Origin of the sequence: Lactiplantibacillus brownii, from assembly GCF_031085375.1 — a bacterium.
GTDB lineage: Bacteria > Bacillota > Bacilli > Lactobacillales > Lactobacillaceae > Lactiplantibacillus > Lactiplantibacillus brownii.
Window position 1 is genome coordinate 1,614,803 of the sequence record NZ_JAVCWF010000001.1, and the last position, 57,671, is coordinate 1,672,473.

The window sequence follows — 57,671 nt, forward strand, 5'->3', positions numbered from 1 at the left end:
GACCTTTTCATAGGCGGTAATAATTTTAGCAACAACTGGGTTCCGCACGACGTCATCCGCCGTAAACTTGACGAAAGCAATGTTGCTGACCCCTGTCAAAATCCGTTCAGCTTGAATCAAGCCACTGGTCGTATTTCGTGGTAAATCAATCTGTGAAATATCCCCATTGACGATCATCTTAGAACCGAAACCTAGACGTGTCAGAAACATCTTCATTTGGGCATTCGTCGTATTCTGGGCTTCGTCCAAAATAACGAACGCACGATCCAATGTCCGACCCCGCATATAGGCCAACGGCGCAATTTCAATGACGCCACGATCCATCAATCGCTGCGTATGTTCAGCACCGTAGATTTCGTAAAGGGCATCATAGATTGGCCGCAAATAAGGATCAACTTTTTCTTTTAGATCACCAGGTAAGAAGCCTAAGCTTTCGCCAGCTTCAACTGCCGGCCGTGTCAAAATGATCTTCTCAACATCGCCACGCTTCAATGCAGCGACTGCCATGACGACCGCCAGATAGGTTTTCCCAGTCCCGGCTGGTCCAATACCAAAAGTAATATCACTTTTCGCAACCGCTTGGACATACTGGCGTTGACCAAAGTTTTTGACACGTACCGGTCGTCCCCGATTATCCTTGATCAGTGTTTCGGCATATAGGTCCTTAAAATAATCTAGGGTGCCACGATTAACCATTTTAATCGCACTGATCACGTCTGGTGCACCAATCTGAATACCCTGCTTAATTAAACTCGTTAAATTTTCTAAAACAGCATAAGTTTTATGAACAGTTTCTTCATCATCGCCACTAATCGTCATTTGGTCACCAAAAACATGGAGATTGACGTGTAAGCCATCTTCTATCATGGTCAAATGTTGATCTTCTGGTCCGAGTAGCGCCACTGATTGGCCAGGGTCAGCAATGAGAAACTTTTGTTCATATTTTGAGTTTTCGGTCAAAAACATGGACTCCTTTATAGACAGATTTAATGACCATGTTCTGCCATGGTCGTTGCTAAAATCTCGTTTAGCACTCGAAATTTTAGCGTGCTTTTGTTAACTAATCATAGCATAAAACCCTGGACCCTACCAGCATCGCCCTTCCACTGCTAACAAGACTTGACGACACTAAAAAAGCCAAGGAATTTCTTCCTTGACTTAACCGTTAATTCAATAATGATTTAACTGTTTGGTTGATAAGTTTACCGTCTGCTTGGCCTTTCAGCTTTGGCATGACTGCACCCATCACTTTACCAAAATCGCCCTTGCCGGTAGCACCGACTTGTTTAATCGTGGCCGCAACGATTTGTTTGACTTCATCGTCAGACAACTGCTTTGGCATGTACTTTTCAACAATGACAATTTCAGCTTGGACGCCGTCAACTAAATCTTGACGACCAGCCTTTTCGAATTCACTTAATGATTCGCGCCGTTGCTTCAGTTCGCGTGAAATAACACTCACTTCTTCATCGGCAGTTAAATCATGGCCAGCATTAATCTTTTCATTCATTAATGCTGACTTAAGCATCCGCAAAACACTGAGGCTTTGCTTATCGCGCGCTTTCATTGCAGCTTTAAGATCACCATTGAGCGTTTCTGTTAAACTCATTGGGTACCCTCCTCAATTTCAAGTGCTAGTATCGAAATACTAATTACTTGAAACGACGACGGTTCTTACGCTTCCGCGCTGCTTCAGATTTTAACTTCTTCTTCACACTTGGTTTTTCGTAAAATTCCCGTTTGCGGTATTCTTGTAAAGTACCACTTTTTGAAACGGTACGTTTAAAGCGACGAAGAGCATCATCAAGAGATTCGTTTTTACGAACGACTGTTTTTGCCATAATAAATTCCCTCCCTCCGAGCTTAAAAAGTAACCGTCAAATTATGTAACCTTACATAATACAACTGTTCTAGTAAATTATACATAAATCGTAAAACCCCGTCAATAAAAGTTTTAGGAATAATAAAAATAATCTGCAAACAAACGATTATTCCGGGCAGTAAATCGTTTTCATAACCCTATGCCTATGCTACACTAGAGACATTATTAAGAATGAAACGAGGTTTTAACCATGCCCAAAATTAAGATCTTTATTTTATCAGATTCCGTCGGTGAAACGGCTCATTCAGTCGCTCAAGCCGCTGCGGCTCAATTTTCTAATTTTGAAATCATCTACCAACGTTTTCCATTCGTCCGGACTGAATCACTATTAAACACCGTTTTAGCTCAAGCCGAAAAAGAACAAGCGGCAGTTTTCCACACTTTTGTAGATCGCAAGTTAAGTCAAATGGTGAACCAATTCTGTAAGGCGCACAATTTACCTTACTATGACGTCATGACACCGGCTTTGGACACTTTCTCAGGCATCACACACGCGCAACCATCGAATCATCCTGGGACGGTGCATGCGCTTAATAATAACTATTTTGACCGGATTAACGCCATCGAATTTGCTGTGACCTATGATGATGGTAAAAATCCCTCTGGCTTCTTAGAAGCTGACGTCGTCTTACTTGGCGTTTCACGGACCTCTAAAACACCATTGTCATTATACTTAGCTAACCGCAATTTGAAAGTTGCAAACTTACCATTGGTACCCAAAGCACAAATTCCAGATGAGATTTGGCAAGTTGATCCTAAAAAGATCTTTGGCCTAACTAATGATCCTGAAAAGCTCAATGATATTCGGCGGCAACGGATGGTCCAATATGGGCTCAATCCTGACACCATGTATTCCAACACCGACAAAATCAAGGAAGAGCTCGCTTCGGCGGACAAGATCTTCAAGAAAATTGGTTGCTTAGTGATCAATGTTGCTAACAAGTCCATTGAAGAGACCGCCACTCTAATCACCGAAAGTTTAGGCTACAACGAAGCTAACCATTAAAATTAAGTTGATTTCATCGCGCCTGATCGCCACCTAGTAGACACTAAGTGGTCATCAGGCGTTTTAGTTTGGGCTTAAACTTGGCTTATAAGTCCACGCCACCATCAACATGCAATACTTGGCCGGTCACAAAGTCATTCTGCATCAAATAGACGTAGGCCGCCGCGACTTCAGCCTTGGTGCCGACTCGTTTTAAGGGCACCCCTTGGGCAAAAACTGCCGCTTGTTTTTGGACTTGCTCAGGTGTCAGTTGCCGCCAAAGTCCAGTTGGTGTCCAAGTCGGGGCGACCGCGTTGACGCGAAAATCTGGGGCCATCTCAACCGCCAAGCCAGCAACCAAGGTATTGATCGCTTGATTGCCGATAATGGCTCCGGAAGCGTCATATGGATGCCCGCCTGATCCCGAGGTTAAGATTAATGATCCTTGTGGTCGGAGCTTCTTGGCAGCGAGCTGTGACAATTGTAAATTTGCAAAGAATTTGGCCTCAATCGCTTGGCGAATGGCTGCGACAGAATTATCAAGGAAGCCTCCGCCCATCGCGCCACCAAGAAATGACAAAATATGGTCAAAGGGCGCTTGTTGGTCAAAAAAGGCTGCTAATGTCGACCTATTTTGGGCATCCAACGCCGTTCCGCAAACGCGGTGATCACTAGTTTGTAACGCTTGAACGGCTTGATCAACGTGTGCTTGTGAGTGACCAATAATCTGCACCGTAGCTCCCGCTGCCAAAGCCTGCTGGGCAACCGAAAAGCCAAACCCAGATGTCCCACCAACAATTAAAAGTTGCTTTTGCGCTAAATTCATCGTAAAACCTCCAAAATTTTTAAACAAAAAAGACGATCAGCTTCACTTTGATCGTCTTTAATTCTGATTTAAACTTGTGCTTCAATATCAGCAATTAAATTAGGATTGAACTTGCCAGCCTTCAACATCGCAATCTCATATTTATACGGCGCAACTTGGTGCTTCTTATCTGGGCCAACATACGGCGTTTCGAGGATCTTACTGATATTGGGCAGTTGTGGGTGATGTGCAACTTGGTTCAGGGCGTCAAAACCAATCGTTCCCATCCCAATATTAGTATGGCGATCCTTATGAGCGCCTTGTGGATTCTTAGAATCATTTAGATGAATGACCTGTAATCGATCCAACCCAATGACATGATCGAACTCATTTAACACCCCGTCAAAGTCATCCTTAATGTTATAACCAGCATCGCTAGTGTGACAAGTGTCAAAAGTGACCGATAATTTTTCATTATAGGTGACACCATCGATCATTTTCGCAAGTTCTTCGAAAGTCCGGCCGACTTCAGTCCCTTTGCCAGCCATAGTTTCTAAAGCAATCTGAATCGTCTGTTCCGGTCGAATCACCGCATTTAAGCCCTTCACAATCTGGGCAATTGCCGCCTCTGCCCCGGCACCAACATGCGCGCCTGGATGTAAGGTCAGTTGGGTTGCGCCGACCGCTTCTGCACGTTTGATCTCCTGAGCTAAAAACTCCGTGGCAAAATCAAAGTACCCCGGCTTCTTGGTATTACCAAGATTCACAATGTATGGCGCATGCACCACAATTTGTTGCAGATCATTGGCGGCCATGACCGCTTGACCGGCGGGAATATTCATCTCGTCAATCGGTTTGCGGCGCGTATTTTGCGGAGCGCCGGTATAGATCATAAACGTATTAGCCCCATAATTGAGGGCTTCGTTAGCAGCTCCCAATAACATATCTGGTGCTTTCATCGACACATGTGATCCTAGTCTGAGCATAGTTTGCCTCCATTTTTTCGTTAAAAAATTCCTTTTTCACTGGTGGGTTACCGCGACTGCGGGTAAAAATAAGCCAACGTGCGCTTGGTCGCCTGACCATCATTTTGAGTATTCCATAGCTGATTAAAGCTAGTCAATTGATTGGCCTTAGCTGGCGTTGCTAATTCTTGATTAAGTTCCGCCGTCGTGGTCACGAACGGTCCCGGCGCCCATTGCTTAAAATCAGCCTGCAACCCGACCGCGCGACGATAGCTTGCCCAATCAAAGGTAAACAAGATGATTTTTTGGCAATTTGGCAATAAAGCATAGTCAAAAATAACCGATGAATAGTCACTGATCAAAGTCGTGGTCACCGTCAGTAGTTCATCCGTACTAAACTCCGGTACTAACGTGATCAGATTGGGATAACGTTGATAAAGCTGTTGGGCTTGCGCCGCCAGATGCGGATGTAATTTGATCACTAAGACCTGAGTCGCCTTTAACTTTAACGTGGCAAAATCTGCTGGTAAGTCAAAAGTCACCCCAGCGCGATAGGTGGGCGCATACAACACGACCTCACGATCTCGTAAGGCCGGATGTTGCTGAAAAATAGCCTGCCGCGTCGCCGACACCCAAGCCGACTGACAGTATCGATCGGAACGTGGATAGCCCAAAACACGCATCCGTTGCTGGGGAACGTGATAGTTAGCCGCAAAGACCTGGCCCATTTTGGTCGAACCCACTACATAGTCGGTAATTTGATCATAAACAGCCTGAAAACGTTTTTGATCCGCTGGCGACCGCTTCAAAGTTGCCGGGTCGTGCCAACCAAAGGCCTTGACTGCCCCACTGGCATGCCATAATTGAATGATGCGTTGGCCCTGACGACGTTTTAGTCCTGCCGTAAAAGCATAGTAATTGTCACAATAAATATCTGCCGCGCACGTTAGGACCGGCACTCCGGTCATCGCAAAGCGAATCGAATCATGAAATGGCCGAATCGTGATGTCCGCTGGTAATAGTTGTGCCGCACCACTTTGCGCGCTAGACAAATAATAAACGACTAACCGGTCGCCCACTGTTTGATGCAATTGTTCAATAAAATCCAAGTTATCCGCAAAACTCATTAAATAAATAATCGTGTCCGTCTGTCGAAACTGTGCGAACCATGAAATGAGTTTAACAAGCCACAAATAAACGGTCTTTTTCACGCCAGCCACCCTTTCAATTCCGAAATATAACTAGTGCATTATAGCATATTCCACCACTTCAGCGGGATCATGGTCGTGGGATTTAAACTTATTTTAGGCCCTAACCGATTTAATCGTGACCGCAAAAAAAGCCTGGAAAATATTCCAGACTGATTTTGCTCAGGGCTCCGGCTCATAAAAGTGCCCTAAAATTTTCACGGTATCAGAGATGCTGACAAAAGCATGCGGATCCGATTCCGACATTGCAGCCGTTAATTCCGACATTTCGTAACGGGTAATGACCGTAAACAGAATCGTTTTATCATCATGTTTGTAGGCCCCTTCTGCATTATGCACGATCGTGACCCCACGCCGAATCCGATTCTGAACACTGTCGATCACCGTTTTCGGCCGACTGGTAATGATCATGACCTGCATCTTTTGTTGCCGCGTATAAGTCATATCAATCACTCGACCATTGACCAATAACCCTAATGCAGAGTAAAACGCATAAGGCCAACCATACACAAAACCCGCCGCAATGACAATAATTGAATTAAAGGCCATATTGATCGTCCCGATACTCCGGCCAGTTTTACGCCGCAAGACGATCCCAATAATATCCAGCCCACCAGTCGAGATCCCATTTTTCAAGGCCGTCCCCGTCCCGAAACCATTGACTGCGCCACCAAATATCGCGCAAATGATCGGATCGTGGGTCAACCCTTCCGGTGCGACCACTTTGATCATAATACTAGATAAAGTGACGGCTAAAAAAGTAAACACGGTAAAACGGTGCCCAATTGAACGCCAAGCAATCACGAACATGGGTACATTAAGTAAGAATAGCAATAACGCCGTCGAAAATTGAACAGGCAAAAACTTACCCATTAAACTATTAATTAATTGCGCGAGCCCCGTAATCCCAGAAGAATAAATGTGGCCGGGGGTCCAGAAAAAGTTCATGGCGACGGAAACTAAAATCGCATAGATAAACGCCGTTGACGCCTTCGTCACATCGCGGTGACGCCGAGTCAACTGCTGAAAATCGGTCATTTTTTTGCGCTCCTTTATATGATGTCTCCGTTATTCTAACATGCCTAAACTGCGGTAAACAGCCCTTGCACCAATTCACCCGAAAGTTTAACCCTTCTCAGGATTTTCCCATCAAATTAGTCTACTTTCGGGGCCGTTTGCCAATGCTCAGCGATAAAGTCAGCTCGACCGCCAGCTTCTTGAGCCGCATAGACCACGGGATTATTTCGATAGAAACGTTGATGCTCAGCCGCTGCCGGATAAAATGGTTGGACGTCACTGATCTTAGTCACGATGGGCGCCTCAAATTGTTCAGAAGCTTGCAACCGCGCCTTTGAAGCTGTCGCGATTTGCCGCTGTTCATCATCATTCACAAAGATCACCGGCCGATAATTATCACCACGGTCCTGAAATTGGCCCATCGCATCAGTGGGATCAGTTTGATGCCAATAGATTTCTACTAAGTCCGCATAACTAATCTTTTGGGGATCAAACGTAATTTTCACGGCTTCCGTGTGACCAGTTGTATGCGTCTTAACCTGTTCGTAAGTTGGATTAACCGTGTGACCACCGGTAAATCCAGATACGACACTAATAATTCCAGGTTGTCGATCAAAGGGTGCGACCATGCACCAAAAACACCCACCGGCAAAAATTGCTGTTTCAGTTTTCATGAGAATCACTCCAATTAAAATTTAATCTAAATCTAACACGAAATAAAAAGCCCGTCCAGTCGCTTGATTGGACGAGCTAAGGAGCCACTTAATCTTTTGGTTTGGTGACAAATAACGCCAAATCTTGTAATTGTCGCTCTGAAACTTCCGCTGGTGCATTCGTCATTGGTTCAGAAGCCTTCGAGTTCTTAGGGAACGCGATCACTTCACGAATATTATCATTACCAGACAGTAACATCGCGAAACGATCCAACCCAATGGCTAAACCGCCATGCGGTGGAAAGCCCATGTCGAGTGCATTTAACAAGAAACCAAATTGTTCTTCGGCGCGTTCTTTGGTGAAGTCCAAAGCCTTAAACATTTTTTCTTGTAAGTCACGGGTGTGAATCCGGATTGACCCGCCACCTAATTCGTAGCCATTAAGGACAATATCATAAGACTGCGCATGTGCTTTATGTGGATCTTCACCATCGTTTAGATAATGAACATCTTCCTCGTTTGGCATCGTGAATGGATGGTGCGCTGGAACCCAGCGTTCGATACCTTCATCATACTCAAAGAGTGGCCAGTCAACGACCCAAAGATAGGCATACTTGTTTTCATCGATCAGGCCTTGTTCCTTGGCGATCGCTTTACGCAAGTAACCCAACGTGTCAGAAACCACCTTAAAGTTATCGGCCGCAAATAGTAACAAGTCCCCGGGCTTAGCGTCCATGGCCTGCGTAATGGCTTCAAAATCATCCTTGAAGAACTTAGCAATTGGCCCACTGAAACTATCATCCGTGACCTTCATCCAAGCTAGCCCCTTGGCACCAAAGCGTTCTACATAGCTCGCATAGGCATCAATCGCTTTACGTGAATAGTTAGCCGCGCCACCAGGAACGGCGATTGCTTTCACGAAGCCACCATTTTTAATGGTGCTAGCAAAGACTTTAAAATCAGTGTCAGCTAAGACTTTGGAGAGATCTTTTAATTCCATCCCAAAACGAACATCTGGTTTATCGGAACCAAAACGATCCATGGCATTTTGCCAAGTGATCCGTTTGAAAGGTGTTTGGACATCGATGCCCTTAACTTCTTTCATGACTTGTTTGATCAATCCCTCAGTGTACGACTGGATTTCTTCCGCCGTTAAGAATGACGTTTCCATATCGATCTGCGTAAATTCAGGTTGACGGTCACCACGTAAATCTTCATCACGGAAACAACGGGCAATTTGATAGTAACGGTCAAAACCCGCACCCATCAACAACTGTTTAAATAATTGTGGTGATTGTGGCAAGGCGTAAAAATGACCTTGATAGATCCGTGAAGGCACTAAATAATCACGAGCCCCTTCAGGCGTTGACTTGGTTAAAAATGGCGTTTCAATATCGTAAAAGCCATTGGCGTCAAAATAACTATGCACCGCACGAGTGATTCCATTACGAATTCTCAAGTTGCGTTGCATTTCTGGCCGCCGTAAATCTAAATAGCGATACTTCAAACGCAATTCGTCGGAAACATTGATGTCATCTTGAATATAAAATGGCGGTGTTTTCGCGGTATTCAAGATTTTGGCTTCTTGAATTTCAACTTCGACTTTACCAGTCTTCATGTTCGGATTAATCGCGTTATCAGCCCGATTAACGACCTTACCTTGTACTTCAATTACATATTCGTTCCGTAACTGGTCGGCAACTGCCAATGCAGTCGTTGAGAATTCTTGACTGAAGACCAATTGTAAGATACCTTCACGGTCCCGTAGATCAATAAAAATCAAGCCACCCAAGTCCCGGCGCTTTTGCACCCAGCCTTGTAAAATAACTTTTTGACCAAGGTAGTCTTCGTTGATTAACCCAGCATAAGTGGTTCGTTTCATGAATTCAATTCCTCCTTAATTATTTAGCAGCTAAAACTTGCTTCACATGATCATAAATATCTGCCATGGCAACTTGGGTCTCTTCCCCCGTCGCCATTGACTTCAAATTAACGACGCCGCTAGCTAATTCACTTTCGCCAACCGTCATCGTATAACGTGCATTCAACCGATCAGCGCTCTTAAACTGTGCTTTAGGCTTACGATCCAAGTAATCACGTTCAGCGGTTAGGCCAGCGCCACGGACGGCTTGAACTAATTTCAAGGTCGTTGCGCTCGCTTCTTCACCGATTCCGACGACATAAACGTCCAAATGATCCGTCGTTGGGAAGGCAATCTTTTCGGCAGCCATTAAAACGAGTAAGCGTTCAACACCGAGGCCAAAACCAACCCCTGACGTTTCAGGACCGCCAAGCTCTTTAACTAAGCCATTATACCGGCCACCCGCACAAATCGTGGTGTAGCCTTGTCCGAGTGAGTCTGAATTTGTCATGATTTCAAAAATCGTGTGATTATAATAATCAAGTCCACGCACCATGGTTGCATCGATCTCATAAGGAATCTCCAAGGCTTCTAAATAAGCTTTAGCTTGATCAAAATGCGCCTTAGCCGTTGGTGTCAAATAATCCAAGATGGAGGGTGCGGCAGCCACAAACTTCTGATCTTGTGCCGCTTTACTATCCAAGACCCGTAATGGATTCTTGTGCAAACGGGCTTTGGAATCGTCACTTAATTCATCAAAATGTGGTTCTAAATAATCGATCAGCGCTTGACGATAATCGTCACGAGTCTGTTGATCACCTAAAGTATTGATCACCAACTTCAAATCATTTAGTCCGAACTTCTTCAATAAGTTGTAACCCATCGCAATAACTTCAACATCCAGCGCTGCACTCTCGCTACCGAAAGCTTCAACCCCTAGTTGATGAAATTCACGTAAGCGACCTGATTGTGGCCGCTCATAACGGAACATTGGTCCCATGTAATAAACTTTGTAAGGCTTTAAAACTTGTGGCCCATACAATTTATTTTCAACAAACGCCCGTACCACACCCGCGGTGCCTTCTGGTCGCAAGGTAACGTGGCGATCACCCTTGTCATGGAAATCATACATTTCTTTCGTCACAATATCCGAAGTATCACCTGCGGAACGTGAGAAAACTTCAAAATTTTCAAAAATTGGCGTGCGAATTTCTTTAAACTGATACGTCTTGAAAAGTTCACGCGCAGTTTGTTCAACATATTGCCATTTTTCACTATCACCAGGCAAAATATCTGCGGTGCCTTTTGGCCGTTGGTATCTCATTTGATTTCCTCCTTCAATTCAAATCGACAAAAAAAGCGCCCTTGTTTGTTTATCCAAGGGCGCTTTTTGCGCGGTACCACCTTTATGAGCACTAACTGATAACGTCTGTACTAAATAACAGGCGGAACTTTTACGTTCACCTCAAAAGCGTCTCCTCATTGCTCGCAATCCGGAATTCTCAGCACTACCGGTCTCTGGCTAAAGCGTTGCACAATGCTCATACTTTCTCTGCGGTCGATTTATTAATATATGGTTAAAGTTACACGATTTAAGCGCAAATGTCAACGTTCATCCTAAAAATTAATCCTAGTAAGCCGTTTTCAATCCTTAATTTTTGGTATACTATCTTGGTAATGCAAATTTATTAAATTTAGTTGGTGAATCCATGCAAGTTCTCAAACATTTTTGGCGTCAAATCACAATTTCAATCATCTTTATCGGGCTCATTGCTGGGTTCATTTTTGTTTTAGCCACACACAATACTGCCATCGTGAATATCGCAAACGTCAACATTCGCGAAGGTCCTGGGATGAGTTATGCCATTACCGATGGGACTAGCAAAGGCACTAAAGTTCACATCATGCGTCGCAAAAACAACTGGTTGTACGTGCGTTATGCGGATCATAAATTCGGTTGGATTGCGAGTTGGCTCGTCAATGAACATAATACCCAATTAACTAAAACGACTAAAATTTCCGAAGCAACTATCGTGATCGATCCTGGTCATGGGGGCTCCGACTCTGGGGCACTCTCTAGCAAGGGTAAGATGGAAAAGACTTACACGTTACGCGTGGCCAAAGTAGTCGCTAAACGTTTACGCGCTGCCGGTGCACATGTTGTTTTGACGCGTGATACCGATAAATCCGTCAGTCTTAGTGCTCGGCCAGCCTTGGCAAATAAACTACATGCGGATGCGTTCATCAGTTTTCACTTTGATAGCTCACCAGAAAAAAACACTGCTTCTGGAATCACTACTTATTACTATCACAAATCAACGTCATTAGGCTTAGCCAATGCCCTGAGTAGCGACGTCGATGCCCTGCCAATTAAAAACAAAGGTGTGGCCTTCGGAGATTTCTTAGTCATTCGTGATAATCAAGTACCAGCCGTTTTAATGGAACTCGGTTACATCAATGATAAAAAAGATTTTAAGACAATCAGTTCACAAAAATATCCTAACGAAGTGGCGCATGCTGTCTATGCTGGTTTAACGAGCTACTTTGCGGGTCAATAAACTAATCAAGCCGTCCAAACCATTCGTTTTGGGCGGCTTTTGGTGTTACAACTAGGGTTAATGAGAAGAGTTAGACAATCACTAAGAAAGGAGTTTTTTTATGCAATTGACAAAAGCTTGGCTCGCACAATTACCCTTACCCAACATTACTAATGTTTACCCTGTCAGTGGCGGTGACATTAATGCTGCCTTTTCGTTCGAAAGTCAACAACAACGTTACTTTTTAAAAGTTCAACCACAACGCGGCGCCGCCTTTTTTGACCATGAAGTCGATGGTCTCAAAAAACTTGGGGCCGTCGTGAAAACACCAAAAGTGATTGCTCAAGGAACCATCGAAAAAGATGGTTATTTAAGTTCTAAGCTGGCTGACGGCAGGTCACGGATCGCAAGCAGATTTAGGACGTGCAGTCGCTGCGGTCCATCAACAAACCATGCCAAAATTTGGCTTGGCTAATGACTTCACCCTTGGGAAAATACCAAAATACAACCAATGGCAAACTAATTGGGCAACTTTTTATACCCAACAACGCTTAGATGTATTAGTCAAGTTAGCCGTACAACACGGTTTATGGTCGGCACAGCGTGATCAGCATTTTCAGCGATTACGTGTACAGATCATGGCTGACAAACACATGCAGAAGGTCCAGCCAAGTTTATTGCATGGCGATTTATGGTCTGGTAATGTCATGTTTACTGCCGATGGGACACCTGCGCTGATTGACCCCGACATTTTTTATGGGGATCGTGAGATGGATCTGGCCATGACAACGATTTTTGGCGGCTTTGACGCTGACTTTTATGCCGGCTATCAAGCTGTTCTGCCATTAGACAGCGGTAATCAAGCGCGGCTACCATTGTACCAACTTTACTATTTGCTGGCCCATTTGAACTTATTTGGGGAAACTTATGGTCCAGCAGTCGATCGAATTTTAGACTTGTATTAGCCAAGATGTTGGCATATCAAAAAAAGGTAGTCCCGCTTATTTAGCTGCGAGAGGACCTTTTAATATCCAAAATAATTTAGTTGATCAATGGTAATAAATCAGTTAATTGGGCAACTTGAATTTCCGGTTGACTCGTTACTTCAATCAACTGATCATAATCGAATAGATAACCTGACGCGTGTGCACGATGCCCAGCTTCAATATCCAAGTTACGATCTCCAACCATTACGGCCTCCGAATGAGTGACCCCATTTTTATCCAACAAATAATTGAGGGCGGCTGGATCTGGCTTGCGTGGAAACGGTTGTTCACCAGTGACATAATCATCAAAATACTGTTTTAAGTCGGCCTTAGCTAAGTAAGTCAACGCCACTTGATCACGATGCGTCATCAAATAGTTGTGCCCACCGACCGCTTTGATCTTCGCTAAAACAGTCTTGGCGCCATCGAAAGCCACCGGTGCTTGTAATACCGGTTCATATTGTTGATAACCAGCCCGTAACGCTGACAACTCCCAACCATAGCGTTTAGCCACTTCGCGCTCAGCAAATCCTAGCGATTGTTGTCGCATCATGGTATAGATCTCAGTCCGAGTCAACTCGCCGCCTAAATTTTGTACCGCTCGTTGAAAAGCTGACACCATCGCTGGATAAGTATCCATTAAAGTCCCATCAAAATCCCAAATAAATTCTCGCATGCCCTCAAATCCCCCAAATAATTAATTGTATTAGCCAAAACGTTGAAGTGGCTTTGCGGTCACTTCAACGTTTAACTTACTTTTGATCTGTATCAAAACAAATGGTCACTGGTCCATCATTCACCAAAGCGACTTGCATGTCTGCGCCAAATTCACCGGTTGCAACCGTTACCCCCGTAGCGGCCAACTGTTCATTGAACTGGTCATACAACTTTGTGGCAAGGGCTGGATCACCAGCGGCAGTGAAACTCGGCCGATTACCATGCCGCGTTTCAGCATACAAGGTGAACTGCGAAATCGACAGAATCGCGCCACCAATTTGTTGTAGGTTCAAATTCATTTTGCCAGCAGTATCACTAAACACTCGCAAGTTTAAAATCTTATGCGTCAAATAATCGAGCTCTGCCTGACCGTCACCGGCTTCAAAACCAACTAGTAATACAAAGCCTTGTTGAATTTTGCCATGGCTTTGACCTGCAATCGTCACCTCAGCTTGTTTGACTCGTTGTAACACCACTCGCACTATGGTCCAACCTCCTAAAACATCTTCCGTTCAACCACATAAACATCTTGAACGTTCTTCAGACTATCAATGATTCGTTGCAAATGCTCCAAATTACGAACCCCCAACGAAACACTGATAATTACCATCTTGTTATGGTCAACTTTCCCATTAACATTCGTCAAGAATTTCGTGTTGTTGTTGATAACCTTTAAGACATCGTTCAACATCCCATTACGATTATAACCTTGGATTTCAAGATCTGAATTATAGTTCGTGCGATCTCCTTCAGGATCTTCCCATTCTACTTCAATGAGCCGTTCACCTTGGGATTCAGCACTTTTGACATTGGGACAATCGACCCGATGAACCGAAACCCCACGACCTTTAGTGATGTAACCCACGATCTCATCGCCTGGAATGGGTGAACAACAATGGCTCAACCGAACCAACAAATTATCGACACCTTGAATAATGACCCCGCCAGAAGAAGAAACCTTCCGACGTTTTTCGTCATTTTTATCCTTCTCCTCTTGTTGATCTTTGGCTTTCTTCTTAGTCGTTTGTTCATGATGTTCTTCCAAAATTGCCCGCTCACGCTCACGCTGACGATCGGCTTCTCGTTGTTTGCGGACATCATTTGTCAACCGGTTAGCAATTCCGACTGGTTGCACATCACCAAAGCCTAAAGCGGCAAACAAATCATCTTCACTGCCGTAATGCATCTTTTTAGCAACGGCGTCGAGCTTTTCTTTCGACATAACTTCTTTAGGGTTGAAGTCAAAGTCACGCAACTGTTTCTCCAACAATTCATGACCCGTAATGATATTTTCTTTACGGTCCGCATTGCGGAAAAATTGTTTGATCTTATTACGTGCTCGCCGCGTGTAAACTAACTTCTGCCAATCTCGACTGGGACCAGTTGAACTAGTCGAAGTTAGGATATCGACAATATCCCCATTTTTGATTTGATAATCTAGGGGAACAATCTTGCCATTGACCTTGGCACCGGTCGTATGATTTCCCACTTCAGTATGAATCGAGTACGCCATATCCAATGGACCAGCACCCTTTGGCAACTCGGTTACATCGCCCTTAGGCGTAAACGCGTAGACTCGATCACTAAAGAGGTCGCCTTTGACCCCTTCCATAAAGTCGGCGGCGTCTTTACTTTCATCTTGTAGCTCAATAATTTCTTTGACCAAATTCAACTTATTACCAGATTTGGTTGCTTGGACTTGATCACGAACGCCTTCCTTGTAGGCCCAGTGTGCCGCAACCCCATATTCAGCGACCCGATGCATCTCATAGGTCCGAATCTGAATTTCCAGTGGCTTACCCTCAGGACCTACGACCGTCGTATGGAGAGATTGGTACATATTGGCCTTAGGCATCGCAATATAATCCTTAAAACGCCCAGGCATCGGCTTCCACTGTGTATGAATCGCACCCAAGACTGCGTAACAATCCTTAATTGAATCCACAACAACTCGAATCGCCAATAAATCATAGAGCTGACTAAATTGTTTGTGCTTATCCCGCATTTTTTTATAGATTGAATAAATGTGCTTCGGTCGGCCATAAATTTCAGCTTCGGGCAATTTCAAATCTTTTAAGGCTTGTTGAATATCTTGAATCGCAATTTCAATGTATTTTTCACGATCTTCGCGCCGTGAGTTCATCAAATGCACGATGCGATAATACTGTTGAGGATTCAAGTAACGCAACGAAATGTCCTCTAATTCCCATTTAATGGTACTAATCCCTAACCGATCCGCAATTGGCGCGTAAATCTCTAAGGTTTCATTGGCAATACGACGTTGTTTGTCCGGACGGAGATGCTGCAAAGTCCGCATGTTATGTAACCGGTCCGCTAATTTAACAATCATGACCCGAATGTCTTTGGACATTGCCAATAACAACTTCCGATGATTCTCGGCCAGTTGTTCCTTGTTGGACTTATACCGAATTTTTCCTAATTTAGTGACGCCATCTACAATCACCGCCACATCATGACCGAATAATTCCTCAACATCGCCTAAGGTCACCCCGGTATCTTCGACCACGTCGTGCAAAAAACCAGACGCAACCGTTTCGGGATCCATCTTCAATTCAGCTAAAATACCAGCAACTTGAATGGGATGCATGATATAGGGTTCGCCGGACTGCCGAATTTGATCCTTGTGCACATAAGTTGCGAAATCACACGCCCGTTTAACCAACGCGACGTGATCTGCATTCATATACTTTTGAACGGCATTCAGGACGTCTTGAGCCGTCCAAGTAGGTTGTTTGGGCATTCCATATCACCACGATTTCTAAAAAATTTTAGTTTCATAAAAAGGCACGTTCGTTAATCACCCGACGTGCCTTGCAACCGCTAATCCCGTTGTGTTTCACGGGGTGCGGCCATCCCGTATGATAAGTACGAGAGTCCTAAATCGACTAGTGCGAGATAGTAGACGTACTTGGGGAAAAATAGATAGAGACCAAGTAAACAAAATATTGGGAACAACCAGACTAACCAGCCCGTCCGAGCGGTTCGTCGAATCTGCCAACCAATGATCATTGAAACGATAAAGTCAAAACAAAATAACAACCAGACGATTTGATGAAATCGACTGACGCTCAATAACTTTAATAGCCAAGGTAGTCCGACACCAACGACAATCGCGATCAGCCAATATTGGCCGCTATATTTACGAAATTTCTCCGTCAAACTAATCCCTCACTTACACTTAAATGCTTAATGACTATGATTATTTATTGTACACCACCGACCATGAAATTACACTAATTCTTGCGAAAAAGAAACCGCGCTAAGTAGGTACATTGGCGCCGTTTCGGCCCGCATAATTCGTGGTCCTAACCCGGCAGAAACCACGCCCACTTGGTTTAAATCGCTTACTTCCGTCGATGTCAGCCCACCTTCTGGACCAAAAATTGCCAGTAAACGCTGCTGTGGCTGCATTTTGTTCAATGTTTGGACTAACTGACTGCTTTCGCCTTGCTTGGCTGATTCTTCCCACGCCACGATGCCAGCATCGTAGGACACTTGTTGAACCAACGTACTTAAATTGGCTTGGTAACTCACCGTTGGTACCACAGTCCGATGCGATTGTTCCGCGGCCGCCTGAGCAATTTTAACAAGTCGGGACAGTTTTCGTTCCCGTTTATTAGTCGCCCATTTAGCAACAGCATATTGGCTGTCAAAGAAGATAAAACCAGCCGCGCCTAGCTCAGTCCCACGTTGGACAATTTGTTCAGTTTTGTCACCTTTTGAAACCCCGCAAGCAATCAAGACTTGTAAGGGCAACTCCACTTGTGGCGTCGTCACTTGTTGCACTGCCACTTGAGCGGTGGTTGTGGTACTACTAAGCAACTTGCCAATAACAACTTGTTGATTGCGCGTCACAAATTCTGCTTGATCGCCGGGTTGCGCACGCATCACTTTGAGCCAGTGGTGCACACTCTCACCGGTTAATTCAAACACTGAGTCAACGGTAGTGGTAATCGTGTTAGTTAAAAAATAACGTTGCATTGTGGCCCTCCGTTAATCGGCATCCGTCGGTAAATAAGCGACAATACTATGCCAGTCACCCATTTGCGTGTGTTGGGCAATTTGGAAGCCAGCTGCTTTGATGGCCGTGACCACCACTTGGAACTTGTCGTCAATAATGCCGGACGTAATGAAGTAACCACCACGTTTTAAATTAGCTTTGGCTTGCGGCACCAGTGGCACGATAATCTCCGCCAAGATATTGGCAACAATGATATCTGCCTGGGTGTGAATACCTTTCAGCAAATCATTCGCCGCAACTTTGATATCTGCAGCAACTGGATTCAGATCCAAATTGGCTTGAGCAGACTTCACCGCGACCTCATCCAGATCATATGCTTCAACTTGACCGACCCCCATGGCTTTGGCCGCAATACTGAGAATTCCAGAACCCGTCCCAACATCAAGTAAATGTTCACCACCGTTGATCACGGTTTCCAAACCTTGCAACGATAATTTAGTCGTTGGATGAGTCCCTGTTCCAAACGCCATCCCAGGATCGAGCTTCAACACAAGTTCACCAGGTTGCGTTGGCTGATAGCTTTCCCAACTAGGGACAATCGTGAGATAACGGGTCACACGAACAGGATGATAGTATTTTTTCCAAGCGGTCGCCCAATTCTCATCCGATAACGCCACCATACTAACTTCGCCTGGGGCTGGGTTCAAACCATAATCGGCTAACTTAGCCACCCGTTGTTTGATAGTTGGAACAATTTCTGGGACAAAAATTGTTTCTGGATAGTACGCTGATATTTTGGCGCCAGACGTAATGTGTGGAATCGTGTCCAAATCAATGATTTCACCATAACGATCAGGTTTTAAATTCTGATAATCAAGCGCATCATCGATCTTGACGCCACTCGCACCAGATTCCATTAAAATATTCGAAACAGCTTCGACGGCTTCATTAGAAGTACTGACCGTCACTTCGGTCCATTGCATACACGAATTCCTCCTTGGAAAATTTAGTTATCCCTATTCTATCAATAAACCGGCTGAAAAAAGGTCCAATACCTTTTCAATTGGCTCATTTGACGTCATTATCTCAATTTAGCTGGTGCCGAGTAATGACTCCAGTAAATATCGTTAAATTAAGTAACAAAATACCCAACCAATTGAGCGCTTGCTGCGATTTTTCGCTTGTTTTTGGTAATTGTTGCTGTTTTCTCACAGAGTTATTCAAGCTACTCTGAGCCAGCTTCACTGGTAATTGCTTTATTAAAGTTGATTTTACCTTTGTATTAACTGATTTCTTTATGATGATAGCGGCGTTGACCTTTTTAACACCATTAGTCAGCGGAGTGGTATTGGGCTTGCTGACAATTTCAGCCGTTCTACTTTGAGTAGTCGACTTACCAATACTAATCACATTTAATTTAGGCTTAGAATCATGACGATCGCTCTGAGAACTGGTGCTTTTTGACTGAGACGTCACCCGTTGCGTCACTTGAGTCAACCCAATTTGTTTAACTACCGCTAGATTAGTAGTTGCCGTATTCATTTCATTGGTAACACCAGTGAGAGTCCCCTTCAATTCATTAAGTTGCGCCTCTTGTTGTGTTAATTTTGCTTGTGCCTGTACTAATTGTCCTTTTGCGCGGTTAACGGTCGTCCATCCAGCATCCAGTTGCGTTTTACCGTTGGCTAACCGGGTTGCACCTTGATCTATCATAGCTTTAGCATTGTTATATTCATATTGTAATTGCAGATCTTTTGTTTGTGCATCCGCCAGAGCCTGCTGCTTAGCTAAATAAATCACCTTGGCAGCTTGTGCAGACTCAGCCAACTCTTGATAGGTCGTCTTGGCCTGTGTTAATTCCTGTTGATTTTGCTGATAATTGGCGGATGTTGGTTCTAATTTTGATAATTGAACCTGATAATCAGCGATTTTAGCGCTCACAGTAGCTAATTGAGGCTGTATAGTTTGATTGTTAGCTTGTGCTAATTCAAAATCTGACTGCTTCTGAGTAACTTCTACGTTGCTTTGAACTAAACTATCTTTTGCTTGAGCCAGCTTTGTTTCTCCTTGTGCGATCTGAGCCTTCCCATTAGCGTAAGATTCCGTTGCCTGTAACAGTTGCTGTTCAGCAGCGTTAATTTCAGATTCTCCAGCACGTGCTTGTAATTGATTAGACGTAATCGTTTCGCTCAAAACAACTATTCTAGACTTAAGTTGATCCACACTTGTACGTGTTGACTTAACTCTCGTTTGCCAATACGCAATGTCATTGGTACTGCCCGATTGATGTATCTGTCCACTTGTTTCAACTTTCACACCGATGTCTGCTGCTTGACCGTTGATAGCACTAAACCCGGCACCAGAAACTAGTCCGATCAATACTCCGCTTGCTAGCCAATTTTTCATATAATTACTCCCTTTTTATTAAGTAAATTATATAATACTCACAGTCACAAAAGCATCATCATTTAACCTATTTCTCGGAAGTATTTATCTGACCATCTGTTTCCAACGGTTTAATTACCTTAGCAGGAACACCACCAGCTAAACAGTTATCTGGGATATCATGAGTAACGACCGCCCCAGCTGCGATAACAACATTGTTCCCAATTGTCACACCAGGTAACACGGTCACATTGCCACCAAACCAAACATCATTACCAATCGTAATCGGCGTCGCTTTCGCTAAATACTGACGACGACCTTGCGCTGTCATCGGATGATTAACGGTATATAAGCCCACATTAGGCCCAATCATGACATGATTACCAATGGTCACGGGGGCGATATCCAAAATCGTCAAATTATAATTACTCAAAAAGTCATCACCGACTCGAATATTTTTCCCATAGTCACAGTTGAACGTGGCCTGAACCGAGACACTTTTACCGGCTTGACCAAAGATTCCACGAATCTTGGCCGTTTGGCTAGCCGGGTCGGTCGCCGAAATGGCATTAAATTCCTGACATAATTTGGCTGCTCGGGCTTTACGAGCAACGACTTCTTCATCCAAAAAGTAATACCAATCACCATTTTCAAGTTTTTCTAGTTCTGTTGTCAAAAGATCACTCCTCTTTGTTGATCGACTACTTAACGCTAAGTTAACCAGCCGTGCGTCGCCACATCAATATCATGTTTACGAACTTGCGACACAAATGGATTACCGGCTACAAAATAACGCAGGGGCGCCGTGGTCCAATCAGCCTTGTTCACAATACCAATACGGGCGCTATGAGCCACGAGTCGCGGTTGCTTCACAGTCGTTAACGCTAAATTTAGTGTCTCCGCAGACAATGGTGTCCCATTCAAGCTTTTATCCAAACCTAGGGCTTGCATCAGTTTTCCGGGACCATTCGTCAAGTTTGCTAAAGGTACTGGCCGATTATGTTGTAGTTGTGTTAAGCCACTGGCCGGTTCAATACCACGGATTAAAACACATTCTGGCGTACCAGCCGGCTGTGTCACGAGATTAAGTAGATATTGAGTCCGCATTTGATAAATATAAATCGTCCCCGCTGGCAGCCAAAGTGCCCGGTTACGATTGGTCTGATGATTTTTAAATGCATGCGCCCCAGCATCCTGTGCACCCAAATAAGCCTCAGTTTCAGTAATCCAAGCACTGATCGGCCCTTGACTGGTTTGCAAGACCAACTTCGTTCCCAATAGTGCTGCCGCAATTTGAGGCGTCGAACGACCGCTTAAAAATGTTGTAATAGTCATGATCTTGCTCCAATTCTGTGGACTAAAAAAGCGACTAATCAGCCGCTTTTATGTTCAAACGTTTATTTAAATACTTGAGCATATCCGCTTCGTGCTTAAAAATTCGAGGATGCTTCTGCTTATGCAGACGTAAGGCAATCTCATTAATTTTAACGCGTCCAGTCCAAGTATGACTATACTTCACGACCACGCGATTATTTCGATGGTCCTTACCGAATTTCAACACGTAAACGCTGTCGGGAACCATAAGCGGTCGGATATATGTTTTGTCGTAATCATAATTAATCGATCGCAAATACTGTTTCGTGCGCTTTAACATGTCGTTGATCTCTCCTTCACAATGTGAAATTGATTTTATTTAAGAACTTAATTTATCAAGCTCCAGTCCGTTAACTCTGAATGATATTATAACAGATTTTAAACACTTATTGTATCAATTCACTATCGGTTAGGCAAGAAACCCGCTTTAATTATTGAATATTTGATAAAACTATCTCGAATGCTATCGATAACCAAATTAATTATGCTAAACTATTTGCAGTTGGGACGGACTATCTATACAGGGGGACATCTATTATGATTTTAATCGAAAAAATTTATCAACGTGGTCACACTGAATTAACTAGTGTGGATCAAATCGAACGGTTTCAGACGAATGATGGCTACATTACTTCCAATCAAATTCTCGCTCGTGAAATTGGCGCGGATCACGAAAACTGTTTTTATAAGAACACCGAAGGCAAACGTAAAAAAGTTGTGGCAACCAAGGACGAACAAGGCCAATGGCATCTTCAAACTAAAGGCACTACCGATCCGACGACCGATGGCTTATTACAACTCCCTTATATGACCAACAGCTGGGGATAGGTTGCCTATAACAATTGGTTGCATTTTCGTTAATTGGTATACACAAAAGGGGATTAGTCAGCATAGTGCTGATTAATCCCTTTTTGTTAATTTGGGTATAAAATATCATGGTTAGCGAACCAACCATGATATTGGTCAGGCCATTTTATATTACGACGGCTTTTCTTCTTCGTCAGTTTTGAGAACCGCCATGAACGCTTCCTGTGGGATCTCGACACGACCCACAGCCTTCATCCGTTTCTTCCCAACTTTTTGCTTTTCAAGTAACTTCATACGACGTGTGCGGTCACCACCATACAGATGTGCCGTGACATCTTTCCGGTAGGCTTTAATATTAGTCCGCGCGATGACTTTGGCCCCAATTGTGGCCTGAACTGGAATTTCAAAGTTTTGTCGTGGAATGATCGTCTTCAATTTCGAAGCAATCTCACGTCCACGAGCGGCCGCAAAGTCACGATGCGCAATAAAACTCAGTGCATCCACTTTGTCCCCATTTAAGAGGATATCGATTTTAACCAAGTCACTCGCACGGTAGCCCTCCAAGTCGTAATCCAATGAAGCATAACCACGAGTATTGGACTTTAATTTATCAAAAAAGTCAAAAATGATTTCTGACAACGGAATATGGTAAACCACATTGACCCGGTTATTATCTAAATATGCCATCGTGTCAAATTCACCACGCTTACGTTGTGCCAATTCCATAACAGCACCCACATAATCGTTGGGCACCATAATTTGTGCTTTGACATACGGTTCACGGATTTCCTTTAATGAGGAAGCTTCCGGCATTTCAGCTGGATTTTCAACTTCTTTTTCAGTGCCATCCGTCATGATGACATGATACGTTACTGATGGCGCAGTTGTGATCAAGTCTAGATTAAATTCGCGTTCTAGCCGTTCTTGAATCACATCCATGTGTAAGAGTCCCAAGAAACCACAGCGGAACCCAAAACCTAAGGCCTGTGAGGATTCAGCTTCAAATTCTAAGGCAGCATCATTCAGCTTTAATTTCTCCAAAGCTTCTCGCAAGTCCGTAAACTTCGCATTATCAGTTGGATAAATCCCAGCATAGACCATCGGATTCATTTCACGATAACCGGCTAAAGCCTTCTCAGCGGGATTAGCTGCGTTGGTCACCGTATCCCCGACACGCGTATCCTGAATATCTTTAATGCTAGCCGTAATATAGCCGACATCACCAGCCATCAGAAAATCACGCGCAATCGGTTTTGGCGAATTGACGCCGACTTCCGTCACTTCGTACTCGCTACCACTATTCATGAGCCGAATCTTGTCACCTGGGCGCACAATACCTTCGTGCACACGGACACTTAAAACAACCCCACGATAGTCATCATAGATCGAATCAAACACTAATGCCTTCAGCGGCGCATCTAAGTCACCTGTTGGCGCTGGAATCTTATGCACCACTTGCTCTAACAGTTCCTCGATCCCAATACCGGCTTTGGCCGAGGCTAAAACGGCATCTGAGGCGTCAATCCCAATATCATCTTCGATTTCTTTGCGGACTTTTTCTGGTTCCGCAGAAGGTAAATCAATCTTATTGATAACCGGTACGATCTCTAAGTCATCATCAATCGCTAAATACACGTTAGCAAGCGTCTGTGCTTCGACCCCTTGTGCAGCATCCACAACTAAAATGGCCCCTTCACAGGCCGCTAAACTCCGTGATACTTCATATGTGAAGTCGACATGTCCAGGCGTATCGATTAAATGGAAAATGTAAGTTTCACCATCTTTAGCGTTGTAGTGTAATTCTACCGCATTTAACTTGATCGTGATTCCCCGTTCGCGTTCCAAGTCCATTGAATCCAGCACTTGGTCTTGCATCTCACGCTTCGAGATAGTATCCGTCAATTCAAGAATCCGATCAGCCAACGTTGATTTACCATGATCAATGTGGGCGACGATTGAAAAATTTCGGATATGTTTCTGTCGATCTTGCATTGTCGCTTTATCCATTTATTTTCCTACTTTCTTACTAATTCCTAGTCCAGACAATTATACCAACTAAGCCCAACAATCACAATTTTTCCGTCAAGCGGTGCCGTAATTCTTCAAGTAATTTGACTTGTGCCAAGAACTTAGCGGGCTTAGTCTCTTAAAATTAGCGCAATAAAAAAATTGGTAATGACCTCAGTAGGTTGAGTTTACCAATTTTCCAGAATTATCCTTGCTTGTCTCGGCTGGGATTTCGTCGGTGCTTACGCCAAACCATCACTAGCCAGCCAACAATGAACACGACTGCCATCGCGAACAAGACCAACCAGTGACCACCGATTCCTGAACGTTTAATCGCATCCGCATTGACTTTTTCCGCAGTCGTTGCATCCAATTTGAAATCACGCTGAACGACCCAACGATGATCACGATTATGAAGGCGCATCTTTAATTGATAGTCACCCGGCTTCAGACCCGCTTTTCTCAAGATAATTGCGGGACTAAAAGTTGAATTAGGCGCTAAGGTGACCGAGGATTGACGCCAACGCTTGACAACTTTTCCACTTTTTTTAGCGGTAATGGTCGTTTGGACGGTCAAGTGCGAAATGATCGTCGCAGTCGAATTTTCAAGCACCGGATAAACTGCCTGATGACTGTGATAACTGCCAGCTTTGACGTTTAACAGTTTCACATTGGGCGTTGGGACTTGGCCCACGGTGAGTTTTAGCCTGACTTCTGAGCGCTTTCCCCGAGCTTTCTTTTGCGGCGTGGTGCCATCCGCGTTGACTGGTTTAAAACACCAAGCACCTAAAATAACCCCTTGAAAATCGGTCTGTGGTAACACAATACGAGCCGTCACTAACTTTTGACTATTAGCGGGCACAATCACCATTTTAGGGCCTGCCAACTTGGCGAGATCCGTCAGCCGATACCGTAACGTTGGCTCGGCTGGTTGTGCTGATTTCATGTACCCAATCCGCCCACTGGCAGTGGTATTAGCCGTCCGAATCGCCATCGCAATTTTCATATCATAATCAGTAGAATTATAAATGACCGCCTGTAAGGTTTGCGATTGTCCTGCCACTAACCGTAGATCAAAAAGGGCTTTTTTTGATTCAATTTGTTGACTCGGTAATTTCACTACGACACTGTAACCGGTATCATTTGTCGGAATGACTCGTCCACTTTTAGTCGCTGCACGCACGCCTTGCCCCATGGCTAAGCCTGCTAAAAGTCCCATTAGACCAAACCACAATTTTAACTTTCCCCGCCGTTTCCACATGCTCAATCCCCCAAAATTAATCTGATTCGAATCACGATCGACACTGATCCCCATCACCTGTCTACGTGATCCGATTCTCGCTATGTTGACCAACCTCATTATGCCACTTTGAGGTCTTCAAGGCGTTAATAGCCGAATAAATAATTTAATATCTTCGCACGGCTTACTAATGGCGCTTAATTTTTTTGCACAAAATAACCCTAGTCGACATGGACTAGGGTTATTGACGCAGCTTATTGTTGTTCAAAAGCTTTGAGATTATCAGGATTCAATTGTTGCCAACGCTTCGTGTAGAAATCATTATTTAAGCGGTATTGCGGCTTCGTTGTTGCTTTTTTACTCAAGAATGGATTGAGTTTTTGATCAACAGCTAACCAACCACGCCAACCTAAATGAATCGTATCGGTCATGAAGTAGTCTTGACCGCCATCCTGTGACAAGTCTGTGATATTGTTGAAACCTTGACTCGTTAACTGATAGCGAATCTTTTTATCAAATTGCGCAATCATCTTCATCGAGAGGCCCGTGTAATTTGACCACCGTTGATTGATTGGTGGAATAATAAACATGACATCGGTATGGTTCTTAGCAAATTGATTTAAGACTAATTGGAAATCAGAGAATTCTGTTGACTTGGTGTAATCCAAAGTCGTTTGCGACTGCTTTAGATGCTTGTAGTTACGACGTAATTGGGTCTTCCAGAACGTGTTACTAATTTCCAAACTATTGGAAGTCGTCTGTTGCTTACCAATTTCACCAGCCAAGCGATCTAGCTTAGCGTAGTTATATTCAGCAGGCAATTGCTTTTCAGCAGCATCGACTTTACCGAGATTCTTACCCGAAATCCCAAATTTCGAGAAGAATTCATCTTCACTCCCCAGCACCCGTGCCTTGTAATCAATATAGGCACGTTGCGCACTGGTTGGCTTCATACCCGCTGCCACACGGACTAACGCATCCGCAAGCACGCGATCAGATGATCCAGACGGCATTTGTAACAGTCGTTTGGCCGCATAACGGTCCATCTCGGTATTCTTTTCAGTTTGTAACCAGTCAGTAGTTTGTAAAGGTGAATAGTAGTACGAAAAAGCATCTTTACGCATCCCATGTGGGACAAACCATTGTGGCGAAATTACAAAGACAGCCTTCTTATTAGTTAACTGCTTCTTAACCGATTGCATCACAAAGTATTGAGTCAAAGACTGAGTACCACGTGCCCCCAATAAGAATGGCCGGTAATTACGTTGATACTTATCTGCCAATACTGACGGATGCATCGGATCAAATCGTGACCATTCAGAAGAACCAAAGAATGGGACGTAGCCATCGTTTAACGCTTGACGTTTAACGAGGCGACCCTTTAATACATTGGGCGACAGCGAAACCGCCGCCTTTTTTTCGGTCTCTTTTGAAACATGATTTAATCCGAAAGAGAATGGTGAGAGCAGAACGGCCAATAATAAGATTGCTGCCAAAATAATTGGCCCAAAAATCTTAAAAAGGCGTTTTGGAACACTCATTGCATGTTCTCGACCTTAGCAACGATTTTAGCAGGGGTGTCCCATTCTGACCGTTCGAATTCTGAGACAGGCACTTCAATCCCTAATTGGTTTTGTAATTCCAATAAAAGTTGTACGGAACCCATTGAGTCTAAAATACCTTCTTCAAATAAGTTCGTATCCATATTACTTGAAACATCTTCCCCGGTTAGATCTTGTAAAATTGAAAGTACAGTTGATTTTGTGTCATCCATGATTAATAACTTCCTTTTTTAAATTTATTTTTTTAGTTACGTGGGACAAAGAACAAGGTGTTCAAAAATCCTGAGAAAATTAAGAAACTAAGACAAACCACGTTGAACGTTAGGAAAATCGCAAACCATTCCGTAAATTTATTATGCGGAATTTGAGCTTGATGTTTCTTCTTGTAACGTAACCAAGCATCGTTGATCACCATCGCAAACCCATGGAACAGCCCATAAACGATGTAGTACCAAGTCTCGCCATGCCAGAACCCCATGATCAACATGTTGATCACGTAGCAGACATTGGCAGTCGTAATGCGACTCTTGAAGACTTTGTGTTTCATCATGAAGAAGACCATTCGCATGTATATAAAGTCTCGGAACCAGAAGGACAACGTCATGTGCCAACGATTCCAGAAGTCTTTGATATTTTTTGATTTGAACGGATGGTTAAAGTTCATTGGCGTCTCGACACCCATCAAGTAACTGACCCCGACCGCGAATAAACTGTAACCCGCGAAATCGAAGAACAGATCCATACTGTAAGTGTACATGACACCTAACAAGGCCCAAGAAAGACCGTGTGCTTGTAATGCCGCATGTTCAACTGTTGGTAACATCACAGTCCCAAAAATATAGGCTAACAAGAATTTGTAGAGGAAGCCCAAGAAAATATAACGGACCCCTTTTTCCATCAAATCCAAATATTTTGCCCGTGTCGGCACGCTATCGTAGTCTTTGACGAAACGACGATAACGGTCAATTGGCCCGGATGAAATCGTTGGGAAGAACAGTAAGAACTGACCAAACAATATTGGATGGAATTCCTTGATCACGCCATCACGCGTTTCCATGATGGTTTGAACGACTTTAAAAGTTAAATAAGAAATCCCCAAGAAACCAATAATTGAGCTCGCGCCATGTTCCAAAGCCGGCGTGATCTTAACAAAGAACAATGGCACAATCGCTAAAATCACACTCACTACGAAGATCCAACCTTTATTAGGCGAATCTGGGCGTTGCCGATACTTGGAGTATAACCAAACTAAACAAATTTGATAAATCAAATAAATAATCAAGGCAATCCCGGTATGCCACTTGGTCCCCCCAAATGTTAGGAGCAAGAAGACAAACGAGATGATTGATTCGTAAATGTGTGACCGGTGGCCGTAAAGTAATCCAATCATTAACGGTAACAGAGCAATGAAAAGTAAGATGAAGTACGTCGGGTTACCGTATGGGTCAAATGACATCATTCCGGATTAACCTCTTTCATGATCGACTTGACATCAATTTTGCCGTTTGGCGTTAATGGCAAGCTCTCTTGATAGACGAAACGTTGAGGAATCATATATTCCATCATCATTCCTTGTAAATCTTTTTTTATTGCCGTGGTCAATGCAAAGTCAGTTTCAAAATCATTTGGCTTTGGCACCACATAGGCAATCATTTGGGTGACCTTATGCTCTTTATCGTACTTCGGTACGGCTACCGCTTGTTTAATGTGTTGCTGTTGACCTAAGAAATGATCAACTTCTTCTAATTCAATTCGATATCCATGCATCTTGATCTGGAAATCAACCCGACCACGGTAACGGAACAAGCCGTCAGCGTCCATCGTGCCAATATCACCAGAATGATAAGCCCGTTGGCCATCTAGCTTGAAGAATGCCTTAGCCGTCTTCTCAGGGTTGTTTAAATAACCCTTGGAAACACTTGGCCCAGCAATAATCAACTCACCTTCAGTCCCATTAGGTACAGGTTTACCAGCTTCATCGACAACAACCATCTTGGTATCAGCTTTTGCATAACCAATTGGTAAACGTTCAAACCGATCCAAGGCCGCAGTGGTAATTTCAATTTGCGTGACTGCCACACAAGTTTCAGTTGGCCCATAAGTGTTAAAGACACGTGCTGCTGGGAACCGTTTTTTCAAGGTTGCCGCAGTTTTATGCGTTAACTCTTCACCACAGAACAAGAAGTGCGTTAAGTTTGGCAGATGTTCGGCGTTAAACTTAGGTTCCAATAAACAAATATCCATAAATGATGGCGTTGAAACCCACACGTTTATTGGTAACGTTGGCAACACCGTAAACAGTTGTTTAAAATCATCCGTCACTGCTTTAGGCAAGGCATATAAAGTCCCACCGGCTGTCAAGGTTGGATAAACATCCATCACTGAAAGGTCAAATGAATATGGTGGTTGTGACAATGCCTTAGGTTGTGCTGGTAAGCCAAAGTCATCACCCAACATCCAGTTCACGTAGCTGAGTAAGTTATCGTGACTGATCTGGACCCCTTTAGGCTTACCCGTGGTCCCAGAAGTAAAGATAATATAGTAATCATCATCACCACTGACAGCATGATCCGCCTGATAGTCGACCGTGGTTGCAAAGATTGCTGCCAATTGGTCTGGTGTGATCACTGGGGTCGTTCCAACTCCGGTAGGGAGTTCAGCGACAGCAATCACGGCAGCTGGCTTTGCAATTTCATTAATCATAGTCAACCGTTCATTTGGCGAATGGGTGTCAATCGGAATGTAAGCCCGACCAGACTTCACAATACCTAAAAAGGTGGCAATCATTTCAAAGGTTTGCCCACCAAAAACGATGATAGGCGCCCCCGCTGCTAAATCTAAAGTATCCAAATGTGCTGCAAGCGCATCTGAGTACCGTTTTAAGTCCGCATAGGTATGCGTGACACCTTGCACATCATAGACCACTTTTTCAGGTTGGGTCCGTGCAAAGTTATCAATAGTGTCAATAATATTTTTGATCATCAGTAATCTCCCCCAAAAAGAGCGTTGTTACCTTCCCAGTTAGAATTCATTGTAAATAAACTTCGCTTGGTTAATCCCACTGTAACCGTACAGATAAACCAGCGCCAGCATGATGGCAAAGTAGAACACCGTCAACGCAATAAATTGCACGACCGGACGCTCGAACCAAATTTTCAATTTCGTAAACATACAGTCACCTCCTAAAATCAGCGCCATGAGCCATTACCATTAATTAGTTTGCAACATCAGTTCCTCAAAGATCTTGGCAGTTGCGGTCTGAATCGTGACTGCTTGGCGGTTGCAATTGCTTAACAAGACCACCCCGTTTTTGCCATCCGTTGATAATTTCAACGCCGATTCATACCCATATCCGACCCCGTGAGACCGAATTACAGCGGGCTGTTCATTATAAACACCACCGCCATAAGTCCCGGTAGCCGAAGGCGTATGCAAGATTGCCACGTTGGCCTTCGTCATCAACTTACCCTTCAAGATCCCCGATTCAACCTTAAACAGATCACCGGCAGTCATATAAACTTGGCCAGTTCCTAACTCATTCGCCATTTGTGCTTTAGTCTCATCAACTGGTTTCGTGTAGTCAGGCAAAATCTGCGTCTCACTAGCTGAATAACCTAGCGTCGCATGCTTACCAAGTCCGTCAGTCACAAATCCGGATCCGTTGAGCCCTAATTTTTTAATGAAATGTTTCTCAAAGTAGCTTTGATAGGATTGACCAGTTTGTTGACGAATAATTCCAGCTAATAGCAAGAAGTTAACCGATGAATAGTGAAACACATTATATTTAGCTGGCGTAAAGCCTATATGTGTCACTGCTTCATTAACGACCTCATCTTCTGGCAGTTCGTCTTTTGAACTACCCGTTTGTCGTAACCCACTTGCCATATCGAGCATCATCCGTAAGGTGATCTCATGACCATGGGAAATGCTTGGATAATATTTGGATAACTTATCCGACAACTTTATTTTCTTCGCTTGCACCAACTGCATAATGGCTGCAGCGGTCAACGACTTTTGAATCGACAAGATCTGATATTTCGATTGCGGCCCATTTTTGACTTTGGTCGCCGCATCCGAGTAACCAAATCCTTTTTGATAAACCACGTGGTTATTCTTAACCACTAACGCCGTCCCAACAAAATGACTCAGTTTTAAGATGTGCGTAATTTGTTGGTTGGTCGAACGCGTCTTGTTAAACGGGTCTGCATTGATTTTTTCAGCAATCTTGCGTTGCTGCTCGGCTTTACGCTTAGCTTGTTTCGCCACTGCTTGCTTCTTTTGTTCAGCAGCCACCACTTGATTGTGTTGATGCCATCGATATCCGACGCCACCACCAATCAAGATTAACCCGAACATCAAAACTAATCCTAATTCTAATCGCTTCATTATTGTTAACTTCCCCGTCAGTCAATTTGCCACGAACTGTCACCGACTAGCGGTACATTAAGTTCAAGGAATAGTTTACCAACTGATACCGATTATTCGTCGTTTGCGCTTGAAAATCATAAAAGTCTGCGTGTGCGTCTTGCCGAAACCATCGTCTGTAACGGTTTTGTAACATTACCGTTGATTTGCCCCCACTACATTCTTCGAATCCCATTGGTTCACCTCCTTAAATAAGTCTAGCACCCGCAATATTATAGTTATAATATATCGAAACAGTTTGCTGAAAAAGCCGTCGCCAGGCAGTTCAGTTAATAAACCAAGTCGACCAGCTTTACGTTTGATACGGTTAATCGTTGATGATGGTGTATGACATTTTTAACCATGCTAAAACAACGCAAAAAAAAGACATGCCTAATTTTCTAGACATGTCTTACTGATTTTTTTAAACCCCACGAAACTTATCAAATAATGAGCCATTACCAGCAACTGTTTTGCCACTAGCTTTTGCAAAAGTCTTGAGAGCTTCTTTTTGGCCTTTATTCAATTTCGTTGGCGTTTGGATCGAAACAGTCACCCGTTCGTCACCATTCCCGTTACCACGTAAGCGAGGTGCGCCCTTGCCACGTAAGCGGAAGGTCGTCCCAGTCTGCGTTCCAGCAGGAATCTTTAATTTGACATCACCGTGTACCGTCTTAACTGCAACTTCATCACCCAAAGCAGCTTGAGCAAAGTCAATCGGTAACTTGAAGTAGATCGTGGCACCATCACGCTCGAACTCTTTGCTAGGTTCCACACGGAAAACAATAAACAAATCACCGTAAGGGCCACCATTCGCGCCGGCTTCACCTTGGTTTTGAAGACGCATTTGTTGGCCTTCTTCAACCCCAGCAGGTACCGTCACTTTAATGGAATGACTCTGTTCAGTATGACCAGAACCCCCACAAGTGGCACACTTATCTTTGATTTCCTTACCACTACCATGACAAACATCACAAACTTGTTGACTCATCATGCGACCAAGTGGCGTATTCGTTTGAACTTGAATATAACCACTCCCATGACATTTCGAACAAGTCACTGGTGAGGTCCCGGGTTTCGCACCAGAACCACCACAAGTCTCACATTGTTCCTCACGATTGTAAGTAATGTTGGTCTTCTTACCAAAGATGGCATCTTCAAATTTCAAGGTCATCTCATATTGTAAATCACGGCCTTGTTGCGGTGCCGTTGGATTTGGTCGGCGACCACCGCCACCAGCACCACCAAAAAATGAGCTGAAAATATCTTCGAAACCACCGCCGCCGCCAAAACCACCGAAGTCTTGACCGCCAAAGCCGCCAGCACCACCGCCGAAGCCTTGTTGTTGACCACCAGTTGAACCGAATTGATCATATTGCGCCCGTTTTTGCGGATCACCTAATGTTTCGTACGCGTCATTGACCGCTTTAAACTTGTCTTCAGCGCCAGGTTCATGGTTCAAATCGGGATGGTACTTTTTCGAAAGTTTTCGGTAAGCTTTCTTGATTTCATCCTGACTGGCATCTTTTGCAACACCCAGAACCTTATATAAATCTTGTTCTGCCATTGTAACCTCCTAATGATCCTTAATAAAGTCTCACTAATACTAGCATAGTTGACGCAAAAAGCCAAAGCCGCGCGGCCTTGGCTTTTTGATTCAACCGGTAAATTTTACTTCTTGTCCTTATCTTTATCTAAGTCTTCGAAGTCGCCATCGACGGTCTTGCCATCGCCTTTGGCATCATCACCCTTACCAGCATCGCCAGTCGCATCAGTAGCGCCCTTAGCGTCACCTTGTGCTTGTTGGGTCTGTTGATAAAGTTTAACTGATAAGTCTTGGACGATCTTGTTCAAGTCATCCTTCTTGGCTTTCATTTCTTCAACGTTGTTGTCATCTTGAGCTTTCTTCAAAGCATCACGGGCATCTTGAGCCTTCTTGACTTCTTCGTCAGAAACTTTACCTTTGAGTTCCTTGAGCGTCTTATCCGTCGTAAAGATCAATTGGTCAACTTCGTTCTTCAAGTCAACTTCTTCTTTACGCTTCTTATCAGCATCTTCGTTTTCTTTGGCTTCCTTGACCATTTGATCAATTTCTTCGTCAGAGAGACCCGATGAACTCTTGATGGTAATCTTTTGTTCTTTGTTCGTGCCCATATCCTTAGCAGAAACGTTCACGATACCGTTCTTATCAATATCGAATTTAACTTCGATTTGAGGAACACCACGTGGGGCTGCTGGAATATCAGTTAATTGGAAACGACCCAATGTCTTGTTATCTGCTGCCATTGGCCGTTCACCTTGTAAGACATGAATATCAACGGCTGGTTGGTTATCAGCGGCCGTTGAGAAGACTTGTGACTTACTCGTTGGGATGGTCGTGTTACGATCAATCAACTTCGTGAAGACACCGCCCATGGTTTCAATCCCTAATGACAATGGTGTGACATCAAGTAAAACAACGTCTTTCACATCACCAGTGATGACCCCACCTTGAACCGCAGCACCTAAGGCAACCGCTTCGTCAGGGTTAATAGAATGGTTTGATTCTTTGCCAGTCCATTTTTCAACAGCTTCTTGAACAGCTGGAATCCGAGTTGACCCACCGTTTAAGATGACAACGTCCAAGTCAGAAGCTTGTAAATTAGCATCCTTCAACGCATTTTCAACTGGAACCCGGGTCTTGTCAACAAGGTCTTCAGTCAATTCGTTAAACTTAGCACGTGTTAAAGTTTGTTCCAAGTGTAACGGACCACTAGCACCAGCTGAAATAAATGGTAAGCTGATTTGTGCTTCAGAAACCCCTGAAAGGTCCTTCTTCGCTTTTTCAGCAGCATCCTTTAGCCGTTGTAATGCCATCTTGTCTTGTGACAAGTCAACGCCATTGTCAGCCTTGAAGCCAGCAACTAACCAATCAATGATCTTTTGGTCAAAATCATCCCCACCAAGATGGGTATCACCGTTCGTTGATAAGACTTCAAAGACCCCATCGCCTAATTCCAAGATGGAAACATCAAAAGTCCCACCACCAAGATCATAAACTAAGATTTTTTCATCTTTGTCCGTTTTATCCAAACCATAAGCTAACGCTGCAGCTGTTGGTTCATTGATAATCCGTTCGATGTTCAAGCCAGCAATCTTACCAGCATCTTTAGTGGCTTGCCGTTGGGCATCATTAAAGTAAGCTGGCACCGTCACAACGGCCTTTTCAACCGTATCGCCTAAATAATCTTCCGCAAATCCCTTGATGTATTGTAAAATCATCGCAGAAATTTGTTGTGGCGTATAATCCTTGCCTTCAATATTTACTTTGTAACCAGCTTCACCCATGTGACGCTTGATTGAAGCTACCGTGTTAGGATTGGTGATAGCTTGCCGCTTGGCAACTTCACCAACTTGAGTTTCGCCATCTTTAAATGCGACAACTGATGGGACCGTCCGGCCGCCTTCAGGAGTCGTAATAATCTTTGGTTCGCTACCTTCGAGTACGGCAACCGCAGAGTTAGTCGTCCCGAGGTCAATCCCGATAATTTTATTACTTGCCATAAATTAACAAACCTCTTTTAATTTTATTTTTTTATTATTACTGGGCCACAACAACCATTGCAGGTCGAAGCGTCCGGTCTTTAAATAGATAACCTTTTTGTAAAACTTGAACTACCGTTTCGGCAGGATGATCTTTGTCCGCCGGCACCGTTTGCACGGCCTGGTGAACGTTCGGATCAAATTTCTCACCATCTGCTGGAACTTCAGTTACGCTATTCTTTTTGAGGGCTTCTTGCAAATGCCCATAAACCATTTCGACACCCTTCTTCAACTGCTTAGCAGTTTCATCGGTAGCCGCGGTGGCTAATGCTCGTTCCAAGTTATCCAGCACTGGCAACACGTCCTTTGCCAACGTCTGACCATCATATTTAATGATCGATGCTTGCTCTTTCTTGAAACGATTTTGCATATTGACCAATTCAGCTTGGGTTCGCAATAACTGATCATCCTTCTGGTCCAATTGCTGCTTTAATGCTGCAATTTGAGCCTCACGAGGATCAACCTTGGTTGCTGCTGCCTTTTTAGTCGTCGCTTTTTCTGCCGTCGACTTAGCTGTTGCTGAGTCGGCAGTGGATTGCGCCGCTTGGCTAGCCGTACTTTCAGCTGAATCGGTTGCGCTAGTTGGTTTCTTTGCCAATGATTTCATCTCCCTGTCCGTCACTCGTCAAAGTACCGGTAATAATCTAACAGTTTGCGGGCCAGTTCACGTTGAAACGCACCCATCAGACCGATCATCCGTGAGTATGGCATGGCTGTCGGCCCAAGCAAGGCGATAATACCTTGCCCGTGCTGATCAACGTCATACGTTGCGGTGATCAAACTGTAGTCTTTCAATAAATCGTTGGTGATCTCATTCCCGATCCGAACTTGAATGTGTTGACCAGGTGTGCCAATCACATTGGCCAAGTTATCCGTTTGATCTAGCAATGAATACAATGATCGCATTTCTTTCGGATTCTGTTGACTCGTATAGTTAAACAAGTTTAACTTGCCACCAACATAAAACCTTTCGGAAGCTGCCTTGGACAACACACTGCCAAAAATATCCAAGAAACCATCGGGATTTTGCAAATAACGCGATAATTTCAATGGAATCTCTTGTTGTAATTTGGCGAGGACGTCTTCTAACGGCAGGCCGATCAATTGATCATCGATAAAACGAACGACTGGCTCTAGTTCATCACCGGAAAGATCATTCGGAATCGTAAACGTCTGATTCTCAACATCCCCGTTATTAGTCACCAGAATGGCCATGACTTGATGATTGCCAAGCGGTACTAAACGGAAGCCGCTGAGCCGACTATGTTTCAATTCCGGCCGTAGGGTAAAAGTCGTATAACTCGTCAATTGTGACAAGATATCCGCCGACTGCGCCACGATCTCATCGATCTTATGAAATTCACCACCCAACGAATGTTGGATGACCTTCAAGTCACGATTATCCACCTTTTCAGGTGTCAGGATATGATCAACATAATAACGATAACCCTTAATTGATGGAATTCGACCAGAAGACAAATGCGTTTTGACGATTAATCCCAAATCTTCAAGTCGCGCCATTTCATTACGAATCGTGGCGGAGCTAACCTTCATCGGCAACTCTTGGACTAAAGATTTGGACCCAACTGGGGTACCGCCTTCGGTATAGTCACGGACAATCGCCTTCAAAATTAGGCTTTGTCGTTCAGTTAACGTGATCATCACCTCTTTTTAGCACTTAACTTAATGGAGTGCTAACACAATTACTAATATAACAACCCCACCCCTTAAAGTCAAGGAAAGACAAAGTATTTTAGCAAAATAATTGGTCGAGTGCTAAAAAAGTCCGAGGAAGCTTTCCTCGGACCCATCAACCTAGCGTTCAGCTTTGTTAATGGCTGAATCAATGGTTTCATTATCAAATTGTTCCTGTAAGTAATCTGCATTATCAATGGGTAGGTGTACTTGAAAATCAGCAAATTTTTGAACTTTCAGTTGGGCCTGATCAATTTCAAAATCTAAGAGATGCCCGCCAAGTTGATGATCTGCACTCAAGAAGTGTAAGTGGAAGCCACCCACCGTCGCCCCTTGGAATAGGTGCGGCGCAAAATAACCGATGATTGTTCCCTTGACGTCGGTCCCTTCAAATTCAGGCTGAGTGGCCGTCGCGGCAACCAAAGTCTGGTAAGGCTTAGTTTGATGTGGCGCAACTCTAGTCTTAACCCGCTTGAAACTACCGTCAACGCGAATCGCGGCAAAAACATTCGTTAATTGATTGTCGGCTTGCACTTGTTGCTGAAACGCCGCTTGTCCTAAATCACTCACGGGTGTACCAGCTTGAGCAGCTTCAAAATGTACCGACGCAAATGGTAACGTTTCCGTTGCCGAAATTTGACGCACTTGACCGTCTTCACGCGCTTGATAGGCCTGACCATCCAAAATAATGACCTCACCATTCAAACCATCTAACGTCCCAATCCCGGTATCACCATGCTTCAATAACTCACCAGCCGTAATGGTCCCGTCATAGAGTCCTGGAACCAGCAACCCTAAAGTACCATGTTGAAAAATTTTACTTGTATCCATATTAGTTCTCCTTTTGCGCCCGTAACACGGACCAAAGCCGTGGCTGCGCGTGAAATGGCTGCGTAAGATAATAGTCGCGTGTGGCCTGTTCGTCTTGCTTGAGCTGTTTCACTAAGCCCGCCGCATCAGCAAACTTAATTTCCCCACGCATCCGGTGACCCCAACGAATCGTTAACGCCTGACCATAAATATCACCACTAAAATCCAATAAGTAAATTTCAACGGTCACTGGCCGGTCATCCCCAAAAGTGACGTTGCGCCCCACGGATGCCATCCCAGTCACCCACTGATTTTCCACTTTAACCATCGTGGCATAAATGCCAATTCCAGGGACACGGGTATTGTTGCTATGAGCAACATTGGCCGTTGGAAAGCCGAGCGTGCGGCCACGAGCTTCCCCATGCACAACGGTTCCCATCGTTTCGTACTGGTAACCAAGCAGCGTATTCGCCTCATCAATTGCGCCCGCGTCCAACGCAGTACGAATCCGGGTCGAGCTGATTTTTTCCGTCCCATCAATGGCCTTAGGGACTTCAATAATCTCAAAACGATCATGACCGTAATCATTTAATCGCTGCATGTTGGCAATCGCCGCGGGTCCGTAAGTATAATCAAAGCCTGCCACCACCGTCGTGGCATGTAACCCAACAATCAACTGGTCCACAAAAGTTTGCGGTGGCATTGACCCCACTGCGGCGTCAAAATGCAACACATAGAGGATGTCGACACCCATTTCAGCCATGAGGCTCACCTTTTGTGAAACCGTCGTCAAATAACGCACATGATCTGGTTCAGCGTGTTGAAAAACGACGGATGGATGCTGATCAAACGTCATCACCGCTAATTTCGTGTTTGTGGCTTTAGCTGCGGCTCGCGCGGTGGCGACGACCCGTTGATGTCCCCGATGCACGCCGTCAAAAAAGCCGAGTGCTAACGTGATCGCCCCAGCTGGAATTTGACTCGCCACATAAGGATAACTTAAATTAATCACCTGCATGTCAAAAACTCCTTATTCAACTGAGAACATTTTGAACGGCTTGTACCGTTGTTCTTCAGTCCGATAACTATACAAACATTTTATGCGGTCTTGGTAGGTCAATGCAAGAATCGTGTCCGCATCCGGATTGGCTTGCTGTCCTTCATCCGCCAACAACCAGGCACCATTTTTAACCCGCGCCCATTGCGCTGCCGTTAGTGCGACCTGCGGATATTGCGTTAAAGCTTTCTCAATTGGTGCCAACAAGTCAGCTTCCGTCCCGGCCGCCACAGCTGCTTCAATCTGGTCAAACGTGATCGTCTCAGCTAAGTTAAAGCCGCCACTCTTCAAACGAGTCAAATCACTCATGACCGCTGGAACGCCAAGTTGTTTGCCCACATCCACTGCTAAGGTGCGGACATAAGTCCCTTTGCTACAATCGACCGTAAAATAAATGGTCTGCGTTTGCGTTTCAGCATCATAAGTCGCAGCTTGGCGTTGGACAAAACGACCAATCGTAATGTGACGTTCAGGTCGGGCCACGGTCTCACCATGACGAGCATAATCATATAGCCGACGACCATTCACTTTAACGGCGGAAAACATCGGTGGAATCTGCGTGATCTCGCCCGTCATCGTGGCTAAGGCCGCATCAATTTCAGCGGTCGTGAATGGCTTAGCAATGGCCATTCGCTCGATTTCATCGCCGTCTAAATCTTCCGTGGTCGTCGCAAACCCCAACGTCATACTGCCCTGGTACTGTTTGCCAGAAGCCACCAAAAACTGCACGACTTTGGTAGCGTTGCCAATACAAATGGGTAATACCCCGTCGACACTAGGATCTAGAGTCCCTGAATGCCCTACTTTGCGGGTATGATAGAGTCTTCTAATTTTAGCCACGCAGTCAAAACTCGTCAAGCCACGTGGTTTATATAATGGTAAAATTCCGTTTGGCATAAATTTACTCCTTAAAATTAACTTTTTTTAGTATACCACATTCAATAAAATCACCGACTCATGACTTGCCTTCAAAGCTAAACCCAATGAGTCGACAGTTAACGCTGCTGACTAGGTTTAACGCCAAAAAAAGACCGTTTCGAGTAAAAACCCGAAACGGTCAATAACCAGACTTGAACAACTAGTCGTGGCGTTTTAAATTGTTGATCAATTCGTCGATCCGACTCCCATATTGAATAGAAGTATCCCGTTCAAATATCAGTTCAGGCGTCTTGTAAATGCTAAGCCGAGAGCCTAATTCACTACGAATTAACCCCTTAGCCTTTTCAAGTCCTTGGGCAGTCTTCTCACCATCAGACGCTTTGTCCGATAAAATGCTGTAGAAGATCGTGGCTTGTTGTAAGTCACCCGTTACCGTAACACCGGTAATAGTTAACCCAGACTCAGCAACCCGTGGATCACGAACACGCTTCAATAGAATGTCGTCGACTTCTTTTTGGATCTCTTGTTCCAGTCGACCAACCCGATAATGTTGTGCCATTCTAATGCACCTCCTTGAGAGATTGCTTATTCAATCGGAATTTCTTTCATGACATAAGCTTCGATGACATCATTAACTCTGATATCATTGTAATCTTCAATTCGAAGACCTAATTCGAAACCTTGTTTAACTTCTTTAACATCGTCCTTGAAGCGACGTAAACTAGCCAGTTTACCGTCATAAATCACGACGCTGTCACGGATGACCCGGACACCGGAATCACGATGAATGACCCCATCTGTGACCATCCCACCACCGATAGTCCCAACCTTAGAAACCTTGTAGATTTCACGGATTTCGACTTGACCAGTGATCTTTTCTTCATATTTCGGTTCGAGCATCCCTTTCATCGCGCTTTCGATTTCATCAATCGCGTTGTAGATGACTTGATGCAAACGAATATCAACATCGTCAGTGTCAGCTTGCGACTTTGCTTGTGGCGTTGGTCGAACGTTGAACCCGATGATGATGGCATTACTTGCTTCCGCCAAAGCCACATCACTTTCGTTAATGGCCCCAACAGCAGTATGGATAATGTTAACCCGGACACCTTCGACTTCGATCTTCTTCAAACTACCAGCCAAGGCCTCAACTGAACCTTGAACATCAGCCTTGATGATGACGTCAACTTCTTTAAGCTCGCCTTGCTTCATTGAATCAAACAAGTTGTCCAATGTCACATGGTTCGTTTGCTTCCGTTCGTCCATCAAAGCTTGCTTAGCCCGTTCTTCACCGGCTTCACGAGCGGTCTTTTCATCGTCAAACACGACGAAACGATCCCCAGCTTCAGGTACATCACTCAAACCAGTAATCTCGATTGGTGTGGATGGAATGGCTTCTTGAATCCGGCGACCATTGTCATTCGTCATCGTCCGGACACGACCATAGGTATTCCCAACAACGATTGGGTCACCAACATGCATCGTCCCTTGTTGAACTAACAAGGTTGCCGTTGAGCCTTTCCCACGATCCAAACTAGCTTCCAAAACGGAACCAGCGGCGTTTTGATCTGGGTTAGCTTTCAATTCCAATACTTCAGCTTGTAACAAGATCATGTCCAATAATTCATCCAAATTCTTACCGAATTTCGCTGAAATTTGAACGAAGATCGTTTCGCCACCCCAGTCTTCAGGAATCAAACCGTATTCGGTCAATTGTTCCATGACATGGTTAGGGTTAGCGCCGGGCTTATCAATCTTGTTAACTGCGACGATAATTGGTACTTTGGCTGCTTTCGCATGGTTGATGGCTTCGATAGTTTGTGGCATCACACCATCATCCGCCGCAACGACTAAGACCGTGATATCGGTAATATCAGCACCACGTGCCCGCATTTCGGTAAAGGCCGCATGTCCAGGCGTATCCAAGAAGGTGATGGATTTACCATCATGCTTCACTTGGTAGGCCCCGATAGCTTGCGTGATCCCACCGGCTTCACCAGCGGTAACGTGGGTATGCCGAAGCTTATCAAGCAAGGTCGTCTTACCATGGTCAACGTGCCCCATGACAGTGACAACGGGTGCGCGAGTCACAGCATTTTCCATGTTTTGATTTTCATCATCGAAGAACTTGTCTAAGTCAGTTACATCGACTTCAACCTTTTCTTGGGCATTAATCCCATAGTCGGCTGCCAGAACTTCAATCGTATCCTTATCAAGTGATTGGTTTTGGTTAACCGCCACACCTAACATGAACAACTTCTTGATAATTTCAGCTGGTTCGCGATGCAAAATCTTACCCAAATCTTGCGCATTCATCCCGACCGTATAGACTAAGGTTTCTGGTAATGGCTTATCCTTCCGAACTGGTGCCGGCTTGTTATTCACTTGCCGAATCCGTTGATTCTTCCGGTTTTGCTTCTTGTTATTACGACGGCGGTTATTGTTATTACCACGGTAACGACCACCACCGCCGTTATTGTTCAAGCTACCGCCAAAGCGGCCACTGCCATTACGACTACTATTGTTGTTGCCATTGCTACTGTTAGTACTCCGGTTTGCCGAATTATTATTCCGGTTTTGCGTATTACTTGAGCGGTTTTGGCTGTTATTGCTATGGTTTTGACCATTGTTTGAACGATTTTGGCCACCGCTAGTCCGATTTGCTGAACTATTGTTTGAACGGTTACCATTGTTACTTCTCGTCCCATTGCTGCTATTTGACCGGTTGTTACTATTGCGATTAGCCGTTGAATTGTTCGACCGGTTTTGGCCGCCATTCCGATTCTGACCGTTACTAGTACTCCGGTTAGCCGTATTGTTCGAACGAGTCCCGTTACTACTGTTCGTTCGGGTCCCATTACTTGCTGGCCGTGAACTGGTAGACCGTGAACTATGATTGTTTGCACGGTTTCCATTGCTACTGCTGTTATTGTTGGGACGGTTTTGGCTATGATTATTGTTATTATTTCGATTATTATTCAAAGAATCACCACTCTGTTGATGACGCGAGTTGGATTGCTGCTGGTTAGCAGTTCGTGTCACATTTTTAGCTTCCGACTTCGAAGCTGAACCGGTTTCCCCGGCCGTTTTAGATTTAGGATTGGTGCCAGCTTGAGTGCCCTTTAATTGGCGCTCTTCGTTGTCACCGAGTGTCGACATATGATTTTTAACGGAGAATCCCAACTGTTGTGCTTGCGCAATCAACTGTTTACTTGGAACATGTAGCTCCTTCGCTAATTCATAAATTCGCTTTTTCCCCATATCTTCACCCTCCTTAATTTGTCATGATCGCCACCATTTTCTTGGCAAAACCAGCATCGGTAATCGCAATTACAGTACGTGGGTTGCCATTTGCCGCAGTCAGTTCTGCGCGAGTCAAGATATCAATCACTGGGACATCATAAGATTGGGCCTTATCATGAAATTTTTTGGCTGTCGAGGGACCCGCATCACTGGCAATAAAAACCAGCTTTGCAGATTGATTACGGATTGCGTTCAGTGTTAAATTTTCACCGGCAATCTGTTGTTTGGCACGCCGTGAAAGGCCCAGTAAGTTTAAACAAGCTTGTTTAGGCGTCATCACCGAATAATTCCTTTCGGGCTTGTTGGTGATCAACGTAAGCCACTAATTCATCGTAGAATGCTGCATCCACTTTAACGCCAAAAGCCTTATCAAAAGTCTTCTGTTGTTTAGCTTTTTCAGCAACCGCGACATCTAGTGTAATATAAGCCCCACGACCCGGCTTTTTACCGGTCGGATCAACGGAAACTTCATCCTGCTTGTTTTTAACTACACGTACGAGTTCTTTCTTGGGATGCATTTCACCCGTTACAATATCTTTACGTAACGGCACTTTTCTTTTTTTCAACGCCCAGACCTCCTCTAGTTACTCATCATCACTTGCTGAGGCTTCGCTATCATTGGCTGATGCTTCACCATCGTCCGCAACTTCATCGTCGGTCGCAGAGGTTGGTTCGGCTGCCGCAGCGCTCGTCTCAGTTGGTGCATCCGAGCTATCCTCAGTTTCTGTCTCAGGGGCTGTTTCAGCCTCAGCGACATCCGCTGGGTTCTCATCCATTATATCAGAAGCTTCCGTTTCCGATTTAATATCGATCTTAAAGCCGGTTAATTTTGCAGCCAAACGGGCATTTTGACCACGTTTACCGATTGCTAATGATAATTGGTAATCAGGGACAACGACGGTACAGCCCCGTTCATTCTCAGGATCAAAAATGACGTCTAAGACTTCGGCTGGATTCAACGCATTGGCAATAAAGACCGCAGTATCGTCAGTCCATTCCACAATATCCATATTTTCGCCGTGTAACTCATTGACGATGGTCTGGACCCGTTGACCTTTAGGCCCAACACAAGTCCCGACTGGATCAACGTTAGGGTTGTTAGAACGAACCGCTACCTTAGCACGATCGCCAGCTTCACGCGCAATTGAAACAATTTCAACGATTCCATCAAAAATTTCTGGAACCTCTTGTTCAAATAAACGCTTCAACAAGTCTGGCGCGGTCCGTGAAACGAACACTTGTGGGCCCTTGGTCGCATTTTCAACCTTAGAGACATACACCTTGATCTTGTCATGAATCCGGTAAGTTTCACCAGGTAATTGATCAGAACGACCCATCACGGCTTCCACTTTGCCTAAACTCACATACACAAAACGATTATCTTGACGTTCAACTTCACCCGTCACGATTTCATTTTCGTATTGACTATATTCGTCAAAGATAATGCCACGTTCGGCTTCGCGCACCCGCTGCATAATGACTTGTTTAGCGGTTTGAGCCGCAATCCGACCGAAATCCTTTGGCGTGACTTCAAATCGAATCTCATCACCAATTTCATAAGCACGGTTAATGGCTAAAGCATCTTGAAGGCTAACTTCTAGACGCGAATCAAACACATCTTCGACAACTTCCTTAACGGCATAAACATGAATATTACCCTTAACTTGGTCAAAGTCAACTTCAACGTTTTGAGCTTGACCATAGTTACGTTTATAAGCAGAAACCAAAGCTGCTTCCAAGGCATCGATAACAACTTCTTTTTTGATGCCTTTTTCTGTTTCAAGGGTGTCTAACGCCCCTAATAATTCCTTACTCATGTGTAAGCTCCTTTACTAAAACTTAACTGCCAACCGCGCTTGTGAAATCTGCTGCCGGTCGATTGTAATGGTTTTGTGCCGCGTTTTATCTAAGTAATTAATCGTTAAAGTTTCGGGAGTGACCGCGGCTAAGTCGCCCTCAAAGACCTTTTTACCCTCAGTTTTTTGATACAAGCCAACGTGAATGTACTTGCCAATAGCTTGTTGATAATCAGCTTCCTTTTTAAGTGGTCGCTCAGCACCTGGCGAAGAAACCTCTAAAAAGTAAGCTTGTGGAATTGGATCAGGATCCATTCCATCTAATTTTTCACTCAATTCATCGCTAACCATGGCACATTCTTCAATGTTAATGCCCCCTGGCTTATCGATATAGAGTCGTAAGTACCAGCTCTGACCCTCACGCACAAATTCAACATCAACTAATTCAAACTGGTGGGCCGCCACAATGGCTTGTGCCAACGGCTGAATGGTCTCAACAACATTATTGCTCACGTTTGCGCCTCCTATCCAGATTAGTCCAATAAAAAGAGTGAGCATCGCTGCTCACTCGTTAACGAGTTTTAAATTACACTCATATATTATCATAATTATGCGTAATCCGCAACACTAAGCGACTTTCACGCGCTTTTTAAAATAAAGAAAGTTGGTTTTCGTCAGGTAATCCTTCCAAAACCCCATTCGTTGTCATAAAATCAATCAACGTTTTCGAAACTTTCCCACGTTTTGACAAGTCTTCCTTAGAAAGAAACGGCTTATCCGCACGCGCCGCCACGATCTGCTTGGCAACGTTCAAACCTAAACCAGGAATAGCTCGGAATGGTGCAATCAACGTTTTGCCATCGATCAACCAGTCCGCCGCATCCGATTTATCTAAGTCAACCATTGAAAAATTAAAGCCACGTTCCAACATTTCATTGGCCAGTTCCAAGACCGTCAACAAATTCTTTTCCTTAGTTGACGCATCCATCCCTTTATCAGTAATGGCTTTCATCGATGCTTTGACCGCTTCTTTACCATGGGCCATCGCAACCAAGTCAAAGTCATCCGCCCGCACCGAGAAGTACGCGGTGTAATAAATCATTGGGAAATAAACTTTGAAGTAAGCCACCCGCAGCGCCATTAAAATATAAGCCGCCGCATGGGCCCGCGGGAACATGTACTTAATTTTCAAACAAGACTCAATATACCAATCCGGCACATTCGAATCTTTCATGGCCTGTTGCCAATCATCCGGAATCCCACGGCCTTTACGGACATGTTCCATAATTTGGAATGACATATCCGATTCCATGCCGTAGTGAATCAAGTCGGTCATGATGTTATCCCGACAACCGATAACTTCAGCTAAGGTAACCGTACCATCCTTGATCAATTCTTCCGCATTACCCAGCCAAACGTCGGTTCCATGTGACAGCCCAGAAATTTGAAGGAGTTCGTTAAAGGTCGACGGATGGGTTTCTTCCAACATACCGCGCACAAAACGCGTCCCAAATTCGGGTATCCCTAGCGTCCCAGTCTTAGAAAAAATTTGATCTTCAGTCACACCTAAAACATCAGGGCTAGAAAAAATCTTCATGACGTTGGGATCAACTGGTGGAATACTTTCTGGCTTGATGCCGGATAAATCTTGCAACATCCGAATCATCGTTGGATCATCATGTCCCAAAATATCAATTTTCAAAATATTATCATGGATCGAATGGAAATCAAAATGGGTCGTTTGCCAAGCCGCGGTCTGGTCATCAGCGGGATATTGCACGGGCGTAAAGTCGTAAATATCCATGTAATCAGGTACAACGATAATCCCCGCCGGATGTTGCCCGGTAGAGCGCTTGACCCCCGTGATACCCTTGGCTAACCGATCGACTTCCGCCGTGCGTAACGTTTGATTTGTGTCCCGTTCATAGGCTTTGGCATAGCCATAACCCGTTTTATCCGCGACCGTCCCAATTGTCCCGGCCCGGTAAACGTTCTTCTCTCCGAACAAGACTTTCGTATAATTATGGGCAATCGGCTGATAGTCACCAGAGAAGTTCAAATCAATATCGGGCACTTTGTTACCATAGAAACCCAAGAAAGTTTCAAACGGAATGTTATGACCATCGCGCACCATATTTGTGCCACATTTTGGACAATCTTTCGGTGGCAGATCATAACCTGAACCATATTCATTGTTCGTATAAAAATGCGAATATTGACAATTTGGACAGCGGTAATGTGGTGGCATCGGATTAACTTCCGTGATCCCTGACAAGGTCGCCACTAAACTAGACCCGACGGACCCCCGTGACCCAACCAAATAACCATCCTTGTTACTCTTAAAAACTAAGCGTTGGGCAATCAAATAAATGACTGAGAACCCGTTCCCAATAATACTCTTTAACTCCTTATCCACGCGCTTTTGGACAATTTCCGGTAAGGGATCTCCATACCAAGCATGCGCCCGATCCATCGTCAATTGCTTGATTTCGGCTTCGGCACCTTTCATCCGTGGTGTGTAGAGTTTATCTTTGACTGGCCGCACCACTTCAAAACTAGCAGCAATCTGCTGTGGCGTCTCCACAACGATCTCGTGGGCCACGTCATCGCCTAAAAAACTAAAGGCTTGTAACATTTCATCAGTCGTTCGGAAATGGACATCCGGCCGCTCCGTACGGTTCAACGGATTCGCGCCACCTTGTGAGTGAATCAAGATTTTCCGATAGATCTTATCTTCAGGATTTAAGTAATGCACATCCCCAGTCGCGGCGACGGGAATATTTAACTCATGACCCAAATTGACCATATTTTTAATAATGTCTTCAAGATGATCGTTATCCGCGATCAACCCACTCTCAATCAAAGGCGCATAAGCAGCTTTCGGTTGGACTTCTAGAAAATCATAATAAGTCGCCTTCTCACGCGCCTCAGCTTGACCTTTTTGCATCATTGACGTGAAAACTTCACCACGTGAACAAGCCGAGCCAACCAGAATACCATCACGATATTTATTCAGAATACTGCGTGGAACTCGTGGAACTCGATAATAATAATCCACATTCGACATGGAAATAATCCGGAACAAGTTTTTCAAGCCGGCTTGGGTCTGGGCATACAAGGTCGCATGAAACGGCCGTGCCCGTCGATAAGCGGCATTCTCATTCATATGATCATTCAATTGGTCATGGAACTGAACCCCGTAGCGTTCTTCGGCATCTTTCAAGAAGAGATGATTTAAGTGCCCGGTCGATTCCGCATCATAGATTGCCCGGTGATGGTGTTCCAAACTAACATTGAACTTTTTAGCTAACGTATTCAATGTAAATCGTTTAAGTTCCGGGTACAACCAGTGGGCTAATGTCAACGTATCCACAATTGGATTTTCGATTGGTCCCATGTTATGACGAGCATATCCCGTATTCATGAATCCCATATCAAAAGTAACGTTATGACCAACAACAATGGCGTCGCCGTAAAATTCACGGAAAAGTTTAAAGACTTCTTCCTCGGATTTTGAGCCACGAACCATGTCATCAGTGATACTCGTCAAATTCGTCGTCGTTTCGGATAAATGGAACCCTGGGTCGATAAACTCTTCAAATTGATCGACAACGTTGCCTTTAACCATTTTGACGGCAGACAATTCGATGACCTTATCATAGATCGCCGATAAGCCGGTTGTTTCCGTATCAAAAATGACATAAGTCGCTTCTTTAAGATCGACATGCGCATCATTGAAGGCGATCGGTTCACCATCATCGACCATGTTGGCTTCAACGCCATAAAGGACTTTGATCTTATTTTTCTGTCCTGCCGCAAAAGCTTCTGGGAACGCCTGCGCGCCAGAATGATCTGTAATCGCAATCGCAGGTTGACCCCATTTGGCCGCTTGCGCCACGAAATCAGACACACTGTTCGTCGCATCCATCGTACTCATGTTGGAATGCAAGTGTAATTCGACCCGTTTACCATCCGCGGGCGCCTTGTCTTCACGCGATTGATGTGAGATTTCATTAATATCATAGGCATTGATCGTCAAATCACGCATGAAACTATCTTCTTGGACTGACCCCCGTGCTCGGACCCACATGCCTTGCTTAAGCGCCGCAAATTGGGCTTCATCGTCACTATTACGTGAGAACTTTTTGATGACCATCGAAGAACTATAATCAGTCACTTTCAGAATCAATAACTGTCGTTGTGAACGTAACGTCCGGACTTCCATGTCGAAAACGTACCCTTCGACAATCACTGAACGTTCTTCTTCCGTAATTTGAACCATTTGTTTAGCCGGTTCTTGCGGATTGATCTGTTTACCTAATTGAACAGGTCCATCAATCGGTGCGGGTGAATCTGCTTGTTGGGCGCGTTTCTCGTTAGCCTTTTTAATCGCAGCTTCGGCCTTTTGAGCTAACGCTTGATCAGACTTAGCTTTTTGGGCATGGAACGCTTTGATCTTTTCCTGGGATGCCGTCTCATCAATCAAGGTATGCACGGAAAATTTAGGAAAACCCAATTGTTGATAGGTTTCTTCAATAGGTCCGAGCGCTTGATTGGTCAAAAAGTTCTGAATCACTTCATTTTCAGCCAATAAAATGACCCGGCCATCCTCGTAAGACGGCACATTGCTGTTGCAAAGTGATTGGACTAGTGGCGACTTGATGCCACTATTTTGAACGATCCATTCCCAATAATCAGCCAAGGCCCGCGGATCAACCTCGGTGTCAGCCGTTGTAATCTGTAAATTGATCTTAGCAATTTCGTGAAAGGCTATCTGGAGTTTATTTTGAAACGACATAAACTGTGAAAATGGTAAAACGTGTTGAAAATGTAAATGGAACTCCCAAACTTTTGAGGCTTGATGAACGGTCAGCTTTTCGATGGTCGCAGCTTGAAAAGTTTCATCCATCGGCATCTCGATCTGTTCGAGCAATTTCTCAAACATTTCCTGCTGATTTAAGCTCACGCGTGCTCCTCCTTAATGTTTTAAAAAACTAACTAAAATCACCTAGTTTCTAGGTTGCCGAAACTAGGTGATTTTCTGCAGACACAATGAGTTAAGTGTACGCATTTTTTTATTAACTTGCAACGTTCAAGTCGCGTGATCTAATCGATGTTTTTTAGTAGCACCGCGAGATTATTGGCAACTTCCTCTTGTTTTACTTCAAGTGTTTCGCCAGTTTGACGGAGCTTGATTTCAACGATGCCTTCGCTGGCCTTTTTACCGATCGTAATTCGGGCTGGAATCCCAACCAAATCAGAATCTGCAAACTTGACCCCCGGACGTTCTTTACGATCGTCGTACAAGACATTGTAACCAGCAGCTTCTAAAGTCTTTTCAACTTGATCAGCTACGGCGACTTGATCCGCCTTCTTAGGATTAACTGGAATGACATGTACATCGAATGGCGCAATATCTTTTGGCCAAACAAGCCCATTTTCATCCGCGCGTTGTTCAGCAATCGCTGATAACAACCGTGAAACCCCAATTCCGTAGCAACCCATGATTACTGGGATGTTACGACCATTTTGATCCAAAACTTCAGCGTGCAGATCTTTCGAATAACGTGTCCCTAATTTGAAGATATGCCCAATTTCGATCCCTTTGGTGAATTTCAAGACGCCAGCGCCATCGGGTGATAATTCGCCTTCTTGTGCGAAACGAATATCAACATAATCGGCTGCATGAAAGTCACGTTCTGGATTAACATTGGTAAAATGATGGCCATCTTCGTTCGCACCGACCGTGACATTGACCATGTCTTTGACATAAACATCTGCCACGATCTTCACATCATCGTTAACGTTAACTGGGCCAAGTGATCCAAAGCTGGCACCTAAATATTGTTGGGCTTGTTCAGGAGTCGCCATTGCTAAGAAATCAGCGCCTAAATAGTTTTTCAACTTGATGTCGTTAACTTCATGATCACCACGTACTAATGCTAATACTGGTTCATCATCCGCAATAAACAAGATACTCTTCACTAATTGATCCGCGCCAACTTTCAAGAAGTCAGCTAATTCATCAATCGTGCCCACACCAGGGGTATCGATCTTTTCTAAATCCTTGAGTGAAGCATGTGATTTCTTTGGCACATACAAACTCCGCGCCATTTCAAGGTTAGCGGCATAATCACTCGCATCAGAATAAACGATCGTATCTTCACCAACAGGCGCAATGGCAGAATATTCACGTGAATCTTTCCCACCCATGGCACCACCATCACCGATGATCGAGCGGAATTTTAAGCCACAACGGTCAAAGATATTTTGATAAGCTTGCGCCATGTCTTGGAAAGTGTCATCTAAGGACCCTTCATCTGCATGGAATGAGTACGCATCCTTCATGATGAATTCACGGCCACGAAGTAAGCCATAACGTGGGCGATCTTCGTCACGATATTTTGCTTGGATTTGGTACAACGTCAATGGCAACTTTTTATAAGACTTCACTTCGTCACGAATAATTGACGTGAAGGTTTCTTCATGGGTCGGACCTAAGATGAACTCACGCTCATGCCGGTTCTTCAGCTTAAATAATTCTGGCCCGTAGGTTTCATAACGGCCCGTAGCTTTCCATAATTCAGCAGGAATCACTGCTGGAACCAACATTTCAGCGGCATCGATTTTTTCCATTTCATCGCGAATAATCGCTTCGACGTTTTTTAGCACACGATAGGCCAATGGCAAATACGCGTACATCCCAGCTGAAATCTGACGAATATAGCCTGCACGGAGCATCATTTGATGGCTCAAGGCTTCAGCGTCATTTGGGACTTCTTTCAAAGTTGGAATTAACAATTTCGATTGTTTCATCTAAAAATCTTCTCCTTATATGGTTCCAATTTAATCAAGTATTTAAAAGAAATAGCGTTGAATATCATTCCAAGTGACTAAGACCATTAATAACATTAATAAGCCAAAGCCAATCAGTGTGATCACACTCTCTGTTTCCACACGTAGTGGCTTGCCACGAATGCCTTCAACAATATTCAGTAAAATTTTTCCGCCGTCTAAAGCGGGAATCGGCAATAAGTTCACGATCCCAAGGTTAATCGACAACACTGCCAGTAAATAGATCACTTGACGAAGCCCCGATTTAGCCGCCTGAGAGGTCGTGGCAAAAATTGCGACCGGGCCGCCTAAATCATTTAGGCTAAACCCATGCGTCACCATGCGCCCTAAGACTTGGAAAATCTGTTTCGTAATATTCCATGAACCCGTAAAACCATAAGCTAGTTTAGCACCCAGACTCGTATCCGTCGAGGTTGCCCACCGGACACCAATTTGACCGATGCGATTACCAGAAATTGTTTTAGCGGCTGGCTTCACAGCAATCTGCCGCGTTTGACTACCCTGCTTGACCGTCAAATGAACCGTTTTATTGGGACTGTCTTGGATCAATAGTGAAATTGACTGGGCACTCGTATTCTTTTTACCATTGACCGCCACAATCTCATCGCCAGCTTTAAGGCCGGCTTGACGTGCCACTGAATTAGCCGTAGTGTCCTGAACCTTGGTCGTGACCGTCGTGACCCCACCTTGCATAAAGGCCAGAATTGCAAAGGTCACAATCGCTAGCAAGAAGTTATTCATGGGACCTGCAAAATTAGTCAACATCCGTTGCCAAAGCTTGGCAGACTGGAATTGGACATCCACCGGTGCAATTTGAACTTCAGTCCCATCACTTTCAACGATGGTCGCATCATGGTCCACACGGTAGTGCTTCAGTTCGCTCTCGTCGCCATTCTCATAGCCTTCGATCCAAAGTTCTTTCTCTAGATCCGTAGCGGTCACTGATAATGGAATGCCATTGAAGAGCGTCGTTTTCTTGCTGGCATTGATTGAATGGACGAGGCCATCCTCACCAATTTGCAAGCTCACCGGCGTCCCTGGCTTCAGCTCTTCGTCTTCATCATCTGCCACACCCGCCATCCGGACATACCCACCAATGGGTAGTAACCGTAATGTATACGTCGTGGCATGCCGCCGAAATGCAACGGCTTTAGGACCCATGCCGACTGAAAATTCCCGGACCAGTATCCCAGCGCGTTTTGCAAAGTAAAAGTGCCCGAATTCATGGACGATAACCAAAATACCAAAAACGATGATGAACGTAATTATCGTAACTATCAAATTAACGGTCCTTTCTTTCAGGTCTGAGGGTGACTAAGCTTAAAATAACCCGAATAGGTGCGCAATTGGAAAGACAAGTAGCATACTATCAAAGCGATCTAAAATTCCACCGTGTCCAGGTAAAATTTTGCCAGAATCTTTCACCCCATAGTACCGTTTCAAGGCTGATTCAACTAAATCACCAAATTGACCCACGACAGATAGCACAATCGTGATCAGCAACATACTTAACCAATTGTGATAACCCACTTGGAATCCAAGCGCGAAAGCTGTCGCAATAATGACGCCGATTAAGCTCCCGCCAATGCAGCCTTCCCACGTCTTATTAGGACTAATGGGGGTCACTTTATGGCGACCCAACTTACGACCAACCATGTAAGCGCCACTATCCGTTGCCCACACAATAAACATCAAGTAAAGCAGCATTTCGACATTCACGCCACGTGCAGCAGTGAAATAGTTGAAGCCCATCCCAATATAGAAAATACCTAAAGTTAAGACACCGGCATCATCAAACGAAAAACGATTTCGTGACCAGACCGTATGCAACAACATCAAGATGATTAAGAAGTAAACGACATAGCCCTTGTTAAGTTGGTCTGGCAAGCCGTTAAACCACTTGCTAGGCGCAATTTGAATCATGACCGCTAACATGCCGACAATTGCTTCAAATGAGATCAGTAACTTTTTCCGCATGACTAATAATTCGCTCATGGCAATCGCACCAAGTAGCATGGCGACAATGTCAAGCGTAATCCCGCCAATGAAAATGACGGGAATGAATAAAATCAGCGCAACGACCGCTGTGATGACCCGTTGTTTCATATCTAAAACTCCTTTTTATTTTTTTGCCGATAAGCCGCCAAAACGACGGTCACGACTCTGATAATCCGCAATGCACGCTTGGAGCGTTGCGGCAGTGAAATCTGGCCATTTAACCGCCGTGAATTCCAGTTCACTATAGGCAATTTGCCACAGCAAGAAGTTCGAGATCCGCTCTTCACCACTCGTACGAATCAACAGATCCGGATCATGGTATGGCGCTAGTGGCGCCGTCATCAACGCGTCGTCAACTGTCTTTTCATTGATATCGGCGACTGCGAGCTGACCGTCCGCAACCTGTTGCGCAATCTGCTGAATTCCCGTGACAATTTCTGCCCGTGAGCCGTAATTAAGCGCAAAGTTCAACACCATGCCATCACAAGCTTGAGTATCCGCAATCGCGTCACGGACCGACTTTTGTGTGCTGACAGGCAGCTTGTCCGTGTACCCCATCACTTGAACGCGCACATTGTTTTTGATCAAGTCTGGCACAAAGGTATCGAAAAAGTTAACTGGCAGTTGCATGAGATAGTTGACCTCATCGGTGGGCCGTTTCCAATTTTCCGTCGAAAAAGCGTATAAAGTCAGAACTTTCACACCAAGATCACTGGCCGCGATCGCGACTTTTTTGACCGTATTCATGCCTTCTTTATGACCAGCAATCCGTGGTAAATGCCGTGCTTTCGCCCAGCGACCATTGCCATCCATGATAATCGCAATATGTGCAGGGATTCGTTTCGGATCTAATTCTAAATCAGTTGTTTCCGCTGGATCTTTCTTATTTAAAAAAGCGAACAAGTTGCACCTCCAAAAATAGCTTAACCAAGCACTATTTTACCAAAAAAAACCACATTAAACTATTCGTCAACAAAAAAAGGCTTGAATTTCTTCAAGCCTTAATAAATTGTGGCACCTTACTAGCCTTCAAGAATTTCTTTTTCCTTGTCAGCAACGATACCGTCAACTGATTTACCAGCCGCATCCGTAATCTTCTGCGTTTGGTCTTCTAGATCATGTAATTGGTCATCAGTGAAGTTACCAGCCTTGTTGCCCTTCTTCAAATCATCCATCGCGTCACGACGAACATTTCGAACGGCAACTTTAGCGCGTTCACCTTCAGCCTTAACATCTTTAGCCAATTCTTTACGACGTTCTTCCGTTAATTGTGGAATCACTAAACGAATCGCAGTCCCATCATTAGCTGGACTAATCCCAAGATCAGAAGCCAAAATAGCTTTTTCAATTTCTTTTAAAGCACTCTTGTCAAATGGGGTCACCATCAAAACCCGTGGTTCAGGAATCGTGATTGATGCCATTTGGTTCAATGGGGTTTGCGTCCCATAATAATCTGCTGAAATCCGGTTTAACAATGAAGCGTTCGCCCGGCCAGCCCGAATATTCCCTAATTCACGTTGTAAGGCAATTTCTGCCTTCTTCATGTTTGCTTGTGCATCTTTTAAAATCGGTTCTGTAACTGCCATGTTATTTCCCCCTGACTGTTGTTCCGATGTGTTCACCGGCAACAACTTTGCGAATATTACCTGGTTTATTTAAGTTAAAGACCACTACCGGAATATCATTATCCATTGATAATGAACTAGCAGTTGTATCCATCACTTGTAGCCCTTTGTTGATAATATCAAGATGAGTCAATGTCTCATATTTAACCGCAGATGGGTCCTTGTTAGGATCAGCAGAATAAACCCCGTCGACACCGTTCTTTGCCATTAAAATAGCATCAGCGTTGATTTCTGCTGCACGTAAGGCTGCCGTCGTATCCGTTGAGAAATACGGGCTACCCGTCCCACCAGCAAAGATCACAATACGCCGTTTTTCCAAATGTCGCATGGCTTTACGTCGGATGTAGGGTTCAGCGATTTGACGCATTTCAATCGAAGTTTGAACCCGGGTCGGAACACCAATAGATTCCAAATTATCTTGAAGTGCCAAGGCATTCATGATGGTGGCGAGCATGCCAATATAATCGGCTTGTGCCCGTTCCATACCCATTTGAGCCCCTGCTTCACCACGCCACATATTACCGCCACCCACGACGATGGCAATTTGAACACCCATGGCGTAAACGTCCTTGAGTTCTTCTGCAACCGTTTTGATAACTGGTGGATTAATGCCAAAGCCTTTTTTACCGGCTAAGGCTTCTCCACTCAGCTTTAGGATCACGCGCTTATATTTTACTTCCGACATCGTTTCGTCCTCCTCGAGATTATCTGTAACCATTCTACCATATTATTAATAACCATTATAGCAAAGCCGCAATAAGCCAGCTAAATCATCATTTTTTCGCAAAAAAAGGGAATCACCACAAAACAAAGTTTGTCGCAATCCCCAATTGGCTATCAAAGCGTTAATTAGTTTTTGATTTGACTCATAATTTCGTCTACAAAATTACCAGTTTGCTTTTCAATCCCTTCGCCGACTTCAAAGCGAACAAAGGTATTAACCTTGCCACCCTTTGATTCAACGTAATGTGAAACGGTTTGGTCAGAATCCTTAACAAATTCTTGATCATCCAAACTGATTTCAGCTAACCACTTGTTCAAGCGGCCTTCAACCATCTTTTCAACGATCTTTTCAGGTTTGCCTTCGTTCAAAGCTTCCTTAACTAAAACTTCTTTTTCATGGGCTAAAGTTTCAGCGGGCACTTGGTCACGTGAGACATATTCTGGATTAATGGCTGCAACGTGCATTGCAACGTCCTTGGCAGTAGCTTCGTCAGCACCGTCTAAGACAACTAAAGCACCAATTTGGCCACCATTATGAATATAAGCGCCAAAGTTTTGATTAGCTTGCTTTTCGATTACTTTGAAACGACGTAAGCTAACTTTTTCACCAGTTACTTGCGTAGTTTCAATGATATCATCATTGATCGTACCCTTTTCAGTCTTTAAAGCCAATGCGGCGTCAAGATCCTTAGGTGCTTCCAAAGCGATTTGATCGGCAACTTTAGCAATTAAGTCTTTGAAAGGATCACTAGATGCAACGAAGTCAGTTTCTGAGTTAACTTCAACGATTGCGGCATGATCGCCATGAATCGCCACAGCGGCCATCCCTTCGGCAGCCACACGGCCACTCTTCTTTTCAGCTTTAGCAACGCCCTTTTCACGTAAAACGTCAACGGCTTTAGCCATGTCGCCTTCTGCTTCAACTAACGCCTTTTTGGCGTCCATCATACCAACGCCGGTTTTATCACGAAGTTCTTTAACTTGTGCTGCAGAAATTTTTGCCATAGTGTAACTCTCCTTTGAGTCCGCTTGATTTTTTTATAAAAGGCTGCCCATAAAATCAGGCCGATGAGGTCCGCGATTTTTTAGACAGCCTAATTATTTCAATTATTTATTGTCAGACTTCTTGTCATTGTCGCCTTCAACGGCTTCAACGATGTCTTCCAAAGAGTCAGCGGACTTTTTAGTGTCCTTGTTACCCTTGAATGAGTCTTCTGTAACGTCTTCATCTTCACCTTGACGGCCTTCAATGACAGCATCAGCCATCTTTGAAGTAATCAAACGAACGGCACGAATAGCATCGTCGTTTGATGGGATGATGACATCAATATCATCAGGATCAGTGTTCGTATCAACCATCGCAACGATCGGAATGTTCAACTTGTGAGCTTCCTTGACCGCAATTTGTTCCTTACGAGGGTCAACAATAAAGATTACGTCTGGGATCCGAGGCATATCTTCGATACCGCCCAAGAATTTTTCAAGCTTAGCACGTTGCTTGATTAATAATGAAACTTCCTTCTTAGGTAGACGATCGAAAGTACCGTCTTCTTCCATCTTCTTTAAATCTTTAAGACGCTTGATCCGAGTTTGGATGGTATTCCAGTTGGTCAAAGTCCCACCTAACCAACGATGGTTAACGTAGTATTGACCAGCACGGGTTGCTTCTTCTTCGATTGAGTCTTGTGCTTGTTTTTTAGTCCCAACGAACAAGATCACACCGTCATCAGCCGCAGCATCCTTAACGAAGTTGTAAGCTGAATCGATCATCTTAACCGTCTTTTGTAAGTCAATGATGTAGATTCCGTTACGTTCCGTAAAGATGTATGGTTTCATCTTTGGATTCCAACGACGAGTTTGGTGACCGAAATGGACACCGGCTTCAAGCAATTGTTTCATAGAAATAACAGCCATAATATATATGCCTCCAAAAAAATTTGTTTTATTCCTCCTCGTCGCTCAACTGCCACT

The 57,671-nt window shown here is 44.3% G+C and carries 54 protein-coding genes and 1 pseudogene (1 of these 55 cut by a window edge); 4 read left to right on the plus strand and 51 right to left on the minus strand.

Going from position 1 to position 57,671, the window contains the following annotated elements:
• The 3 genes from RA086_RS07485 to rpsU form a co-directional block, all read right to left on the minus strand.
• Positions 1-966 carry the 5' portion of a PhoH family protein gene (locus RA086_RS07485; RefSeq protein ID WP_308703213.1) on the minus strand. Its footprint begins 12 nt before the window's first position, so only the first 966 of its 978 coding nucleotides appear in the window; the start codon lies at positions 964-966; its stop codon lies beyond the left edge, outside the window.
• 199 nt (positions 967-1,165) lie between these two features.
• Positions 1,166-1,609 carry a GatB/YqeY domain-containing protein gene (locus tag RA086_RS07490; RefSeq protein WP_308703214.1) on the minus strand — a complete coding sequence of 148 codons (444 nt, stop codon included), beginning with the start codon at positions 1,607-1,609 and terminating at the stop codon, positions 1,166-1,168.
• A gap of 43 nt (positions 1,610-1,652) precedes the next feature.
• Positions 1,653-1,841 (minus strand): 30S ribosomal protein S21, encoded by a 189-nt coding sequence (gene rpsU, locus RA086_RS07495; protein WP_003638914.1) that lies wholly within the window; start codon positions 1,839-1,841, stop codon positions 1,653-1,655.
• Between the two features lie 231 nt (positions 1,842-2,072).
• On the opposite strand from rpsU, the gene RA086_RS07500 reads away from it, so the two are divergent.
• Positions 2,073-2,888, plus strand: a complete 816-nt coding sequence (locus RA086_RS07500; protein ID WP_308703215.1) for a pyruvate, water dikinase regulatory protein — start codon at positions 2,073-2,075, stop codon at positions 2,886-2,888.
• 85 nt (positions 2,889-2,973) lie between these two features.
• On the opposite strand, the gene RA086_RS07505 is transcribed toward RA086_RS07500, so the two are convergent.
• The 7 genes from RA086_RS07505 to hisS all read right to left on the minus strand — a co-directional run bounded on the left by RA086_RS07505 (position 2,974) and on the right by hisS (position 10,700).
• Complete coding sequence (locus RA086_RS07505; protein WP_308703216.1) at positions 2,974-3,693, minus strand: SDR family oxidoreductase; 720 nt, start codon at positions 3,691-3,693, stop codon at positions 2,974-2,976.
• A gap of 68 nt (positions 3,694-3,761) precedes the next feature.
• Positions 3,762-4,658 (minus strand): deoxyribonuclease IV, encoded by an 897-nt coding sequence (locus RA086_RS07510; protein WP_308703217.1) that lies wholly within the window; start codon positions 4,656-4,658, stop codon positions 3,762-3,764.
• Between the two features lie 47 nt (positions 4,659-4,705).
• Entirely contained in the window at positions 4,706-5,848 is a 1,143-nt protein-coding gene (locus RA086_RS07515; protein ID WP_308703218.1) for a CDP-glycerol glycerophosphotransferase family protein, read from the minus strand.
• 159 nt (positions 5,849-6,007) lie between these two features.
• A complete protein-coding gene (locus RA086_RS07520; RefSeq protein WP_308703219.1) occupies positions 6,008-6,883 on the minus strand; it encodes a YitT family protein in 876 nt (291 codons plus the stop codon).
• 116 nt (positions 6,884-6,999) lie between these two features.
• Positions 7,000-7,536: a peptide-methionine (S)-S-oxide reductase MsrA gene (gene msrA / locus RA086_RS07525; protein ID WP_308703220.1), complete on the minus strand. Its 537-nt coding sequence runs from the start codon at positions 7,534-7,536 to the stop codon at positions 7,000-7,002.
• Between the two features lie 88 nt (positions 7,537-7,624).
• Positions 7,625-9,397 (minus strand): aspartate--tRNA ligase, encoded by a 1,773-nt coding sequence (aspS, locus tag RA086_RS07530; protein ID WP_308703221.1) that lies wholly within the window; start codon positions 9,395-9,397, stop codon positions 7,625-7,627.
• Between the two features lie 19 nt (positions 9,398-9,416).
• Positions 9,417-10,700 (minus strand): histidine--tRNA ligase, encoded by a 1,284-nt coding sequence (gene hisS / locus RA086_RS07535; RefSeq protein WP_308703222.1) that lies wholly within the window; start codon positions 10,698-10,700, stop codon positions 9,417-9,419.
• A 385-nt stretch (positions 10,701-11,085) separates the two neighbouring features.
• Between hisS and RA086_RS07540 the strand changes: the two genes are divergently transcribed.
• Both RA086_RS07540 and RA086_RS07545 read left to right on the plus strand, forming a co-directional pair.
• Complete coding sequence (locus tag RA086_RS07540) at positions 11,086-11,934, plus strand: N-acetylmuramoyl-L-alanine amidase (protein WP_308703223.1); 849 nt, start codon at positions 11,086-11,088, stop codon at positions 11,932-11,934.
• 100 nt (positions 11,935-12,034) lie between these two features.
• Positions 12,035-12,878: pseudogene (locus RA086_RS07545) on the plus strand (fructosamine kinase family protein).
• A 76-nt stretch (positions 12,879-12,954) separates the two neighbouring features.
• Here RA086_RS07545 and RA086_RS07550 read toward each other — a convergent pair.
• The 10 genes from RA086_RS07550 to RA086_RS07595 all read right to left on the minus strand — a co-directional run bounded on the left by RA086_RS07550 (position 12,955) and on the right by RA086_RS07595 (position 21,637).
• On the minus strand, positions 12,955-13,575 hold the full coding sequence (locus tag RA086_RS07550) for an HAD-IA family hydrolase (protein ID WP_308703224.1): 621 nt from the start codon (positions 13,573-13,575) through the stop codon (positions 12,955-12,957).
• Positions 13,576-13,651: 76 nt separating this feature from the next.
• The gene (dtd, locus tag RA086_RS07555) at positions 13,652-14,098 is read right to left on the minus strand and encodes a D-aminoacyl-tRNA deacylase (protein ID WP_308703225.1); all 447 of its coding nucleotides are present in this window, start codon (positions 14,096-14,098) and stop codon (positions 13,652-13,654) included.
• Between the two features lie 14 nt (positions 14,099-14,112).
• Entirely contained in the window at positions 14,113-16,377 is a 2,265-nt protein-coding gene (locus tag RA086_RS07560; RefSeq protein WP_308703226.1) for a RelA/SpoT family protein, read from the minus strand.
• Positions 16,378-16,457: 80 nt separating this feature from the next.
• On the minus strand, positions 16,458-16,796 hold the full coding sequence (locus RA086_RS07565) for a hypothetical protein (RefSeq protein ID WP_308703227.1): 339 nt from the start codon (positions 16,794-16,796) through the stop codon (positions 16,458-16,460).
• A gap of 69 nt (positions 16,797-16,865) precedes the next feature.
• Positions 16,866-17,618, minus strand: coding sequence for a 16S rRNA (uracil(1498)-N(3))-methyltransferase (locus RA086_RS07570; protein WP_308703228.1), 753 nt, complete (start codon positions 17,616-17,618; stop codon positions 16,866-16,868).
• Between the two features lie 12 nt (positions 17,619-17,630).
• Positions 17,631-18,581 carry a 50S ribosomal protein L11 methyltransferase gene (gene prmA, locus RA086_RS07575; RefSeq protein WP_308703229.1) on the minus strand — a complete coding sequence of 317 codons (951 nt, stop codon included), beginning with the start codon at positions 18,579-18,581 and terminating at the stop codon, positions 17,631-17,633.
• A 103-nt stretch (positions 18,582-18,684) separates the two neighbouring features.
• Positions 18,685-20,004, minus strand: a complete 1,320-nt coding sequence (locus RA086_RS07580; RefSeq protein ID WP_308703230.1) for a coiled-coil domain-containing protein — start codon at positions 20,002-20,004, stop codon at positions 18,685-18,687.
• A gap of 67 nt (positions 20,005-20,071) precedes the next feature.
• A complete protein-coding gene (locus RA086_RS07585; protein WP_308703231.1) occupies positions 20,072-20,659 on the minus strand; it encodes a sugar O-acetyltransferase in 588 nt (195 codons plus the stop codon).
• 35 nt (positions 20,660-20,694) lie between these two features.
• Entirely contained in the window at positions 20,695-21,318 is a 624-nt protein-coding gene (locus RA086_RS07590; protein ID WP_308703232.1) for a DNA-3-methyladenine glycosylase, read from the minus strand.
• 34 nt (positions 21,319-21,352) lie between these two features.
• Complete coding sequence (locus tag RA086_RS07595; RefSeq protein WP_308703233.1) at positions 21,353-21,637, minus strand: hypothetical protein; 285 nt, start codon at positions 21,635-21,637, stop codon at positions 21,353-21,355.
• Positions 21,638-21,894: 257 nt separating this feature from the next.
• Here RA086_RS07595 and RA086_RS07600 point away from each other — a divergent pair, with 257 nt between their 5' ends.
• A complete protein-coding gene (locus RA086_RS07600) occupies positions 21,895-22,185 on the plus strand; it encodes a hypothetical protein (protein WP_308703234.1) in 291 nt (96 codons plus the stop codon).
• Between the two features lie 150 nt (positions 22,186-22,335).
• Here RA086_RS07600 and lepA read toward each other — a convergent pair whose 3' ends face one another.
• The 31 genes from lepA to rpsB all read right to left on the minus strand — a co-directional run bounded on the left by lepA (position 22,336) and on the right by rpsB (position 57,614).
• On the minus strand, positions 22,336-24,171 hold the full coding sequence (gene lepA / locus RA086_RS07605; RefSeq protein ID WP_308703235.1) for a translation elongation factor 4: 1,836 nt from the start codon (positions 24,169-24,171) through the stop codon (positions 22,336-22,338).
• 205 nt (positions 24,172-24,376) lie between these two features.
• Complete coding sequence (locus RA086_RS07610) at positions 24,377-25,432, minus strand: DUF916 and DUF3324 domain-containing protein (RefSeq protein ID WP_308703236.1); 1,056 nt, start codon at positions 25,430-25,432, stop codon at positions 24,377-24,379.
• A 233-nt stretch (positions 25,433-25,665) separates the two neighbouring features.
• Positions 25,666-26,952 carry a D-alanyl-lipoteichoic acid biosynthesis protein DltD gene (gene dltD / locus RA086_RS07615; protein WP_308703237.1) on the minus strand — a complete coding sequence of 429 codons (1,287 nt, stop codon included), beginning with the start codon at positions 26,950-26,952 and terminating at the stop codon, positions 25,666-25,668.
• A complete protein-coding gene (gene dltC / locus RA086_RS07620) occupies positions 26,949-27,185 on the minus strand; it encodes a D-alanine--poly(phosphoribitol) ligase subunit DltC (protein ID WP_308703238.1) in 237 nt (78 codons plus the stop codon). The genes dltD and dltC overlap by 4 nt, the downstream gene beginning before the upstream one ends.
• 32 nt (positions 27,186-27,217) lie before the next feature.
• Positions 27,218-28,432 carry a D-alanyl-lipoteichoic acid biosynthesis protein DltB gene (dltB, locus tag RA086_RS07625; protein WP_308703239.1) on the minus strand — a complete coding sequence of 405 codons (1,215 nt, stop codon included), beginning with the start codon at positions 28,430-28,432 and terminating at the stop codon, positions 27,218-27,220.
• Positions 28,429-29,955 carry a D-alanine--poly(phosphoribitol) ligase subunit DltA gene (gene dltA, locus RA086_RS07630; RefSeq protein WP_308703240.1) on the minus strand — a complete coding sequence of 509 codons (1,527 nt, stop codon included), beginning with the start codon at positions 29,953-29,955 and terminating at the stop codon, positions 28,429-28,431. The genes dltB and dltA overlap by 4 nt, the downstream gene beginning before the upstream one ends.
• Before the next feature lie 39 nt (positions 29,956-29,994).
• The gene (locus RA086_RS07635; RefSeq protein WP_308703241.1) at positions 29,995-30,144 is read right to left on the minus strand and encodes a teichoic acid D-Ala incorporation-associated protein DltX; all 150 of its coding nucleotides are present in this window, start codon (positions 30,142-30,144) and stop codon (positions 29,995-29,997) included.
• A 39-nt stretch (positions 30,145-30,183) separates the two neighbouring features.
• Positions 30,184-31,359 carry a serine hydrolase domain-containing protein gene (locus tag RA086_RS07640; protein WP_308703242.1) on the minus strand — a complete coding sequence of 392 codons (1,176 nt, stop codon included), beginning with the start codon at positions 31,357-31,359 and terminating at the stop codon, positions 30,184-30,186.
• Positions 31,360-31,405: 46 nt separating this feature from the next.
• Complete coding sequence (locus RA086_RS07645) at positions 31,406-31,573, minus strand: hypothetical protein (RefSeq protein WP_308703243.1); 168 nt, start codon at positions 31,571-31,573, stop codon at positions 31,406-31,408.
• Between the two features lie 228 nt (positions 31,574-31,801).
• Complete coding sequence (dnaJ, locus tag RA086_RS07650) at positions 31,802-32,944, minus strand: molecular chaperone DnaJ (RefSeq protein WP_308703244.1); 1,143 nt, start codon at positions 32,942-32,944, stop codon at positions 31,802-31,804.
• A 104-nt stretch (positions 32,945-33,048) separates the two neighbouring features.
• A complete protein-coding gene (gene dnaK, locus RA086_RS07655; RefSeq protein WP_308703245.1) occupies positions 33,049-34,920 on the minus strand; it encodes a molecular chaperone DnaK in 1,872 nt (623 codons plus the stop codon).
• A gap of 37 nt (positions 34,921-34,957) precedes the next feature.
• Positions 34,958-35,557: a nucleotide exchange factor GrpE gene (grpE, locus tag RA086_RS07660; RefSeq protein WP_308703246.1), complete on the minus strand. Its 600-nt coding sequence runs from the start codon at positions 35,555-35,557 to the stop codon at positions 34,958-34,960.
• Positions 35,558-35,577: 20 nt separating this feature from the next.
• Positions 35,578-36,621 (minus strand): heat-inducible transcriptional repressor HrcA, encoded by a 1,044-nt coding sequence (gene hrcA / locus RA086_RS07665; RefSeq protein WP_308703247.1) that lies wholly within the window; start codon positions 36,619-36,621, stop codon positions 35,578-35,580.
• Positions 36,622-36,774: 153 nt separating this feature from the next.
• Positions 36,775-37,485, minus strand: coding sequence for an acetolactate decarboxylase (gene budA, locus RA086_RS07670; RefSeq protein ID WP_308703248.1), 711 nt, complete (start codon positions 37,483-37,485; stop codon positions 36,775-36,777).
• Position 37,486: 1 nt separating this feature from the next.
• Positions 37,487-38,482: a riboflavin biosynthesis protein RibF gene (ribF, locus tag RA086_RS07675; protein ID WP_308703249.1), complete on the minus strand. Its 996-nt coding sequence runs from the start codon at positions 38,480-38,482 to the stop codon at positions 37,487-37,489.
• Positions 38,483-38,494: 12 nt separating this feature from the next.
• On the minus strand, positions 38,495-39,418 hold the full coding sequence (gene truB, locus RA086_RS07680) for a tRNA pseudouridine(55) synthase TruB (RefSeq protein WP_308703250.1): 924 nt from the start codon (positions 39,416-39,418) through the stop codon (positions 38,495-38,497).
• A 181-nt stretch (positions 39,419-39,599) separates the two neighbouring features.
• Positions 39,600-39,959 (minus strand): 30S ribosome-binding factor RbfA, encoded by a 360-nt coding sequence (rbfA, locus tag RA086_RS07685; RefSeq protein WP_308703251.1) that lies wholly within the window; start codon positions 39,957-39,959, stop codon positions 39,600-39,602.
• A gap of 26 nt (positions 39,960-39,985) precedes the next feature.
• On the minus strand, positions 39,986-42,661 hold the full coding sequence (gene infB, locus RA086_RS07690) for a translation initiation factor IF-2 (protein WP_308703252.1): 2,676 nt from the start codon (positions 42,659-42,661) through the stop codon (positions 39,986-39,988).
• 13 nt (positions 42,662-42,674) lie between these two features.
• Positions 42,675-42,980 carry a L7Ae/L30e/S12e/Gadd45 family ribosomal protein gene (locus tag RA086_RS07695; protein WP_308703253.1) on the minus strand — a complete coding sequence of 102 codons (306 nt, stop codon included), beginning with the start codon at positions 42,978-42,980 and terminating at the stop codon, positions 42,675-42,677.
• A complete protein-coding gene (gene rnpM / locus RA086_RS07700) occupies positions 42,970-43,269 on the minus strand; it encodes an RNase P modulator RnpM (protein ID WP_308703254.1) in 300 nt (99 codons plus the stop codon). Before rnpM ends, RA086_RS07695 begins: the two co-directional genes overlap by 11 nt.
• Before the next feature lie 18 nt (positions 43,270-43,287).
• Positions 43,288-44,520: a transcription termination factor NusA gene (gene nusA, locus RA086_RS07705; protein ID WP_308703255.1), complete on the minus strand. Its 1,233-nt coding sequence runs from the start codon at positions 44,518-44,520 to the stop codon at positions 43,288-43,290.
• 15 nt (positions 44,521-44,535) lie between these two features.
• Positions 44,536-45,057 carry a ribosome maturation factor RimP gene (gene rimP, locus RA086_RS07710; protein WP_308703256.1) on the minus strand — a complete coding sequence of 174 codons (522 nt, stop codon included), beginning with the start codon at positions 45,055-45,057 and terminating at the stop codon, positions 44,536-44,538.
• A 91-nt stretch (positions 45,058-45,148) separates the two neighbouring features.
• Positions 45,149-49,465, minus strand: coding sequence for a PolC-type DNA polymerase III (locus tag RA086_RS07715; RefSeq protein WP_308703257.1), 4,317 nt, complete (start codon positions 49,463-49,465; stop codon positions 45,149-45,151).
• 140 nt (positions 49,466-49,605) lie between these two features.
• Positions 49,606-51,315 (minus strand): proline--tRNA ligase, encoded by a 1,710-nt coding sequence (locus RA086_RS07720; RefSeq protein ID WP_308703258.1) that lies wholly within the window; start codon positions 51,313-51,315, stop codon positions 49,606-49,608.
• A 42-nt stretch (positions 51,316-51,357) separates the two neighbouring features.
• Positions 51,358-52,635, minus strand: coding sequence for an RIP metalloprotease RseP (rseP, locus tag RA086_RS07725; protein WP_308703259.1), 1,278 nt, complete (start codon positions 52,633-52,635; stop codon positions 51,358-51,360).
• A 39-nt stretch (positions 52,636-52,674) separates the two neighbouring features.
• On the minus strand, positions 52,675-53,460 hold the full coding sequence (locus tag RA086_RS07730; protein ID WP_308703260.1) for a phosphatidate cytidylyltransferase: 786 nt from the start codon (positions 53,458-53,460) through the stop codon (positions 52,675-52,677).
• Positions 53,461-53,475: 15 nt separating this feature from the next.
• A complete protein-coding gene (locus RA086_RS07735) occupies positions 53,476-54,255 on the minus strand; it encodes an isoprenyl transferase (RefSeq protein ID WP_308703261.1) in 780 nt (259 codons plus the stop codon).
• 119 nt (positions 54,256-54,374) lie between these two features.
• Positions 54,375-54,938: a ribosome recycling factor gene (gene frr, locus RA086_RS07740; protein WP_308703262.1), complete on the minus strand. Its 564-nt coding sequence runs from the start codon at positions 54,936-54,938 to the stop codon at positions 54,375-54,377.
• A gap of 1 nt (position 54,939) precedes the next feature.
• Positions 54,940-55,662: a UMP kinase gene (pyrH, locus tag RA086_RS07745; protein WP_308703263.1), complete on the minus strand. Its 723-nt coding sequence runs from the start codon at positions 55,660-55,662 to the stop codon at positions 54,940-54,942.
• 164 nt (positions 55,663-55,826) lie between these two features.
• Entirely contained in the window at positions 55,827-56,705 is an 879-nt protein-coding gene (gene tsf / locus RA086_RS07750; RefSeq protein ID WP_308703264.1) for a translation elongation factor Ts, read from the minus strand.
• A gap of 102 nt (positions 56,706-56,807) precedes the next feature.
• Positions 56,808-57,614 (minus strand): 30S ribosomal protein S2, encoded by an 807-nt coding sequence (gene rpsB / locus RA086_RS07755; protein WP_308703265.1) that lies wholly within the window; start codon positions 57,612-57,614, stop codon positions 56,808-56,810.
• Positions 57,615-57,671 lie beyond the last annotated feature (57 nt).

Excerpts from the sequence above, each read along its gene's own strand:
- RA086_RS07490 (WP_308703214.1), bottom strand. The coding sequence starts at position 1,609 with ATGAGTTTAACAGAAACGCTCAATGGTGATCTTAAAGCTGCAATGAAA.
- rpsU (WP_003638914.1), bottom strand. The coding sequence starts at position 1,841 with ATGGCAAAAACAGTCGTTCGTAAAAACGAATCTCTTGATGATGCTCTT.
- RA086_RS07500 (WP_308703215.1), top strand. The coding sequence starts at position 2,073 with ATGCCCAAAATTAAGATCTTTATTTTATCAGATTCCGTCGGTGAAACG.
- RA086_RS07505 (WP_308703216.1), bottom strand. The coding sequence starts at position 3,693 with ATGAATTTAGCGCAAAAGCAACTTTTAATTGTTGGTGGGACATCTGGG.
- RA086_RS07510 (WP_308703217.1), bottom strand. The coding sequence starts at position 4,658 with ATGCTCAGACTAGGATCACATGTGTCGATGAAAGCACCAGATATGTTA.
- RA086_RS07520 (WP_308703219.1), bottom strand. The coding sequence starts at position 6,883 with ATGACCGATTTTCAGCAGTTGACTCGGCGTCACCGCGATGTGACGAAG.
- msrA (WP_308703220.1), bottom strand. The coding sequence starts at position 7,536 with ATGAAAACTGAAACAGCAATTTTTGCCGGTGGGTGTTTTTGGTGCATG.
- aspS (WP_308703221.1), bottom strand. The coding sequence starts at position 9,397 with ATGAAACGAACCACTTATGCTGGGTTAATCAACGAAGACTACCTTGGT.
- hisS (WP_308703222.1), bottom strand. The coding sequence starts at position 10,700 with ATGAGATACCAACGGCCAAAAGGCACCGCAGATATTTTGCCTGGTGAT.
- RA086_RS07540 (WP_308703223.1), top strand. The coding sequence starts at position 11,086 with ATGCAAGTTCTCAAACATTTTTGGCGTCAAATCACAATTTCAATCATC.
- RA086_RS07550 (WP_308703224.1), bottom strand. The coding sequence starts at position 13,575 with ATGCGAGAATTTATTTGGGATTTTGATGGGACTTTAATGGATACTTAT.
- RA086_RS07560 (WP_308703226.1), bottom strand. The coding sequence starts at position 16,377 with ATGCCCAAACAACCTACTTGGACGGCTCAAGACGTCCTGAATGCCGTT.
- RA086_RS07570 (WP_308703228.1), bottom strand. The coding sequence starts at position 17,618 with ATGCAACGTTATTTTTTAACTAACACGATTACCACTACCGTTGACTCA.
- prmA (WP_308703229.1), bottom strand. The coding sequence starts at position 18,581 with ATGCAATGGACCGAAGTGACGGTCAGTACTTCTAATGAAGCCGTCGAA.
- RA086_RS07580 (WP_308703230.1), bottom strand. The coding sequence starts at position 20,004 with ATGAAAAATTGGCTAGCAAGCGGAGTATTGATCGGACTAGTTTCTGGT.
- RA086_RS07590 (WP_308703232.1), bottom strand. The coding sequence starts at position 21,318 with ATGACTATTACAACATTTTTAAGCGGTCGTTCGACGCCTCAAATTGCG.
- RA086_RS07595 (WP_308703233.1), bottom strand. The coding sequence starts at position 21,637 with ATGTTAAAGCGCACGAAACAGTATTTGCGATCGATTAATTATGATTAC.
- RA086_RS07600 (WP_308703234.1), top strand. The coding sequence starts at position 21,895 with ATGATTTTAATCGAAAAAATTTATCAACGTGGTCACACTGAATTAACT.
- lepA (WP_308703235.1), bottom strand. The coding sequence starts at position 24,171 with ATGGATAAAGCGACAATGCAAGATCGACAGAAACATATCCGAAATTTT.
- RA086_RS07610 (WP_308703236.1), bottom strand. The coding sequence starts at position 25,432 with ATGTGGAAACGGCGGGGAAAGTTAAAATTGTGGTTTGGTCTAATGGGA.
- dltD (WP_308703237.1), bottom strand. The coding sequence starts at position 26,952 with ATGAGTGTTCCAAAACGCCTTTTTAAGATTTTTGGGCCAATTATTTTG.
- dltC (WP_308703238.1), bottom strand. The coding sequence starts at position 27,185 with ATGGATGACACAAAATCAACTGTACTTTCAATTTTACAAGATCTAACC.
- dltB (WP_308703239.1), bottom strand. The coding sequence starts at position 28,432 with ATGATGTCATTTGACCCATACGGTAACCCGACGTACTTCATCTTACTT.
- dltA (WP_308703240.1), bottom strand. The coding sequence starts at position 29,955 with ATGATCAAAAATATTATTGACACTATTGATAACTTTGCACGGACCCAA.
- RA086_RS07635 (WP_308703241.1), bottom strand. The coding sequence starts at position 30,144 with ATGTTTACGAAATTGAAAATTTGGTTCGAGCGTCCGGTCGTGCAATTT.
- RA086_RS07640 (WP_308703242.1), bottom strand. The coding sequence starts at position 31,359 with ATGAAGCGATTAGAATTAGGATTAGTTTTGATGTTCGGGTTAATCTTG.
- RA086_RS07645 (WP_308703243.1), bottom strand. The coding sequence starts at position 31,573 with ATGGGATTCGAAGAATGTAGTGGGGGCAAATCAACGGTAATGTTACAA.
- dnaJ (WP_308703244.1), bottom strand. The coding sequence starts at position 32,944 with ATGGCAGAACAAGATTTATATAAGGTTCTGGGTGTTGCAAAAGATGCC.
- dnaK (WP_308703245.1), bottom strand. The coding sequence starts at position 34,920 with ATGGCAAGTAATAAAATTATCGGGATTGACCTCGGGACGACTAACTCT.
- hrcA (WP_308703247.1), bottom strand. The coding sequence starts at position 36,621 with ATGATCACGTTAACTGAACGACAAAGCCTAATTTTGAAGGCGATTGTC.
- budA (WP_308703248.1), bottom strand. The coding sequence starts at position 37,485 with ATGGATACAAGTAAAATTTTTCAACATGGTACTTTAGGGTTGCTGGTT.
- ribF (WP_308703249.1), bottom strand. The coding sequence starts at position 38,482 with ATGCAGGTGATTAATTTAAGTTATCCTTATGTGGCGAGTCAAATTCCA.
- truB (WP_308703250.1), bottom strand. The coding sequence starts at position 39,418 with ATGCCAAACGGAATTTTACCATTATATAAACCACGTGGCTTGACGAGT.
- rbfA (WP_308703251.1), bottom strand. The coding sequence starts at position 39,959 with ATGGCACAACATTATCGGGTTGGTCGACTGGAACAAGAGATCCAAAAA.
- infB (WP_308703252.1), bottom strand. The coding sequence starts at position 42,661 with ATGGGGAAAAAGCGAATTTATGAATTAGCGAAGGAGCTACATGTTCCA.
- RA086_RS07695 (WP_308703253.1), bottom strand. The coding sequence starts at position 42,980 with ATGACGCCTAAACAAGCTTGTTTAAACTTACTGGGCCTTTCACGGCGT.
- nusA (WP_308703255.1), bottom strand. The coding sequence starts at position 44,520 with ATGAGTAAGGAATTATTAGGGGCGTTAGACACCCTTGAAACAGAAAAA.
- rimP (WP_308703256.1), bottom strand. The coding sequence starts at position 45,057 with ATGCTCACTCTTTTTATTGGACTAATCTGGATAGGAGGCGCAAACGTG.
- RA086_RS07720 (WP_308703258.1), bottom strand. The coding sequence starts at position 51,315 with ATGAAACAATCGAAATTGTTAATTCCAACTTTGAAAGAAGTCCCAAAT.
- RA086_RS07730 (WP_308703260.1), bottom strand. The coding sequence starts at position 53,460 with ATGAAACAACGGGTCATCACAGCGGTCGTTGCGCTGATTTTATTCATT.
- frr (WP_308703262.1), bottom strand. The coding sequence starts at position 54,938 with ATGGCAGTTACAGAACCGATTTTAAAAGATGCACAAGCAAACATGAAG.
- pyrH (WP_308703263.1), bottom strand. The coding sequence starts at position 55,662 with ATGTCGGAAGTAAAATATAAGCGCGTGATCCTAAAGCTGAGTGGAGAA.
- tsf (WP_308703264.1), bottom strand. The coding sequence starts at position 56,705 with ATGGCAAAAATTTCTGCAGCACAAGTTAAAGAACTTCGTGATAAAACC.
- rpsB (WP_308703265.1), bottom strand. The coding sequence starts at position 57,614 with ATGGCTGTTATTTCTATGAAACAATTGCTTGAAGCCGGTGTCCATTTC.